General features: G+C 66.7%; 60 protein-coding genes and 1 pseudogene (1 of these 61 running past the window's edge). 25 read left to right on the top strand and 36 right to left on the bottom strand.

The window, feature by feature from the left end:
* Positions 1-206, top strand: the end of a protein-coding gene (locus ACFFIO_RS02345; RefSeq protein ID WP_159554151.1) for a DsbA family protein. The gene continues 532 nt to the left of window position 1, outside the view; 206 of the gene's 738 nt are visible here — the last part of the coding sequence; its start codon lies beyond the left edge, outside the window; the stop codon is at positions 204-206.
* A gap of 60 nt (positions 207-266) precedes the next feature.
* Complete coding sequence (locus tag ACFFIO_RS02340; protein WP_371300676.1) at positions 267-923, top strand: vitamin K epoxide reductase family protein; 657 nt, start codon at positions 267-269, stop codon at positions 921-923.
* 161 nt (positions 924-1,084) lie between these two features.
* Here ACFFIO_RS02340 and ACFFIO_RS02335 read toward each other — a convergent pair whose 3' ends face one another.
* A complete protein-coding gene (locus ACFFIO_RS02335; RefSeq protein WP_159554153.1) occupies positions 1,085-1,453 on the bottom strand; it encodes a hypothetical protein in 369 nt (122 codons plus the stop codon).
* Positions 1,454-1,785: 332 nt separating this feature from the next.
* Positions 1,786-2,262 carry a DUF4307 domain-containing protein gene (locus tag ACFFIO_RS02330; protein WP_159554155.1) on the bottom strand — a complete coding sequence of 159 codons (477 nt, stop codon included), beginning with the start codon at positions 2,260-2,262 and terminating at the stop codon, positions 1,786-1,788.
* 98 nt (positions 2,263-2,360) lie between these two features.
* Here ACFFIO_RS02330 and ACFFIO_RS02325 point away from each other — a divergent pair, with 98 nt between their 5' ends.
* Positions 2,361-2,822, top strand: a complete 462-nt coding sequence (locus ACFFIO_RS02325) for a YidH family protein (protein WP_159554157.1) — start codon at positions 2,361-2,363, stop codon at positions 2,820-2,822.
* Between the two features lie 34 nt (positions 2,823-2,856).
* Here ACFFIO_RS02325 and ACFFIO_RS02320 read toward each other — a convergent pair whose 3' ends face one another.
* Positions 2,857-3,195 (bottom strand): ribbon-helix-helix protein, CopG family, encoded by a 339-nt coding sequence (locus tag ACFFIO_RS02320; protein ID WP_159554159.1) that lies wholly within the window; start codon positions 3,193-3,195, stop codon positions 2,857-2,859.
* Positions 3,196-3,622: 427 nt separating this feature from the next.
* Between ACFFIO_RS02320 and ACFFIO_RS02315 the strand changes: the two genes are divergently transcribed.
* The 3 genes from ACFFIO_RS02315 (at position 3,623) to ACFFIO_RS02305 (ending at position 6,341) form a co-directional block, all read left to right on the top strand.
* Positions 3,623-4,018 carry a LexA family protein gene (locus tag ACFFIO_RS02315; protein ID WP_159555310.1) on the top strand — a complete coding sequence of 132 codons (396 nt, stop codon included), beginning with the start codon at positions 3,623-3,625 and terminating at the stop codon, positions 4,016-4,018.
* Entirely contained in the window at positions 3,999-5,297 is a 1,299-nt protein-coding gene (locus tag ACFFIO_RS02310; protein ID WP_159554161.1) for a Y-family DNA polymerase, read from the top strand. Before ACFFIO_RS02315 ends, ACFFIO_RS02310 begins: the two co-directional genes overlap by 20 nt.
* Before the next feature lie 273 nt (positions 5,298-5,570).
* Positions 5,571-6,341: an SOS response-associated peptidase gene (locus ACFFIO_RS02305; protein ID WP_159554163.1), complete on the top strand. Its 771-nt coding sequence runs from the start codon at positions 5,571-5,573 to the stop codon at positions 6,339-6,341.
* 112 nt (positions 6,342-6,453) lie between these two features.
* Here the strand turns inward: ACFFIO_RS02305 and ACFFIO_RS02300 are convergent, their stop codons facing one another.
* Complete coding sequence (locus tag ACFFIO_RS02300; RefSeq protein ID WP_159554165.1) at positions 6,454-6,576, bottom strand: ribbon-helix-helix protein, CopG family; 123 nt, start codon at positions 6,574-6,576, stop codon at positions 6,454-6,456.
* 170 nt (positions 6,577-6,746) lie between these two features.
* A complete protein-coding gene (locus ACFFIO_RS02295) occupies positions 6,747-6,881 on the bottom strand; it encodes a hypothetical protein (protein WP_378040015.1) in 135 nt (44 codons plus the stop codon).
* 124 nt (positions 6,882-7,005) lie between these two features.
* Between ACFFIO_RS02295 and ACFFIO_RS02290 the strand changes: the two genes are divergently transcribed.
* Positions 7,006-7,900 (top strand): IS5 family transposase gene (locus ACFFIO_RS02290; RefSeq protein ID WP_159554167.1). Its coding sequence is split into 2 segments (ribosomal slippage): positions 7,006-7,362 and positions 7,364-7,900, totalling 894 coding nucleotides; the frame shifts between segments, so codons are not numbered across the junction.
* Between the two features lie 62 nt (positions 7,901-7,962).
* Here ACFFIO_RS02290 and ACFFIO_RS02285 read toward each other — a convergent pair.
* The 9 genes from ACFFIO_RS02285 to ACFFIO_RS02245 form a co-directional block, all read right to left on the bottom strand.
* On the bottom strand, positions 7,963-8,532 hold the full coding sequence (locus ACFFIO_RS02285; RefSeq protein WP_159554169.1) for a hypothetical protein: 570 nt from the start codon (positions 8,530-8,532) through the stop codon (positions 7,963-7,965).
* Positions 8,533-9,017: 485 nt separating this feature from the next.
* On the bottom strand, positions 9,018-9,644 hold the full coding sequence (locus ACFFIO_RS02280) for a vitamin K epoxide reductase family protein (RefSeq protein WP_159554171.1): 627 nt from the start codon (positions 9,642-9,644) through the stop codon (positions 9,018-9,020).
* Positions 9,645-9,880: 236 nt separating this feature from the next.
* Positions 9,881-10,207, bottom strand: a complete 327-nt coding sequence (locus ACFFIO_RS02275) for a metal-sensitive transcriptional regulator (RefSeq protein ID WP_159554173.1) — start codon at positions 10,205-10,207, stop codon at positions 9,881-9,883.
* A gap of 32 nt (positions 10,208-10,239) precedes the next feature.
* Complete coding sequence (locus ACFFIO_RS02270) at positions 10,240-12,561, bottom strand: heavy metal translocating P-type ATPase (protein WP_159554175.1); 2,322 nt, start codon at positions 12,559-12,561, stop codon at positions 10,240-10,242.
* A gap of 64 nt (positions 12,562-12,625) precedes the next feature.
* Complete coding sequence (locus ACFFIO_RS02265; RefSeq protein ID WP_188806898.1) at positions 12,626-12,847, bottom strand: hypothetical protein; 222 nt, start codon at positions 12,845-12,847, stop codon at positions 12,626-12,628.
* Positions 12,844-13,056, bottom strand: a complete 213-nt coding sequence (locus ACFFIO_RS02260; RefSeq protein ID WP_188806897.1) for a heavy-metal-associated domain-containing protein — start codon at positions 13,054-13,056, stop codon at positions 12,844-12,846. Before ACFFIO_RS02260 ends, ACFFIO_RS02265 begins: the two co-directional genes overlap by 4 nt.
* Before the next feature lie 356 nt (positions 13,057-13,412).
* Positions 13,413-14,429: a DUF418 domain-containing protein gene (locus tag ACFFIO_RS02255; protein WP_378040014.1), complete on the bottom strand. Its 1,017-nt coding sequence runs from the start codon at positions 14,427-14,429 to the stop codon at positions 13,413-13,415.
* Positions 14,430-14,620: 191 nt separating this feature from the next.
* Entirely contained in the window at positions 14,621-16,231 is a 1,611-nt protein-coding gene (locus ACFFIO_RS02250) for a gamma-glutamyltransferase (protein WP_159554179.1), read from the bottom strand.
* Positions 16,232-16,757: 526 nt separating this feature from the next.
* Positions 16,758-17,459, bottom strand: a complete 702-nt coding sequence (locus ACFFIO_RS02245) for a C40 family peptidase (RefSeq protein ID WP_159554181.1) — start codon at positions 17,457-17,459, stop codon at positions 16,758-16,760.
* A 382-nt stretch (positions 17,460-17,841) separates the two neighbouring features.
* Here ACFFIO_RS02245 and ACFFIO_RS02240 point away from each other — a divergent pair, with 382 nt between their 5' ends.
* Together ACFFIO_RS02240 and ACFFIO_RS02235 are read left to right on the top strand one after the other, a co-directional pair.
* Positions 17,842-18,252 carry a four-helix bundle copper-binding protein gene (locus ACFFIO_RS02240; protein WP_159554183.1) on the top strand — a complete coding sequence of 137 codons (411 nt, stop codon included), beginning with the start codon at positions 17,842-17,844 and terminating at the stop codon, positions 18,250-18,252.
* Positions 18,253-18,367: 115 nt separating this feature from the next.
* Positions 18,368-18,973 (top strand): DUF305 domain-containing protein, encoded by a 606-nt coding sequence (locus tag ACFFIO_RS02235; RefSeq protein ID WP_229672763.1) that lies wholly within the window; start codon positions 18,368-18,370, stop codon positions 18,971-18,973.
* A gap of 167 nt (positions 18,974-19,140) precedes the next feature.
* Here the strand turns inward: ACFFIO_RS02235 and ACFFIO_RS02230 are convergent, their stop codons facing one another.
* The 5 genes from ACFFIO_RS02230 to ACFFIO_RS02210 all read right to left on the bottom strand — a co-directional run bounded on the left by ACFFIO_RS02230 (position 19,141) and on the right by ACFFIO_RS02210 (position 24,330).
* Positions 19,141-19,809: a DUF305 domain-containing protein gene (locus ACFFIO_RS02230; RefSeq protein WP_159554185.1), complete on the bottom strand. Its 669-nt coding sequence runs from the start codon at positions 19,807-19,809 to the stop codon at positions 19,141-19,143.
* 45 nt (positions 19,810-19,854) lie between these two features.
* Positions 19,855-22,041, bottom strand: coding sequence for a copper-translocating P-type ATPase (locus tag ACFFIO_RS02225; RefSeq protein WP_159554187.1), 2,187 nt, complete (start codon positions 22,039-22,041; stop codon positions 19,855-19,857).
* Positions 22,042-22,092: 51 nt separating this feature from the next.
* On the bottom strand, positions 22,093-22,425 hold the full coding sequence (locus ACFFIO_RS02220) for a heavy-metal-associated domain-containing protein (RefSeq protein WP_159554189.1): 333 nt from the start codon (positions 22,423-22,425) through the stop codon (positions 22,093-22,095).
* 73 nt (positions 22,426-22,498) lie between these two features.
* Positions 22,499-23,632 (bottom strand): HAMP domain-containing sensor histidine kinase, encoded by a 1,134-nt coding sequence (locus ACFFIO_RS02215; RefSeq protein WP_159554191.1) that lies wholly within the window; start codon positions 23,630-23,632, stop codon positions 22,499-22,501.
* Positions 23,629-24,330: a response regulator transcription factor gene (locus tag ACFFIO_RS02210; RefSeq protein ID WP_159554193.1), complete on the bottom strand. Its 702-nt coding sequence runs from the start codon at positions 24,328-24,330 to the stop codon at positions 23,629-23,631. Before ACFFIO_RS02210 ends, ACFFIO_RS02215 begins: the two co-directional genes overlap by 4 nt.
* Positions 24,331-24,486: 156 nt before the next feature.
* Between ACFFIO_RS02210 and ACFFIO_RS02205 the strand changes: the two genes are divergently transcribed.
* From ACFFIO_RS02205 to ccsB, 8 genes are all read left to right on the top strand, one after another.
* Positions 24,487-25,341 (top strand): F510_1955 family glycosylhydrolase, encoded by an 855-nt coding sequence (locus tag ACFFIO_RS02205; RefSeq protein ID WP_159554195.1) that lies wholly within the window; start codon positions 24,487-24,489, stop codon positions 25,339-25,341.
* 37 nt (positions 25,342-25,378) lie between these two features.
* Entirely contained in the window at positions 25,379-25,879 is a 501-nt protein-coding gene (locus ACFFIO_RS02200; protein ID WP_159554197.1) for a hypothetical protein, read from the top strand.
* 160 nt (positions 25,880-26,039) lie between these two features.
* Positions 26,040-27,596 carry a multicopper oxidase family protein gene (locus ACFFIO_RS02195; protein ID WP_159554199.1) on the top strand — a complete coding sequence of 519 codons (1,557 nt, stop codon included), beginning with the start codon at positions 26,040-26,042 and terminating at the stop codon, positions 27,594-27,596.
* Between the two features lie 162 nt (positions 27,597-27,758).
* Positions 27,759-28,502, top strand: coding sequence for a cytochrome c biogenesis CcdA family protein (locus ACFFIO_RS02190; RefSeq protein WP_159554201.1), 744 nt, complete (start codon positions 27,759-27,761; stop codon positions 28,500-28,502).
* Positions 28,503-28,673: 171 nt separating this feature from the next.
* Positions 28,674-29,327 carry a TlpA family protein disulfide reductase gene (locus tag ACFFIO_RS02185; RefSeq protein ID WP_159554203.1) on the top strand — a complete coding sequence of 218 codons (654 nt, stop codon included), beginning with the start codon at positions 28,674-28,676 and terminating at the stop codon, positions 29,325-29,327.
* Between the two features lie 7 nt (positions 29,328-29,334).
* Positions 29,335-29,535 carry a hypothetical protein gene (locus tag ACFFIO_RS02180; protein WP_159554205.1) on the top strand — a complete coding sequence of 67 codons (201 nt, stop codon included), beginning with the start codon at positions 29,335-29,337 and terminating at the stop codon, positions 29,533-29,535.
* Positions 29,532-31,286 (top strand): cytochrome c biogenesis protein ResB, encoded by a 1,755-nt coding sequence (gene resB / locus ACFFIO_RS02175; RefSeq protein ID WP_159554207.1) that lies wholly within the window; start codon positions 29,532-29,534, stop codon positions 31,284-31,286. Before ACFFIO_RS02180 ends, resB begins: the two co-directional genes overlap by 4 nt.
* 3 nt (positions 31,287-31,289) lie before the next feature.
* Positions 31,290-32,402: a c-type cytochrome biogenesis protein CcsB gene (gene ccsB / locus ACFFIO_RS02170; RefSeq protein ID WP_159554209.1), complete on the top strand. Its 1,113-nt coding sequence runs from the start codon at positions 31,290-31,292 to the stop codon at positions 32,400-32,402.
* A gap of 196 nt (positions 32,403-32,598) precedes the next feature.
* On the opposite strand, the gene ACFFIO_RS02165 is transcribed toward ccsB, so the two are convergent.
* Positions 32,599-33,804 carry a sensor histidine kinase gene (locus tag ACFFIO_RS02165; protein WP_159554211.1) on the bottom strand — a complete coding sequence of 402 codons (1,206 nt, stop codon included), beginning with the start codon at positions 33,802-33,804 and terminating at the stop codon, positions 32,599-32,601.
* Positions 33,801-34,526, bottom strand: a complete 726-nt coding sequence (locus ACFFIO_RS02160) for a response regulator (RefSeq protein ID WP_159554213.1) — start codon at positions 34,524-34,526, stop codon at positions 33,801-33,803. The genes ACFFIO_RS02165 and ACFFIO_RS02160 overlap by 4 nt, the downstream gene beginning before the upstream one ends.
* A gap of 939 nt (positions 34,527-35,465) precedes the next feature.
* Here ACFFIO_RS02160 and ACFFIO_RS02155 point away from each other — a divergent pair.
* From ACFFIO_RS02155 to ACFFIO_RS02140, 4 genes are all read left to right on the top strand, one after another.
* Entirely contained in the window at positions 35,466-36,971 is a 1,506-nt protein-coding gene (locus ACFFIO_RS02155; RefSeq protein ID WP_159554215.1) for a heparan-alpha-glucosaminide N-acetyltransferase domain-containing protein, read from the top strand.
* Positions 36,972-37,391: 420 nt separating this feature from the next.
* A complete protein-coding gene (locus ACFFIO_RS02150; protein WP_201301233.1) occupies positions 37,392-38,003 on the top strand; it encodes a hypothetical protein in 612 nt (203 codons plus the stop codon).
* A 471-nt stretch (positions 38,004-38,474) separates the two neighbouring features.
* Positions 38,475-38,843: a LexA family protein gene (locus tag ACFFIO_RS02145; protein WP_159555318.1), complete on the top strand. Its 369-nt coding sequence runs from the start codon at positions 38,475-38,477 to the stop codon at positions 38,841-38,843.
* Positions 38,824-40,122 (top strand): Y-family DNA polymerase, encoded by a 1,299-nt coding sequence (locus ACFFIO_RS02140; protein WP_188806896.1) that lies wholly within the window; start codon positions 38,824-38,826, stop codon positions 40,120-40,122. Before ACFFIO_RS02145 ends, ACFFIO_RS02140 begins: the two co-directional genes overlap by 20 nt.
* Positions 40,123-40,166: 44 nt before the next feature.
* Here the strand turns inward: ACFFIO_RS02140 and ACFFIO_RS02135 are convergent, their stop codons facing one another.
* The 9 genes and pseudogenes from ACFFIO_RS02135 to arsB form a co-directional block, all read right to left on the bottom strand.
* Complete coding sequence (locus ACFFIO_RS02135) at positions 40,167-40,340, bottom strand: hypothetical protein (RefSeq protein ID WP_159554217.1); 174 nt, start codon at positions 40,338-40,340, stop codon at positions 40,167-40,169.
* A gap of 164 nt (positions 40,341-40,504) precedes the next feature.
* Positions 40,505-40,693, bottom strand: a pseudogene (locus tag ACFFIO_RS02130) (arsenic resistance protein); the annotation flags it as partial.
* Between the two features lie 126 nt (positions 40,694-40,819).
* Positions 40,820-42,076, bottom strand: coding sequence for an MFS transporter (locus tag ACFFIO_RS02125; protein ID WP_159554219.1), 1,257 nt, complete (start codon positions 42,074-42,076; stop codon positions 40,820-40,822).
* Positions 42,077-42,435: 359 nt separating this feature from the next.
* Complete coding sequence (locus ACFFIO_RS02120) at positions 42,436-43,065, bottom strand: arsenate reductase ArsC (protein ID WP_159554221.1); 630 nt, start codon at positions 43,063-43,065, stop codon at positions 42,436-42,438.
* Positions 43,066-43,107: 42 nt separating this feature from the next.
* Positions 43,108-44,568, bottom strand: a complete 1,461-nt coding sequence (locus ACFFIO_RS02115; protein ID WP_159554223.1) for an FAD-dependent oxidoreductase — start codon at positions 44,566-44,568, stop codon at positions 43,108-43,110.
* A complete protein-coding gene (gene trxB / locus ACFFIO_RS02110; RefSeq protein WP_159554225.1) occupies positions 44,561-45,574 on the bottom strand; it encodes a thioredoxin-disulfide reductase in 1,014 nt (337 codons plus the stop codon). Before trxB ends, ACFFIO_RS02115 begins: the two co-directional genes overlap by 8 nt.
* 14 nt (positions 45,575-45,588) lie before the next feature.
* On the bottom strand, positions 45,589-46,044 hold the full coding sequence (locus ACFFIO_RS02105) for an arsenate reductase ArsC (protein WP_159554227.1): 456 nt from the start codon (positions 46,042-46,044) through the stop codon (positions 45,589-45,591).
* A gap of 41 nt (positions 46,045-46,085) precedes the next feature.
* A complete protein-coding gene (locus ACFFIO_RS02100; RefSeq protein ID WP_159554229.1) occupies positions 46,086-46,532 on the bottom strand; it encodes an arsenate-mycothiol transferase ArsC in 447 nt (148 codons plus the stop codon).
* A gap of 28 nt (positions 46,533-46,560) precedes the next feature.
* A complete protein-coding gene (gene arsB, locus ACFFIO_RS02095) occupies positions 46,561-47,679 on the bottom strand; it encodes an ACR3 family arsenite efflux transporter (protein ID WP_159554231.1) in 1,119 nt (372 codons plus the stop codon).
* A gap of 80 nt (positions 47,680-47,759) precedes the next feature.
* Between arsB and ACFFIO_RS02090 the strand changes: the two genes are divergently transcribed.
* The 4 genes from ACFFIO_RS02090 to ACFFIO_RS02075 all read left to right on the top strand — a co-directional run bounded on the left by ACFFIO_RS02090 (position 47,760) and on the right by ACFFIO_RS02075 (position 50,753).
* On the top strand, positions 47,760-48,137 hold the full coding sequence (locus tag ACFFIO_RS02090) for an ArsR/SmtB family transcription factor (RefSeq protein WP_159554233.1): 378 nt from the start codon (positions 47,760-47,762) through the stop codon (positions 48,135-48,137).
* A gap of 26 nt (positions 48,138-48,163) precedes the next feature.
* The gene (locus ACFFIO_RS02085) at positions 48,164-49,279 is read left to right on the top strand and encodes an ArsO family NAD(P)H-dependent flavin-containing monooxygenase (RefSeq protein WP_159554235.1); all 1,116 of its coding nucleotides are present in this window, start codon (positions 48,164-48,166) and stop codon (positions 49,277-49,279) included.
* Positions 49,280-49,351: 72 nt separating this feature from the next.
* Entirely contained in the window at positions 49,352-49,687 is a 336-nt protein-coding gene (locus tag ACFFIO_RS02080; protein WP_159554237.1) for an ArsR/SmtB family transcription factor, read from the top strand.
* A 34-nt stretch (positions 49,688-49,721) separates the two neighbouring features.
* Positions 49,722-50,753 carry an arsenate reductase/protein-tyrosine-phosphatase family protein gene (locus ACFFIO_RS02075; protein WP_159554239.1) on the top strand — a complete coding sequence of 344 codons (1,032 nt, stop codon included), beginning with the start codon at positions 49,722-49,724 and terminating at the stop codon, positions 50,751-50,753.
* Here ACFFIO_RS02075 and ACFFIO_RS02070 read toward each other — a convergent pair.
* The 6 genes from ACFFIO_RS02070 to ACFFIO_RS02045 all read right to left on the bottom strand — a co-directional run.
* Positions 50,744-51,517 carry a response regulator transcription factor gene (locus ACFFIO_RS02070; protein ID WP_159554241.1) on the bottom strand — a complete coding sequence of 258 codons (774 nt, stop codon included), beginning with the start codon at positions 51,515-51,517 and terminating at the stop codon, positions 50,744-50,746. The genes ACFFIO_RS02075 and ACFFIO_RS02070 overlap by 10 nt on opposite strands.
* Positions 51,514-52,284, bottom strand: coding sequence for a phosphate ABC transporter ATP-binding protein PstB (gene pstB / locus ACFFIO_RS02065; RefSeq protein ID WP_201301309.1), 771 nt, complete (start codon positions 52,282-52,284; stop codon positions 51,514-51,516). The genes ACFFIO_RS02070 and pstB overlap by 4 nt, the downstream gene beginning before the upstream one ends.
* A 103-nt stretch (positions 52,285-52,387) precedes the next feature.
* Positions 52,388-53,308, bottom strand: coding sequence for a phosphate ABC transporter permease PstA (pstA, locus tag ACFFIO_RS02060; protein ID WP_159554244.1), 921 nt, complete (start codon positions 53,306-53,308; stop codon positions 52,388-52,390).
* Positions 53,308-54,264 (bottom strand): phosphate ABC transporter permease subunit PstC, encoded by a 957-nt coding sequence (gene pstC / locus ACFFIO_RS02055; RefSeq protein ID WP_201301234.1) that lies wholly within the window; start codon positions 54,262-54,264, stop codon positions 53,308-53,310. Before pstC ends, pstA begins: the two co-directional genes overlap by 1 nt.
* A 23-nt stretch (positions 54,265-54,287) precedes the next feature.
* A complete protein-coding gene (locus ACFFIO_RS02050) occupies positions 54,288-54,719 on the bottom strand; it encodes a type 2 periplasmic-binding domain-containing protein (protein WP_378040013.1) in 432 nt (143 codons plus the stop codon).
* On the bottom strand, positions 54,700-55,244 hold a 545-nt coding region (locus tag ACFFIO_RS02045), incomplete at its 5' end, for a transposase (RefSeq protein ID WP_378040012.1). The genes ACFFIO_RS02045 and ACFFIO_RS02050, both read right to left, overlap by 20 nt.

Genomic DNA, 55,244 nt, shown 5'->3' with positions numbered 1-55,244 from the left:
ATGCCGAGGACCTCGGCCTGGACATGGCTGCCTACGATGCCGCCGTGGCGGATCCGGCGACCCGGGAACGTGTTGAGCTTGATGTCGCCGACGGCACCGCCTTGGGAGTCTCCGGGACCCCGACGTTCTACCTCGACGGCGAGCAGCTCGCCCCGTCCACCCTGGAAGAGTTCACCGCCGCCGTTGAAGCCGCTGTCCAGGACTAGGTGGCTTGCCGCCGGCAACGCCTTCTGACCGTGGACCGAGACCAGAAAAAGCCCTCCACCATGACCGAACGCTCGACCATTTCCACCCATCCCTCGAAGCCATCCCCCTCGCCAGCAGCGATGGCACCCGCCCGGGCCTGGTTCGCCGACCATCGGACCTTCGGGCTGATCCTGTTGGTCACCGGAGCCGTGGGCTGGATCGCCTCGGCCATCCTCGTGCTCGAGCGCCTGGCCCTGTACGAGAACCCTGGCCACGTCACCAGTTGTGACATCAACCCCTGGGTGTCCTGCGGGCGGGTGATGGGCACCTGGCAGTCCGAGCTATTCGGGTTCCCCAACCCGCTGATCGGCATCGTCGCTTTCGCCGTGGTCCTGGCCACCGCGATGGTGGTGCTCTCCGGGGCCCGACCCGGCCGGTGGTACTGGGCCGGACTGCAGGCCGGGGTCACCCTAGGGATGGCCTTCGTGACCTGGCTCTGGTTCCAAGCCCTGTACGAGATCTACATCCTGTGCCTGTACTGCATGATCGTCTGGGCGGCCATGATCCCGCTGTTCATCCTGCTCACCGCCCGCAACCTCGCCCACGGCGTGATCCCCGCCCCGCCGGCGGTGGCCCGGTTCGCCACCGGCTGGGCCGGGACCCTCATCGCCGTCGTCTACGTCGGCGTCGCCGGCTCCGTCTTCATCCAGTTCCTCCCCGCCTTCACCGGCCCCTGACCGGGTCTGATTGAACTGCCAACTCCCGCAGCTTCACCACCCAGTTGATCCTCGTACGGAGCACGGCCTCCCGGCTGCGGCAGCCTCCTTCTGGCGATAAAGCTGGGGGCCCTTACCGCCCAGACAAGGAACGCTGACGGGGCCCTCAGCCATGCTGGTGGTCAGGCCTCCGCGGCTTTCCAGCGGCGGGCAGTGACGAACGAGTGGATGCCGAGCGCCACGTACAAGATGAGCAGGGCGAAGGTAATCGTGCTGATGAGCACAGCCGTCGGACGCTCCGCGTCGCCGGCGATCAGCGCGCCGAGCTGCAGGACGTTCATCGATGTGCCGAGCACGCCGAGCACGGCGACGGCCAGGGCAAGGTGGACACCGAGCTTCTGCTTCTTCAAGCTGATAAGACCTGCAATCAAGATCACGACTCCGAGCAAGGCCGGGATCAGTGCTGTCCAGCTGGCGAACGACGTGGCGATATAGGCGATGGAACCAATGGCGATGAGAAGGACGCTGAGTCCGAGGGTGAGGCGACGCATAGCGCTTCCTTAGGCAGATGATGACCAAAACTACTTCTACGCAGTGTAGTAGAACCGGATTTCCGCCCGCCGCCTCGGAGCCTGATGTTGCTTCTCCTGAGGGTCGGCGGCTCCTCCAGCTCTTCGACGACTTATGGAATGCCGGGGGCGCCCCACCCCAGTCCCTGATGTCATGCCCGGCGAAGAGGTATCAAGCGACCGGCGACAGGGTATCGCGGCCGCCTTCTCGAGGGGGTCCTTCGAGAGGCGGGCGAACCCTTTTCATCAGGCGACCAGTACTCAGGGGGCGCGATGGAGGTGCGGTGAATGAGGTGCAGGCAGGAGATCCAGGCTCAGACGTCCTGCTCGATCCAGCAGGAGTTGACGCCGCCGTTCACCCCGAGAGAATCGGTGCGCAGGTTGACGTCGTAGTACTGAGACTTGTCCGAGGGAAGGGAACCGCCTGTGGCATCCTCGACCTTCGCCGGACCGATGGTGACGGTCCGCCAGCCCACGATGGCATAGTTTTCGGAAAGCACTTGAATGGCGCAGGCCACGGTGTCTTCGAAATCTTTGGTGACTTCGAACGTCACCGAGGCCCGGGTCGGGGAGTCAATGGCGTAGCCGACGTCTTTCCAGGACAGAGAGTCCTGCGAGGTCGGGAATGCCAACCAGGCAGTAGCGGCCACGGCGAGCACTAGGGCGGTGACGGCAATCCATTTGCCCCAGCGGGACCCGAATGACGGCCGAGCACGCTGGGTCCGCCCATATCGGTTCGCAAAGCTATCAACCGGCACATGATCCGCCGGCTTCTGGGGTGCTGGATCCATAGTGGCCCATGATAGGCCCGGCCTCCCGGCCGCCTTGTCCCGCGACTGGTACACGACCAGAAGACTCCCGGCTGGGGCATCCGGGAGACAATAAAGTCATGTACGCCCCGATCGACCTCCAGACCCCACTCGTCACCCAATGGATCGGCACACTCGTGACGATCGCGGGGCTGGCGGTCCTCGCCCACGGGCTGTGGCGCCGCAAACGCTACCAAGCCCACTTGGATGACGAGGACGCCCGCTACGCCGGGCCGGACCGGATCAAAGACGCCGTCCGCGAGGTGTTCGCGGGTGCAGGCATTCTCGTGCTCGGTCTGGCGACTCTCGCCTATTCGATCTACGGACACTTCGCCTCGCAGTCCAACATCCAGGAAAATGTCGCCAACAAGTACGGGGTCGAATCAGTCGAAGATAAGGGCTGGCGCGGCAATGCACTCCGCGCCGACATCACCATGCCGGACGGCACCGTCCATCAGGATGTCCTCATCATCTTCGAGGACTCCGGCGAACCGCAGATCAATCGCGACCTGAGCGGCGCGGCCACCGACAGCACCGGGTAACGCTCCGTCGCCCAGGGACGATTACCACCCAGGGTCAGGAAACATGTCGCAGCTCGAGGTACGCAGCGACGGCCTCACGCACGATGTCGGACTCGTCGCGCTGCTCGCGCTCCGCAAGAGCATGCACGCGATCCTTCAGGGCCTGCGGCACGCGGGCCCGAACGACAGGTGAGGGCCCTCGTTTCGTCCCGGCCGGCGGCCGCCCCACGGCCAGCCGCACGGCCTCCTGTGGGCTTGCCGCTCCAGTTGCTTCCACGAGAGCGTGGCGCGCATCGGGGCGGGCATCCTCGCCGCGCCGAATGGTGCCCGGCTTCACGGTCAGGTCTCCACGCGCAGCCCGGCCGGCCAGCTCTTCGTACGTATCGGCGGTCATGGCGCTTCTCCTTCATGCAATAGGTATCGGAACTGATCGGTGAGGTCCACGACGTGGAAGACGACGACGGTGCGGGGTGGTTAGTGGGCCGCGATCACTTCGAGGTAGCGCTCAGTCCGCCCATGCGAGTGGCCGATATACACGATGGTCTGATCCCCTGGCTCGCCCTCGATTTCTGCTGTCACCTCGGCATGCATCATGGCGCAGAGCGCACCCTCTCGGGTTATCCCGTGCTTGTCAGCGCTACGCGTCCGCTCCACCCCCATTCCTAAACTGTAGCACAAAATGCGGCTACATAGCCCTCGGGTGGAATTGCCGCCTGCTTACCACATGCACGATTGGCAATCGAACATACTTTCGATTCGCGTGAGGTGAGGGCTTGCTGGCAACCGAGGTCCGGGCTCTCGCCGAAGGGCTCGGGGAGCAGCTGCGAACGCGCGTCAATGACGGCGTGGTGGAGGCCGGCTTCCCCTCGCCGTCCCAGGACTACACCACCGCCGAGATTGATCTGACGGATCACCTGATGCCCAACCGGGCCTCGACGTACCTAGTGCGGGCGCGAGGGCACTCCATGACCGGTGCCGGGATCTGGGACGGCGACGAACTGGTGGTGGACCGCTCGATCCGCCCCCAGCACGGCCACGTGGTGATCGCCGTGCTTGATGGCGAACTGACCGTGAAACGGCTCAGAATCGAAGCGGACCGGGTGGTGCTCTCCTCGGAGAACCCGGCGTATCCCGACATTGCCGTTCCCTCGCTCTCGGATCTGCGGGTCTGGGGTGTGGTCACGGTGGCACTGCATCATGTCTCCCGCACCTCGTGAGGCCGTGATCGCTCTGGTGGACTGCGCCAGCTTCTATGCCTCGTGTGAGCGGGTCTTCGACCCGCGCCTGGAGGACCGCCCGGTGGTGGTGTTGTCCAACAACGACGGCTGCGTGGTGGCCATGTCCCAGGAGGCCAAGGTACTGGGGGTCCCGATGGGGATCCCGTGGTTCAAGCTCGAGCCCGTCGCCGCCACCCAGGGGATCGTGGCACGGTCCTCCAACTACGAGCTCTACGGCAGCCTCTCGGCGAGGGTCATGGAGGTCATCGGCCGGCACGCCGCCTGGCAGGAGGTCTACAGCATCGACGAGTCCTTCATCAGCCTGCGCGGCACCGTCGAAGAGGTGATCCAGGCCGGCCGGCGTATCCGCGAGGACGTGGCCCGCTGCACCGGGATTCCGGTGCGCGTGGGCATCGCCCCCACCAAGACGTTGGCGAAGGTTGCCCTCCTCGGGGTGAAGCGTTCCGCCCCGCTGTCCCGGGTCGGAGTGTGTCACTTCGGGGCCTACTCCCCCACCCAACGAGACACCATTCTGGCCAGCATCCCCGTCACTGATCTCTGGGGCGTGGCCGGCCGGCTGGGCCGCCGCCTAGCGAATCTGAATATCCATACCGCCGCAGACCTCGCCGCCCAAGACCCCGGGCAGATGCGCCGGCGGTTCTCGGTGGTCCTGGAGCGCACCGTGCGCGAACTGCGCGGCACCCCGTGCATCCCCCTCGAGGAAGAACCTCGCCAGTACAAAGACCAGCTCATCTACTCCCGATCCTTCTCGGAACCGGTCACCACCACCCCGGCCATGCGCCAAGTCCTCTCCATCTACGCCCAGCAACTCGCCTCCCGGCTACGCAATGCCGGACAAGAAGCCCGGGTCCTTACCGCTTGGGCGTCGACCTCGCCGTTCGCCACGGACCAGGAACCCCACTCGCCCCAGATCAGCGCCGTCCTACCCGTGCCCACGGCAGAGCCAGTGACGATCGCTCGTGGATCCCTGGGCTTGGCCGAGCTGATCCGCCCGGGCACCCGGTACGTGCGGGCTGGCGTCGTGCTCACCGATCTGCGCCCCGCAGGCCAGGCCGAGACCCTGCCCGGCCTCGGCCCACCCGGGGAGGGCCGCAATCTCGGCCCCACCCTGGACGCCGTGGTGGCCCGCTTCGGGGTCGGGAGCGTCGGCCTGGGATACGGCGGCCTCGGAACACCGCCGTCGTGGCAGATGCGCCGGGCCATGCTCTCCCCCAGGGCCACCACCCATTGGGACGAGCTCGTCACTGTCCGCCTGTGAAGGACTCCCGCAGACCCCGGGACCAGTGGTGAGGGGTCTTCGGCTTTGTACTCGGTGCGCCGCAGATTCATGATCCACCAGCCCTCAGGCACCCGGGCACGCAGCGCGGCAACCCCCGCCTCATAGGACTCGGCCTCAACCGGCAGCTCATCGGCCTGCCGATCTCCACGACCCGTGTCATCGTCGGGGATAGTCTCGATGGAGGCAGTGATGTTCATCCGTTCGGCCTTTGTGCCCTCGGCCCGCAGGAGCGCGTGCGGCAGACTGGGCCTCATGTGTGGACGGTATGTGATGGCCCGAGCCATCGGCGACCTGGTGGCAGATGCCGGTGCGGTCGAGCCCGAGGAAGAGCTGGTGCTTCGACCGAACTGGAACGTCGCACCGACCAGCGAGGTTCCCATCATCCTAGAACGAGCGATCGAGGACGAGACCCGCCGGGAAATCCACGTGGCCCGATGGGGCCTGGTCCCGCCATGGGCCAAGGACGTATCCGTCGGCTCGCGGGCCTTCAACGCCCGCTCGGAAACCGTCTCCACGAAACCAACCTTTCGCGCTGCCGTGAAAGCCAAACGGTGCGCGGTCCCGGTCGACGGGTACTACGAATGGCTCAAACCCCCCGCAGATGCACCCAAGGGCACACCGAAGCGGCCCTTCTTCGTTCACCCCGCAGACGGCTCCCTGATTTACTTCGCCGGGCTCTACGAGTGGTGGAAAGACCCGGCTGATGCGGAGGGCGATGAGGGCAGGTGGCTTCTGAGCTGCACCATCCTGACCGGCCCCTCCCCCAAGACCGGCACCGGCGAGGCCACCTTGGAACAACTGGCCGGCCTGCACGACCGCCTACCCCTGCCCATGGACCGCGACACCATGCACACCTGGCTGAACCCCGAGAAGCTAGCCTCCGCAGGCGAAGCCGAAGCACTGGTCGAGCACGTGCGGAACCAGGCCTACCAGACCGCCTCAGCATGGACCCTGACCGAAGTCGGGACCGCCATAGGCAACGTGCGCAACAACGGACCTGAGCTGATTCAGGGTCTGGGTTAGCTCGCGTCGGTGATCGCCCGGGCTTCGTCCTCAGCGGCCCCAGGTAGTTCCCAACTGATGCCGTTGGCGGTGTGGGCGGACTGACGCATCGCGGAAGTCAGCCGTCACAGGATCAGCCGCCGAGGTGGGCGCGGAGCGCTTCTTCGACGACGGCGCGTTGACTGATGCCGCGACGGTCAGCTTCTGCCGCGACGAGGTCTGCGATGTCCTCAGTGACGCGAACTCCGAGCTGCACGGTGGCTTGCCCTCGCCGGGTTGTTCGGGCCGACCCTGCCGGGGCCTGCACCTGGGACGGCTGACCTTCACTGGTGCGAACCGTGGGCACGACGGGGTCAACCGCCTCATCTGGAGCCGGTTGAGGCCGGTTGCGGCGGGGCAAGGTTTCGGGGCGGTCTGGTTGGGTGCTCATGCGCTGAGGACCTTCCTGGTGATCTCGGTGTATGCGTCGACGACGGGGCGGCCCTTTCGGTAGTCGCCGTACCAGGAGCGTGCGGTCCTGGCCTCCTGCACGATGGTGCGGTTGGGGATCAACGGGACCATCAGCAGTCCGGTGTCGCGGAGTTCGTCAACGCTGGCGGTTTCGGCCCGCGGGGTGACGGTGTCGTGGTAGCCGCCTAGGGTGTGTCTCCTAATGGGTGGCTGGTCGCGTTGACATGCTGGACGAGTGACACGCACTGAAGCCCTGACCGACGAGCAGTGGGCGCTGATCGAGCCATTGATGCCCTCGGCCACCGGGGCGGGCCGGCCGTTCCGGGACCACCGGGTGGTGGTCGAGGGCATCATCTACCGGTACCGGACCGGGATCGCTTGGCGCGATGTGCCGGAGTGCTTCGGCCCGTGGCAGACCATCTGGAAGCGCCACCGCCGGTTCAGCGGCGACGGAACCTGGGACGCCATCCTCACCGCGCTGCTCGGGCACGCGGACGCAGCCGGCCTGATCGACTGGGAGGTCTCGGTCGACTCGACCATCAACCGCGCGCACCAGCACGCCACGAACCTGACGCGCAGCACAGGGGGACCTGACGAACTACATGAAACAGCGCCAGGAGCCGCCTGACCACGCGATCGGCCGCTCCCGGGGCGGGCTGAGCACCAAGATCCACCACCTGTGCGACGGGAACATGCGCCCGCTGGTGATACTGCTCGGCCCGGGCCAGGGCGGGGACGCCCCGATGTTCGAACACGTCCTGGCCGGCCTGTACGTGCCCCGCACCGGCAGGGGACGGCCCCGGACCACCCCGGTGCGGGCCCTGGCCGACAAGGCCTACTCCTCCAAGGCCATCCGGGCGCTGCTGCGCCGCAAGGGTGTGCAGGCGGTGATCCCGGAACGGGCCGACCAGATCGCCAACCGTACCCGCCGCGGTGCCAAGCGCGGACGGCCCGTCGGTTACGACCCCGAGGCCTACAAGCGCCGCAACGTGGTGGAGCGCTCCTTCAACGTGTTCAAGCAGTGGCGGGCCTTGGCCACCCGCTATGACAAGCTCGCGCTGACCTACCGCGGCGGCGTGGTACTGCGCGCCATCACCATCTGGCTCAAGGCATTAGGAGACACGCCCTAGGCGGCTGCCCAACGCCAGCCCGGGGACTCACGACGCCGTTGCCTGCCCGAGCAGTGCGGCCTTCAGGGCTTGACCAACAGGATCCGAGTGCCGTCGGCTCTACAGCCCGGCGGCATGAAGACGCCTTTGCCGCCCACCTCGCCCAGGACCACCTCGGGGCCTTTGAACCGGACCTGGGCTCCCACATGCCCGGCCATGACCGGCCCGTCGTTGCGGTCGGCGTCGCCGGCCACAACGTACACCGTGCCCCGCTCGGACACGGAACTGCCCACCGGGACGGCCACCACCCGGGTCCCACCGCCGGCGGCGGGGGAGTGCCGCAGGGCCAGGCACCCGCCCTCGTGCACGACCAGCGTCCCCGCGCGGGGCGCGCCGACCCGGCCGGCCCGAGGCTCGAAGACACCCACCGAGAACTGCTCGCCGTGCCCCAGGACCGGTTCCGGGGGCTGCCCCTGGCCGGGCCCAGCGCAGCCGGCGACCACCACCGCCAGTCCAGTAGCGGCCAGCAGGGCGCAGACCCGGCGGACCGCCCTCGCCCGACGCGGCCCGCCATGACGGCGGGCGTGACCGGCCATACCGCCGGCCGACTGCTTGCGGAGGCCGCCACGGGTGCGCGAAAGCCACGCCCTCATCCCGATACCCCCTCAGGCTGCGTGGTACACGTCACAGGACCTCATTCTAGATCCGTGGTCGCCGGCGGGGGCCGTTCGTGTCACCGAGGATCATAGTCAAGTCCCACGTGCACCGATGCCCCGGCAGGGGGCCGCCGCCCTGTAACACGGCGTCAGCGGTGGCCTGCAGTAGGCCGAGGCGAGAGGACCGTCCGTCAGTGGGTCGAAACACTCCGCCTCCTGCGACTCGGGCCTCGGCGCCGTCCCCGGCGCCGGGTGCGTCCAACTTAGCCTCCGGGACACGACTACCGGTGGACACGGCGGCCGCAATCCACGATCCGGCAAGGTCCCTGCAGTCCGGGTGCGCGTCGTCCCTCCACGGTGGGGACCACCTGCCCAGGGTCATGTCACGACTGTGGGCGCATGCCGGCCAGGGTGAGGGCATGGAGACAGAAGACCGCCAGTTCTTCAGCTGGCACGTTTTCGCGACGGGGAGGTGCTTCGATTTAGAAGAAAGCGTTGGAGAAGCGCAGCATGATCGAGGCCAGCACGCCCACGTAGAGCAGGACGATGATCGGCCAGGACCACTCCGCGGCGAACTTCTTAACCCTGGCAGACGCGGGGATCACACCGTGCTGGAGGTTCCGGGACGTCAGCAGGACGAAGAGGGGGATCATGCCGGCCCAGACGACCATGCAGTACAGGCAGAGGATGTTGATCTCGTAGACGGCCTGGCTCCACAGCCAGACGATGAAGACGAAGCCGGCCAGGACTCCGAGGTTCATGCCGATCCAGAACCAGCGGGCGAACCGAGCCCGGGCAAAGAGGCCCATGGCGATGGTGATGACGATCGGGAATGCCACCATGCCGATGAACTGGTTGGGGAAGTTGAACAGCTGGGACTGCCACGTCTTCATGACCTCGCCGCAGGACACCCAGGGATTGAGATCGCAACTGGTGATGTGGTTCGGATCGTTCCACAGCATCACCCGTTCCATGACCAGCATGAGGGTGCCGTACAGGCCCAGCAGGGCGGTGATCAGCAGCACCCAGGCCGTGCCGAAGGGCCGGGCGTACCAGCTCAGGGGGCGAGTTGCCTCAGTGCCGGGGGCAACGTCTGCGGGAGAATTCACGGTTCCATAGTAGGTCGTTGGCCCGCACCCCTCGGTGTCCCGTCATCCGTGTTAGTCCCAATGTGATTGTGGGCTCCTCTCTAACAGCACACTTCCGTCGGCACCGCGAGTGTCTCGAAGGGGTACACCCTCCCGACCGGGCTCCAATGGCGACTTCGTCGTGGACCACCTTGTTGCGATCGCGAGGGGCCCGTCCGCTAAACGGTGGGCATGACTCTGAGGTGCTGGCGGTCGGGTCAGGAGCGGACGAGACGTGCGATGGCGTCCGAGGCTTCTTTCATCTTGGCTTCGGCTTCGTCTCCGCCGAGCTGGGCGGCATCCACGACGCAGTGCTTCATGTGGTCGTCCAGCAGTCCCAATGCGACCCCGCGCAGGGCGGAGGTGAGAGCAGAGACCTGCGTGAGGATGTCGATGCAGTACTTCTCTTCCTCGACCATGCGGTGGATGCCGCGGGCCTGTCCTTCGATGCGCCTAAGACGGGCCAGGTACCGGTCCTTGTCGGAGATGTATCCGTGGTGCCCGGCATGGTGCGCGGCTTCGGTCGCTTCGGCGGGGGTGGTCATGGTGGTCTCCACTCGGTCAGGCGTCAGACGTTTCAGGTGGTTAGGGCGTGGGCCGGCTGGGATTCCGGCGCTGGACTGGCGGCCTGCACGGTAGTGCCGGCCTTGCTGGTGAAACCACGTAGCCGGAGGCTGTTGCCGACCACGAAGACGGACGAGAAGGCCATGGCCGCCCCGGCGAGCATCGGGTTCAGCAGGCCCAGGGCGGCCAGCGGAATCGCAGCGGTGTTGTAGGCGAACGCCCAGAACAGGTTGGTCTTGATCGTACCCAGGGTTTTGCGGGACAACCTGATCGCGTCCGCGGCGGCACGCAGGTCCCCGCGGACCAGGGTGATGTCGGCGGCCTCGATGGCCGCATCGGTACCGGTGCCCATGGCCAGGCCCAAATCCGCTTGGGCCAGGGCCGCGGCGTCGTTGACGCCGTCACCGACCATGGCCACGACCTGCCCCCGCTCCTGCAGCTCGGTGATGATGCGGACCTTGTCCTGGGGCATCACCTCGGCTAGAACTTCCTCGATGCCCACCTGGGCGGCGACCTGTTCGGCCACGGCACGGTTGTCACCGGTCAGCAGGATCGGCTTCAGGCCCAGGCTGCGGAAGAGGGCGATCGCCTCGGCGCTGGTGGCCTTGAGGGCATCGGCCACCACCAGCACACCGCGGACCTGCCCGTCCCAGGCCACGACGACGGCCGTCTGACCGGTGTACTCGGCTTGGGCCTTCGTGTCAGCCAGGTCCGCCGGCATGGTCAGGGACCAGTCGGCCAGCATGGTCTCGCGGCCAACGATGACCAGGTGTCCGTCGACCACGCCCTGCACGCCGCGGCCTTCGTGGTTGGCAAAGGCCTCGGGAACCGGCAGGGCTCCCACGCGTTCGGTGGCGCCGCGGGCGATGGCCTGGGCGATCGGGTGCTCGGAGGCGTCCTCCACGGCCCCGGCCAGGCGCAACAGCTCGTCCTGGCCGGTCCCGGCAGCGGGGTGCACGCCCTGCAGGGTCATCTTGCCGGTGGTGACGGTCCCGGTCTTGTCCAACACGATGGTGTCGACCTTGCGGGTCGATTCCAGCACCTCCGGGCCCTTGATGAGGATGCCCAGCTGGGCGCCGCGACCGGTGCCGACCAGCAGGGCAGTGGGGGTGGCCAGGCCCAGGGCGCAGGGGCAGGCGATGATCAGCACGGCCACGGCGGCGGTGAACGCGGCGGCGGCCGGGAACCCGGCACCGAGCCAAGCGGCCAGGGTGGCCACCGCGATGGCGATCACGATGGGCACGAACACCCCGGAGATCCGGTCGGCCAACCGCTGGATTTCTGCCTTGCCGGTTTGGGCGTCCTCCACCAGCCTGGCCATCTGCGCCAACTGCGTGTCGGAGCCGATGCGGGTGGCGCGGACCACGAGCCGGCCGCCGGTGTTGACGGTCGCCCCGGTGACCGGGTCGCCCTCGGCGACCTCCACGGGCACGGACTCGCCGGTGAGCATCGAGGCGTCCACCGCGCTGCGGCCGGTGACCACGACGCCGTCGGTGGCGAACTTCTCCCCGGGACGCACCACGAACTCGTCGCCCACGGCCAGTTGGTCGGTGGGGATGCGGGTCTCGGCCCCGTCGCGCAGCACGGCCACGTCCTTCGCGCCCAGGTCCAGCAGCGCGCGCAGCGCGGCCCCGGCCTGGCGCTTGGAGCGCTTCTCGAAGTAGCGGCCGGCCAGGATGAACAGCAGCACCCCGGCGGCGACCTCGAGGTAGATGTTCCCGGCCCCGTCGGTGGGGGCCACGGACAGCTCGAAGGGGTGTGTCATCCCCGGGGTCCCTGCGGTGCCGAGGAACAGGGCGTAGAGGGACCACAGGAACGCCGCGATGGTGCCCATTGAGATCAGCGTGTCCATGGTGGCGGTGCCCTGGCGCAAGTTCATCCAGGCGGCCTTGTGGAACGGCCAGCCAGCCCAGACGATCACCGGTCCGGCCAGCGCCAAGGACAACCACTGCCAGTACTCGAACTGCAGGGCCGGGATCATCGACATGGCGATGACCGGGATGCCCAGCACCGCGGCGCCGATCAGCCGGTGCCGCAGGGACACCAGCTCGGCGTCGGGGTGGTCGTCTTCCCCGTCTTGGTCCTGCCGGCCGGTGCCGGGCAGTGTGGCGGCGTAGCCGGCCTTCTGAACCTCGGCGACCAGGGACTGGGGGTCGTAGCCAGCCGGGGCGCTGATCCGGGCTTTCTCGGTGGCGTAGTTCACCGCTGCGGTGACGCCCTCGAGCTTGTTGAGCTTGCGCTCAATCCGGTTCGCGCACGAGGCACAGGTCATTCCGCCGATCACCAGTTCGACGTCGGTACTGCCCGCCTCAGGCGTGACCAGGGGTGCAGACATGGGGTTCATCCTTCTTCCGGTGTCGCCGGGAGGTCCGGCCACACTCATTGATCCTTGGCCAGAGTCAGAGGTCGTCGTCCGTGTCGGCTGGCTCAGGCGATTCGGCGGGGGCGGGGTGTTCCTCCTGCCCGTCGGCGGGGTGCTGGTCCATCCGCAGCTCCTCAGCCTGCTGTATCCAGGCTGAGACCGTTTCGTCCGGCACTAGGGCTCCGCCGGCCGCGAAGGAACCAGCGAAGACCACCGCCAGCCCCGCAGCGTAGGCACCCAGCCGTCCGGCAGTATTCACGCCGACCGCACCGCCTGGTAGCCAGCCTCCTGCACCGCAGAGATGACCGCGGTTTCATCGACGGGTTCGGCGCCGGTGACCACGAGCGTCCCGTCCTGGTGGCTCACCTCGACCGACTCAACGCCGGGGACCTCCTCAACCTCTTCGCGCACCGACATCTCGCAATGCCCGCAGGTCATTCCGGTCACCTGAAATTCAGTGGTGTTCATGATCTCTCCCGATTGGACTTTATACCCCAGGGGGGTACGTTACGGTCTTATTTATACCCGCAGGGGGTATCCCTGTCAAGCACCATCGGGAAAGACAATGGACCAAGCTGGAATCGCCATCCGGCTCGCGATCGGCAGCGTGGGTGCCGTTGGCACCCACGCACAAAAGTGTCGAGCGTGGATTGCCAGCACGCACACCACTGACCTCAGGAAGAAGGCAAAACGACTTGGGCTTGGCAGCCGCGTTCGTCTATGGAGTGATCAGGCTCCAGTCGGATCCGGTTCATGCCGATTACACAGCGCAATGCTGGATACGGGAGATCCTGAGCACGCATATCGGCAGTGGACGGTGCTTGTTACCCGTTCCGTTCGGATGTCGTTTTCCGCGGCGGCAGGCGCAACAGTATCTCCAACGGGCCGGTCTGGAACCGTCGGGTCCAGAGCCAGGAGAAGACGACCGCTGCGGTGCACAGGACCGCCGTGACCAGGATCCCTTCGGCCAGGGAGCCCGGGCCTGGGCGGACGATGACGGCCAGGGCCAGTAGGTGTCCCACGTAGACGGTCAGGGACAGCCGGCCGGTGGCCGCCAACACGGACAGGTGCCGGGACGCGAACCTTTCCCCCATCAGGCACAGGCCCAGCACGAACAGCGCGGCACCGGAACTGGAGACCAGCCACAACGGCATCTGGGAATGGGCGGTTGCCGAGACGAGCCGATCTAGCCCCACGATCCGGCCCGGCGCGCCCAGGACCAGGATGAGGAGCTGCGAGAGCAGGTACGCGCCCACGGCTGCCACTGCACCCCACAACACCAGCCGTCGGTGCAGGGCCGGGTTCCTCAGGTCGATGCGTCCGAGCAGCATCCCTATCAGGAAGGGGGCCGCCCACACCACCAGCGGGTAAGACCCCGTGAAGAGGATGCCGCCCAGGATCTCAGCGGGTGGGTCCAGCAGGGTCGGCTCCGTGACCTGGAACGCGTCAGATTCCCTCCGCGCTGCCAGCCAGACCAGCGGGCCGAGGACCAGGGATGCGCCGGACAGGGCGGCCAGCAACCAGCCGGGTGCCTTCAGCAATGGCAGACAGGCGATAAAAAGGAGCCCATACAGGGGCAGGATCACACTCGCCTCATGGCCAGCCAACTGCAGGGCCAAGCCGCCGACCAGCAGCAGCGCCGCCCGCCACAGGAGGGTACGCCACGGCATGGACGCACCGCTGGGAGCGCGCACGGACCGGGTCATGATGGATGTCCCGACCCCGGCCAAGAGCATGAACAGCAGGGAGGCCCGCCCCAGGGGGAGGTCGTACAGCGTGCCCAGGATGCCGTCGGCGCCCCGGGGGCCCACGTTGACGGCGATCATCCCGATGATTGCCATCGACCGGGCGACGTCCAGACCGACCAGTCGTCCACCTTGCCCTCTGCCGTCGGACTGTCCGTCGCTGGCGCGTCCCACGCTGGATCCGTGGGCGTCACGCCCCGGTTGACCGGTTCCGCCGTCGGACGGACGCGGGGTCCGCCGTTCACCGTCGGGCTGGTCGAAGGAAAAGGGGACAGTGCCCATGGCTGTCATTCTGCTCCCGTCCGGGAGTCGGCGATGGCCACGTCTGCTTCCCGGCGGTTGTCCCTGGCACCGGTAATCTGACCGGTCTCGTAGTTGATCTCCAGGGCCTGCACGGAACCGAAGATCGCTTGGTCACGCTCGGTGCGCTGCAGTTCCCAGTCCCGTGCCGCGATCAGTTCGGCTAGCTCGGGGGAGGGCTCCTCCTCTACGGCCAGCACGCCGTCCTGCAGGTGGAATCGGGGTGCGTCCACGGCCTCCTGCAGCGTGGCGTCCCGCAGGCCCCACGCCACCAGCACGCCGGTGAGGATGTTCGGGATCTGGTGCCCGCCCGGGCTACCCAGCCCGAGCACCGGCCGGCCCTGATCGTCGAGCACCATGCTCGGGGCCGACCAGCTCACGGACTTGCGCCCCGGCTCCGGCTGGTTGGCCTCCGACTCCTCCGTGGCGAACCGGGAGAGTTGATTGTTGAGGAAGAACCCTCCCACGTACTCCGACTCGCTGCCGCCCCAGAAGCTCGTGAGCGTGTTGGTCATCGACACCGTGAAACCGTCCTGGTCCACCACAGTCAGGTGCGTCGTGTTCCCAGCCGTCACGGGCTGACCGGTGGCCTGCACCAATGCGTCCCCGGCACCGGGCACGGCGCCCTCGCGGGCGTCCGGCCCCGTGGAGGCGCTGGCGTCGGCTCCGCCGGCCAGCAGATTCACCTGCTCGGCGATCCGGGCGTTGGCTTCGGGATCCGTGATCCGATCGACGGGAACGTCCACGAAATCCGGGTCGCCGATCAGGTGCTTCACCGAACCCTCGGCCGCGATCCATGCCTCGGACAGCCGGTCTACGTATCCGGGGCTGCCGGGCTCGTGGCCGTCGATGCCCAAGGCCTCGGCGAGCTGCAACTGCTGGACCAGGGCCGCACCGGGCAGCGGAGGGGCAGCCGAGAGGACCTCGTAGTCTCCGACGACACCGCCGACCGGCACGACCTGCTCCGGCTCATAGGCGGCCAGGGAATCGGCGTCCAGACCGTCAACCCTGGTCAACTCCGCAGCCAGGCCGCCGGTATAGAAGGACTCCGGTCCCTCCTGGGCCAAGGAGGCCATGGTCTGAGCCAGATCCCGCTGAACCAGCCGGTCGCCGGCGGCCAGCGGATCGCCAGAAGCGTCATGATAATGGTTGAGCCCCTCAATGGAGGCGGGGCCGAAGTCGGAACGCAACCGAAGAGACAAGAACTCCGAGACGGGGAAGCCATCGCCCGCCAAACCGATGGCCGGCTCCAGCACCTGGTCCCAGTCCAGGTCGCCGTGCTCGGCATGCAGCTCGGCGAGTCCCGCAACGAAACCGGGAATGCCCGTGCCGGAGTCCGGGATCCTGCCGTCCTGGGCCACCACTTCGCGGTAGTCGAAGCTGACCGGTTCGCGACCTGGGCCGGCCAGGATCGCCGATCCCCCGCCACCGATCCCGGAGGCATAGGGCTCCACCACGGCCACGGCGAAGGCCGTGGCCACAGCGGCGTCGGCTGCATTGCCACCCTGGGCCAGGATGTCCATCCCGGCCTCGACGGCCTCCGGATGGGCCGCAGCCACGGCGTGCTGCTGGAGTTGCTGTCCCGGCTCGGGTTCCATCGTCGGGCTGGTGGCAGCCGATGATGGGGCAGCGGGCGCGCGAGAGGCGGAAGCGCCGGAGCCGGCGCCGTCTGCTTCCCCAGGGAGGTTCGGCACGGGGGAAGGCGCGCTGCACGATGTCAGTAGCAGTGCTGCGACCAGGGCAGAGGCGGTCCGGAAGGCGATGCTTGTCATGAGGTCCTTCACGACGGCGGGGACTGGGAATATAACGTTTGAGTCACGAATGATTCTTGTCCACGTGCGATCCCAGATCAGTTCGCCGCGCCGGCGGAGGCACCGCCGACGCGGGAGAACCGACACGCAGCCGACCAGCTCCCTAAACGGTCTGCGACCGACGCGGGAGCATGTGTTGCACAAGCGGACTCTTCTCGTTCAGCACCCGTGTGGACCGCGGCCGGGACGACCTTCACCAAGGGTCCCGCCTAACCGCTACGTCTAATCTGAGCCCACCAACTGGAAGAGATGCAGTCAAGCACCGATCGGCCCTGCAGGCCTTCACCTTGCGAGCAGGCTGATCCCGTGCCGTTCAGTAGCGGGCAGCGGTGCCCATCATATTCCAGGGGCTGTAGTCGACATCCGTCACGGCCACCCCCATCTGCGGGTTGCGAGCGTGGGCGATTTTGCCGTCGCCGATGTACATGGCCACGTGGTAGATCCCGGAGGCCGAGCCGTTGTTAGACCAGAAGACCAGGTCACCGACCTGGAGGTTGTCCAGGGAGACGTATTGGCTAGCGGCCGCATACTGGGCCTTGGAGTTCCGAGGCAGCTCAATGCCGGCCTGCGCGAACGCGTTCTGAGTGAAGCCGGAGCAGTCGTAGCCGGTCGGGCCATTACCACCCCAGACGTAACCGACGCCCGGATCGGCAGCCTTGGCCGTAGCCCACTGCACGGCCGCCCCCCAACCAGTGCTACTGGAGGAAGCAGTGGAGTAAGAGGCCCGCTGGATGTCCTGGGCCGGCTCACTGCTGGTCCCGGACGAGTGCGTGTGAACCCTGGAAGAGCGGGACGTCTCGGCTGCGGTACCGCCCTCCCACGTCCAGGAATTAGCAGTGGAGCCGCTGGGCGCGGAGTAGGCGCCCTCGTTGGCTGCGGCCGGCCCCATGCCGGCCACCGTGGCTCCCACCACGGTGGTCAGGCCAACCGCACCCATGGTGAGGGAACGGCGGTACTGGGAACGGCGGGCCTGGGCCTCAGCCTCGATGCGGGCACGGCGGGTGGGGTAGGACATGGGTTACCTCGGTAGACATTGGCGTACATGTTCTGGACTTCTCCCACGGCCTCGCAACTCGGCGTCGAGCAAGCTATCACTTAGCCGAAATGGTCCGTGACCAGAACGTTATGCAACAATACGGATCCGTTATCAGGTCGCAACTTGCCGGAGTGCCAAGTTCCGAGCCGATGCAGGGTTGAGCCGGGACCGGAAAGGCCGTCATCTCGGGCCTAGCCGCCCGCTCGAACGGCCCGAGCGGAGCCCGTGACCGGCTGGGATCTTCACGGAATCTTCAAAGTTGAGCCCTTTATCCGGGCCGGGCGGGGGTCTACGGTCGGTTGCATGGCGGGCCGGTTCCGGCCGGTTCGTCTTCCGAACCGCACCGATGAAGGAGTAAGCCATGACCCATCACGTGAGCTCGATGCTGGATACCTACCCGAAGGACCTGGGCGACATCGACCGGCAGAAGTTGGCCGAGTGCATCGAGGCCTGTTTCGAGTGCGCTCAGACCTGTACGGCCTGTGCGGACGCGTGCCTGGCCGAGGACATGGTGGCCGAACTGAGGCAGTGCATCCGGTTCAATCTGGACTGCGCCGACATCTGTGCCACCACCGGGGCGGTGCTGTCCAGGCAGACCGGCAACAATGTCGAGACCACTCGTGCCCTGCTCGAGGCGTGTCGGACCGCCTGCAAGACGTGCGGGGACGAGTGCGCCTCCCACGCTGAAATGCATGAGCACTGCAAGGTGTGTGCTGAGGCTTGCCGGCGCTGCGAGCGGGCCTGCGCCGAGTTGCTCGCCTCCTTGGGCTGAGCGCAGTCCAGGCCCATGCCGGAATGCCGGTCAGGGCCAGCAGCACGTGTTCCACGGCTGCTGGCCCTGACTGGCCCGGCGGTACAAGAGCATCCCCGCAGAAGGAGAACTCGACGTGTCAAAGACAGAGCACAGCAGTGACCAGGGTGGTGATCGCGGCGGGGGTCATCAGGCGCCCAGCCGCTCCCTGAAGATGTACCTGCGGTTCGCCGCGATGATCCTGACCGGCATGGTGGTCATGTATTGGACGATGTTCGCCGGTTCCTGGGAGTGGGGACACGTCCGCTGGAGTGAGAGCAGGCTGTTCATGGCCTTGACCATGGGCGGGGCGATGGGGCTGGTGATGCTGGCCTGGATGCTCAACATGTACCGGAACGCGAAGGCGAACATTGCTGTGGTGCTCGTGAGCGCGGTGCTTCTGGGCGGCGGCATCGTCCTGGACCGCAGCCAGGCGACCGTCAACGACAGCGATTTCATGCGCGCCATGATTCCACACCACTCGCTGGCCATCACGAGGTCCGAGCGGGCCGGTATCGAGGACGTCAGGGTGTGTCAGTTGGCCGTGGAAATCAGCGAGGCCCAGCGGAGGGAAATCTTCGAGATGGACTGGCTGATCCAGGACATCCAGGACAACGGGATCGTCACGACCCCCGAGCAGGCCCAAGCACGGTCCGTGCCTGACTACGAGGAACCGGCCGAACGCCAGTGCCCCACCGACTGACGGATCCCCAGGGCGCACCCCCAGCAATGTCGGGATCCCGAGTCGGTTGGAGGTCCAACCGATGCGCCAGGACCTACACGGCCCCACCCAGGATGGAGGGGGCCGTGTAGGTCCTTGGTGCGGCAGCGGAACGGGCAGAGCCGATCAAGAGGGGGCCGTGGATCCCGTCAGAGGTTTCCGAGCATCTGCTCCATCTCGGCGATCTCGGCCTCTTGGGCGGTGATGACCTGCTCGGCCAGGGCCACCGCTTGGGGGTTCTGGCCGTTGTCGACCTGGTCCTGGGCCATGTCGACGGCGCCCTCGTGGTGGGCTGTCATCTGTTCCAGGTACAGCCGGGCCGCCTCGGTGCCCTGGGCTTCCTCGAGAGCGGCCATATCCTCCTCGGACATCATCCCGGACATCCCGCCGTGGTCCATGCCCTCCATCTCTGCCATGGGTTCCGCGTCCCAGGCGGTGAGCATGGCATTCATGCGTTCGATCTCCGGTCCCTGGGCGTCGATCACCTGCTGGGCGAAGTCCGCGACTTCGGCCGGGACGTTGTCCTTGGCCAGCAGCATCTCGCTCATTTCAACGGCCTGCTCGTGGTGAGGGAGCATCATCTGGGCGAACATCACGTCCGCGTCGTTATGCTCGGCCGAGATCTCCTCGGCCGAGCCGGTAGCCGTGGCGGACGGGGCAGCGGTGTCTGTGGCCGTGGAGGTGGCAGCAGCCGAGCTGGCGGCCGGGGTGGACTCGGAGCCGGCGCCGTTGTCCTCGGCACCGGTGCCGCCACAGGCGGTCAAGGCCAGGGCGGAGGCCAAGGCCAGGGCGGCCAGGGTGGTGGTGTTGCGTTTCATGGGTTTCCTTCCATTGGGGTTTCGACATAGGGTCCAGGGCCGCGATCAGCTGGTGGCCGTCGCGGGCTGGAGTGTGGTGTCCCGATCCGAAGGGCTGGCCGGGGCCAGTCGGGCCGGATCCAGATCGGTCCGGCGCAGCAGTTGGGCGTTGAGGGCGACCACGATGGTGGACAGCGACATCAGCACCGCCCCGACCGCCGGAGAGAGCACGAACCCGATCGGGGCGAGCACGCCGGCGGCCAGAGGAACAGCGATCAGGTTGTAGCCGGTGGCCCAGGTGAGGTTCTGGATCATCTTGGTGTAGCTGGCTCTCGAAAGTTCGATCATGGACAGCACGGCGCGTGGGTCGTTGCCGGCCAGCACGACGCCGGCCGATTCCATGGCCACGTCAGTGCCGGCACCGATGGCGATGCCGACCTCGGCCCGGGCCAGGGCGGGGGCGTCGTTAACGCCGTCGCCGACCATAGCCACGCGCAATCCGCGGGACTGCAGCTCGGTGACCTTGGAGTCCTTGTCCTTCGGCAGGACTTCGGCGAAGACCTCGTCGATGCCCAGGTCCGCTCCCACGGCCTCGGCGACCTGACGGGCGTCGCCGGTGATCATGGCGACCTTGATCCCGCGGGCGTGCAGGGCGGCCACCGCGGCCCGGGACTCGGGGCGGACGCGGTCCTCCACGGCCACCGCCCCGATGACGGCGCGGTCACGGACGACGTGCAACACCCCGGCCCCTCGCTCGGTCCAGGCCTGGGTGTCAGCGCGGAGGTTCTCGGGGGTGTCCAGGGCGAGTTCGCGGAGCATGTTGGGTCCACCCACGAGGACTTCGGACCCGTCCACGGTCGCTTTCACCCCGCGGCCGGTCGCCGACTGGAACCCAGTGCCACGCAGTCCCAGCGCGGCGGCTTCGGCATGGGCGGTGGCGGCTGCCACGATGGCTCGGGCCACGGGGTGCTCGCTGTCGGCCTCGGCCGCGGCCGCGTAAGCCAGCAGATGTGCCTCGGAGGTGCCTGGGGCCGGTGCGGTTCCGGTCAGCACGTGCGCGCCCTCGGTCAGGGTGCCGGTCTTGTCGAACAGGACCACATCGATGGTGCGCATCCGCTCCAGGGCCAACCGGTCCTTGATCAGCACCCCAGCCTTGGCGGCCCGTTCCGTGGAGATCGCGATCACCAGCGGGATCGCCAGGCCCAGGGCGTGCGGGCAGGCGATCACCAGCACGGTGACAGTGCGGGTGACGGCGTCGTCCGGCTGGCCGATGGCCACCCAGACGATGGCGGTGATGATGGCTGCGGCGAGGGCGAACCAGAACAGCAGCGCGGCAGCCCGGTCGGCCAACGCCTGGGCGCGGGAGGAGGATTCCTGGGCGTCAGCGACCATCCGTTGGATGCCGGCCAGGGCGGTATCGGTCCCGACGGCCTCGATGCGGACCCGCACGGTGTTGTCGGTGGCCACAGTGCCGGCCACCACCGTTTCGCCCACGGTGCGGGCCACGGACCGGGATTCGCCAGTGATCATGGACTCGTCAAACTCGGCCGTGCCCTCAGTCAGGGTTCCGTCGGCAGGCACCCGCGCCCCAGAGCGGACCAGGACTGTGTCCCCGACGGCCAGATCACCGATCGCAACGGTGACGGTAGTGCCGTCCTCGGTGACCTTCTCAGCCTCGTCCGGTAGCAGGGCGGCCAGGGCATCCAGGGCGGAAGAGGCCGCGCCCAGGGCGCGCATCTCCATCCAGTGGCCCAACAGCATGATGACCACCAGCAGGGCCAGTTCCCACCAGAAGTCCAGCATGAACCCGCCGATGCCCAGAGACGTGATCCAGGAGGCCACGAAGGCCACCGTGATGGCCATCGCGATCAGCAACATCATCCCGGGCTGCCGGGAGCGCAGCTCCGTGATCCCGCCCTTCAGGAACGGCATGCCGCCGTAGAAATAGATCACGGTGCCCAGCACCGGGGCGATCCACTCCGAGCCCGGGAACTCGGGAACCCGGTAGCCGAGCAGGTCGGCGACCATGTGGCTGAAGACCACCACCGGGATCGACAGGACCAGTGAGAGCCAGAACCGGTTCTTGAACATCGCCACCGAGTGTCCGGCATGTTCCCCGTGGTCGTGGACCGCGTGGTCTTCATCCACCGCGGAGTGGGCGTGTCCCTGGGGCATGGCCTGACCGTGGGTGTCCTCATCGGCGTGCTGGTCATGGTCGGCGTGATGGTCGCCGTGGTGGTGCGAGGTGCTCATGATATTTCCTTTCCCTTGACCCCTACGGGTCCGAGACAGTGGGCCAAGCGATCAGGACATCAGGACGCGGTAGCCGGACTCTTCGATGGCCGCCCGTACGGCGTCCGCGGAGGCGGACCCGGTCACGGTGACGGGGGAAATGCCGCCGGCCACCAGTTCGACCTTGACATCGTCCACCCCGTGCAGGGCACTCACCGCTCCGGCGGTGATTCCGACGCAGTGCCCACAGGTCATCCCCTCCACCCGATACGTGGTGGAGGTCCCGGAAGCGGCAGGGAAAGACGTCTCCGCGGCGGCGGAGCCCGGCGTTGGGGCGGCGTCCGGGGTGCAGCACGAGCAGCCGCCGGTGGCCATCGGCAGGGGGCTGGGGATCGATTCGGTCATGGTGGGCTCCTTCGTCGGATGTGGGCGGTGGGACTGCGCCCTCCTCCCGGTATATACCCCTGGAGGGTATCAATCAAGTGGCGATGGAGTGGTTTCTGTCGCTTCGGGCAGGCAGGTGGACGGTGAACGTCGCCCCGGTGTCCGGACCTGCGGAGCTGGCGGTCAGGGACCCTCCATGGGCTTGGACCAGGGCCCGGGAGATGGCCAGGCCGACCCCGGACCCGCCGTGGTCCCGGTCGCGGGCGGTGTCCCCGCGGTAGAACCGTTCGAAGATGTGCGGCAGGTGCTCGGGGAGGATGCCCTCGCCGGTGTCGCTGACGCTGAGCGTGATCCCTCCTGGACTCTGCCGAGCATCCAGGGTGACCTGGCCTCTTGCGGGGGTGTGGCGCAAGGCGTTGGTGAGCAGGTTGCCCAACACCTGACCCATGCGTTGGCGGTCGACCTCCACGGTCGCGATGTCCTGGCTCGGATTCAGGATCAAGGCCACGCCCTTGGCGGCATAGGTGTCCCGATGGGCTACGGCGGCGGCCTGCAGTAACTCGCCCGCCGATTCGATGGTGCGATCGAGCTCGATCCGTCCTTCCTCCGCCCGGGAGACGTCGTGGATGTCTTCCACCAGCCGGGTGAGGCGGGCCAGCTGTTCGTCCATGAGCTCGCCGGTGGCTTCGCCCCAGTGTGAGACTCCATCCTGCAGGGCTTCGAGGTAGACGGTGAGCACGGAGATGGGAGTGCGCATCTCGTGGGCCAAGTCCGAGAGCATCCGACGGCGGGTGCTCTCGGTGCGTTCGAGCCGCTCGGCCATGGTGTTGAACGAGGCGGCTAGGTCCTCCACCTCGGTCCCTGCCCCCATGGCCGGGACCCGGGTGTCGTACTTGCCGCCGGCCATGGCCGTCGCGGCTTGGGTCAGGGCATGGATCGGGTTCTGGATCCGGCGGGCGACATACCAGGTCAACACCAGGCAGCAGACTAGGGCGGTGGCCAAGGCCACACCCAGGGTCCAGAAGTTGGTGTCTCGGTAGGCCTGCTCCACGTGCAGCATCTGGGTCGCATCATGCCCGGCCCCGGCCTGTTCCAAATGCTCGTGGAACAGCGGGGGGCCGGCCAGGGAGGCCACCGCCACCGCGGCCAGGATGCTGACCACCACCACCAGCAACTGGGCCAGGAAGAACCGGGCCGCCAGGCCGCGGTAACGTCGCTGGCCGGTCACTGTTCTGCCATCCGGTAGCCAACACCGCGGACCGTGTCGACATAGCGCCCGGGGTTATCGTCGAGTTTGCGGCGCAGGTTGCCGATGTGCACATCCACGATTCGTTCATCACCCACCCACCCCGGATCCCAGACGATATCGATCAGCTGACGCCGGGAGAACACTTGATAGGGACGTCCCGACAGGGCCGCCAGCAGGTCGAACTCCGTGCGCGTCAGCCCCACCGACTTCCCGTCCACGTGGGCTTCGTGGGCGCCCAGGTCGATCACCAGCGACCCGAAAGCCCGTGCCGGTTCTGGGACGGTTACCGTCGTGCGGGGCCGCCGCATGACCGCCCCCACACGGGCGACCAGTTCCCGGACACTGAAGGGTTTGGTGATGTAGTCATCGGCGCCCACCGCCAGCCCTTGCAGCCGGTCAGGTTCATTGCCCCGGGCGGTGAGCATCAGCACGTAGCACTCGGAAAAGGCCCGCACGCGCCGGCACACCTCGATCCCGTCCAGTCCGGGCAGGCCCAGGTCCAGGACTATCACGTCGGGATCATGCATGCGGGCAGCCTGTACCGCATCGGGTCCGGTGTGGGTGGTGGTGACCTCATAGCCGGCCCGCTCCAGGTAGGTGGCGACCATGCGTGCCAGGGGTTTTTCGTCATCGACGACCAACACCCGCCCGGTGGACGAGCCAGTGCCAAAGTTCATGTGTTCAGTCTCCCCCGGCTCACGGCCCGGAGAGCGACCCAAGACACCAGACCGGGGAATCTTCATCAAACCTTCAAGGCAAACCGTCCGGAGCCCCTGAGCCTCCGGCGGACAATGGTAGGTGGCCCCGCAATCGGATCGGGGCGGAAAGGCACCATGACTACCCGCAGAACCCTGCTCGCCGGCGGACTCGGCCTGATCGGTGTCGGCACCCTGACCGCCTGCACCGTGCCGAACACCTCAAGCCCCCAAGACGCCAACACGCAGACCCCGGGTACGGCGATCACCCACATTCATGCCATCGTGCGCGACCCCGACGACGGCCTCGTGCTCCTGGCCACCCACGAGGGCCTGTTCCGCCTCCAGGACCGCGATCTGGTCCAGGTGGGCCCGGTGGTGGATCTCATGGGTTTCGCCGTGACGCCCGAGGGCCGCTATCTGGCCTCCGGTCACCCGGCGCCCGGTACCGACCTGCCCGAACCATTGGGTTTGGCCGAGTCCACGGACCGCGGCCTGAGCTGGGAGGTGCTCTCCCGTGGCGGCCAATCCGACTTCCACGCCCTGGCCGCCGGCCCGGCCGGCGTCCTCGGCTTCGATGGTCAACTGCGTGCCAGCGCCGACGGAATCAACTGGCGGACCCTCACGATCCCTACCCCACCCGCGTCCTTGGCCATCTCCCCGAAAACTGGGACCGTGCTGACCACCACCGAAGCCGGGATGCTGCGGTCAGTAGACAACGGTGCCACCTGGAGCACCCTGGACACCCCGCAGCTGATGCACCTGGTCGCCTGGGCCGACGACACCACAGTCGTTGGCGCCGGTACCGACGGCCGGTTGCTGACCAGCTCCGACGGCGGCGACACCTGGACCTCCAGTGACCCACTGAGCGACACGGCCTCCGCCCTGGGAGCCAGCATCACTGACGACGGGCAGGTCGAAGCACTCCTAGTCATCGGCACGGCCGTCCTACGCACCACCGACGGCGGGAACACCACCGAACCGCTGCTGTGACCCATGCCGCGCCAAGCCGCGGGCCCTAAACCGGACCATGACCAGCAAGGACGAACAGGAAAGGCCAGTGCCGATGGCGGAACGCCGACATCTTCACCGCCTTGACCTGTCCCGTCGGACCGCCCTCAGGCCGGTTCTGGGCATCCTCGTGCTGCTCCTCGGCCTGCTCGGGATGCATGCTGGCGTGGGCACCGGCGCGGTGATGGCCGGCATCGACACCTCCGCCTTAACGGTGTCCCAGCATCCCGGGCCGACAACCGTCGGCCCTGCCGGTTGGGCACCCGGAGACGTGCTCACAGCCCAGCCTCCCGGGGATAATGCCGCAGGCGGCAGCGGGTTGCCGTATTGCGCACTGGAGGCCGGGGGCGACACCTGCGCCTCCTCCCTAACCACGCCTTCCGTCGTCCTGGATCTAGAGCCCCGGGAGCTCACGTCATTTCCCGGGCAGGGGCTGACCGCGCCCCCACTGCCTTGGGTTGTCCACTTCAGGCTTCCCTGGACTCCTTCACTGGTTCAACTGGCCATCAACCGCACCTAGGATGCCCGGTCGTGTCCACCGGCAAGCACAGCCGCCCCCTTGCATTGGGGACGGCACGCAGCAGCCTGTGGGCCACCATCCCATCAGCAACTGATGAGCCATACCCGTCCCCCGTCGTACCTCCCTGCGGCAGGTGATCGGGAGAAGGAAAGAAGAACCGATGACCTCCCCACTGACCACCCGCCGCGCCTTCCTGGGCACCTCCGTCGGCGCCCTCGCCATGGCCGGACTGGCCGCATGCTCCGACCCCCTGGCCACCGCCCGACCGTCAGGGCGCATCCTGCCCACCGACCCGCTGATCGCCGAATACGAAAAACGACGTGCCTACTCAGGCACCACCGTCGCCAACCGACTCCCCGCCGCACCCTTCGAGACCTCCCTCGAAGGTCGGACCCTGACCACTTGGGGATACGACAAGAGCCTCAACGGACCGCTGCTGCGCGCCAAGACCGGCGACCTGCTCGACGTCACCGTCGCCAACGGTCTTCCGGAGGGAACGAGCGTGCACTGGCACGGACTGGCCCTGCGCAATGACGCCGACGGAGTCCAGGGAGTGACCCAGGATCCCATCGCGGCCGGAGGAACCTACTCGTACGGATTCCGGCTCTCCCATCCGGGCACCTACTGGTACCACTCCCACTTCGACACCCAGCGCGAACGCGCCCTGTACGGTGCGCTGATCGTCGAGGATCCCAACGAAACCCTCGACTATGACCAGGAATGGGTCGTGATCCTGGACGACTGGCTCGACGGGATCACCGGAACGCCCGAGGAAGTCGTCGAGGAGCTCTCCGCCGGAATGGACATGTCCGGTGACATGGAGGGTATGGAGGGGATGGATCACGGGTCCATGAGCGAGGACAGCTCCTCCGGCATGCCCATGAAGCACATGCTCATGGGGGCTGAGAGCGACTACCTGGGCGGGGATGCCGGCGACGTGAGGATCCCCGTGCACCTGTTCAACGGCCGCCCCCCAGCCGAACCCGACACTATCGACGGCAAGCCCGGCGACCGTATCCGTCTGCGACTGATCAATGCCGCCGGAGACACCGCCTACCGGGTTGGGGTCCCCGGTCAGGAATTGACCATCACCCACACCGATGGGTTCCCGGTCCAGCCGCGTCAGGCCGACGCCGTCGTCTTGGGCATGGGTGAACGCTTGGATGTGCTGGTCACCCTTGGCGACCAGGCCGTGCCCGTTCTGGCCCTGCCCGAGGGCAAGACCGGCCACTCCTACGGCATCATCAAAGCCGGATCGAACACCGCTCTCTCCGGACGGCTCCCGCAGACCCTGGGCGGGACCGTGCTCGATGGCAGCCGACTGAAGGCCCACGAATCCGTCCTGCTCGAGCCAAAGGAACCGACCAGGAGCCATGAGCTGCGGCTCACCGGATCGATGGCCGACTATGACTGGGGTATCAACGGGCGCCGCTTCGACCCGGCCAACCCCTTTGACGGTGCCTTCAAGCTCCGGCTGGACGAGCGTGTGCGGGTCACGATGACCAACGACACCGACATGTGGCACCCCATGCACCTGCATGGCCACACCTTCCAGCTGGCCGACAACGGTGCACGCAAGGACACAGTCATCGTCAAACCCCGGCAGACCATCGTCTTCGACTTCGAGGCGGACAACCCGGGACAGTGGCTGACCCACTGCCACAACGCCTACCACGCCGAGGCCGGGATGATGGGCGTCTTCTCCTACATCCACTGACCACTCCACCCACGCCTCGTCCCTCCATCCACCGGGCGGTCGCCCGGTGCCCGTTCAGGAAAGAACATGCCCCTATCGTCCACTCGCACCCACCACGTCCAGGACCGTCCCGACCCGGGCCTCCGGCCACCATCCCCGGACACAACCCCAAGGAGGAAATAGATGGGCGAGTACTTCGCTCAGACCGTCCAGTCCGGGGCGCTGCTGATGGCCATCCCGCTGGCGGCCATCGCCGGGCTCGTCTCCTTCCTCTCGCCCTGCATCCTGCCGCTCGTCCCCGGATACCTGGGCTATGTCTCCGGTCTGTCCGACCCGACCCGTCCGGACAACCGACGCAGGGTCATGACAGGGGTGGGCCTGTTCATCCTCGGCTTCGCCGCCGTGTTCACCCTCTACGGCGCCGCCTTCGGCCTGATCGGCGGGTGGCTGCTGCGCTGGCAGGACCTGCTGATCCGCATCCTGGGGGTCATCGTCATCCTCATGGGCCTGGCGCTGATGGGCATGCTCTCGACCCTGCAAAGAACCAAGACTCTCACCTTTAAACCCAAGACCGGGCTGGCCGGAGCGCCGCTACTGGGCGTGGGCTTCGGCCTCGGCTGGACGCCCTGCATGGGCCCCACCCTCAGCGCCGTCCTGGCCCTGAGCACCACCACCGGCGACCCCTGGCGCGGTGCCTTGCTGGGATTCTCCTACTGCCTGGGACTGGGCATCCCCTTCGTCCTCGTCGCCAGAGGCTTGGGCTGGGTGAGCACCACCTTGGGCTTCGTGCGCCGCCACATGCGCGTGTTCAACATCGCCGGCGGCACCCTGCTCGTGTTGGTCGGTGTCCTAATGGCCACCGGGATCTGGACGGCCTGGATCTATCAACTGCAGAACCTCGCCGGCACCTTCACTACCCCCATCTAAAAGGTCCTCGTCCCAGGACTCACCCCGAACTGACGACTGCTCACCGGCTCAACCGCCGCGTGCCATAAACCACACCCCCCGGTCGGCCTTCGCCATCGTTTCCCCGATTTCTACAGACTGTAGAATTCGAAGGTCGTCCTACCCCCGCAGAAGAAGTATCGGAGGTACGTCATGTCCAACCTGAAGCATTCCCCTGGGTCCGCCCCTCGGACCCCCGACCCCCTGCGTCGGCCCGGACGCCGACAGGTCCTGGTCGGACTGGCCGGGATCGCCGCCTTGCCGGTGCTGGCCGCTTGCTCAAGCGACGACCCACTGGCCGCCCAAGCCGGCAATGCCGATGGCAAGAACTACATCGCCGGCGACGGGTCGGTCCTGGAGATTAGGCCGGATGAGCGCGGTGAGCCGGTGCAGTTCAGCTCCACCTTGTTCTCCGGGGAGCCAATCAGCACGGACAGCCTCGTCGGGGATCCCGCGGTGCTTAACTTCTGGTACGCCGCCTGTGCGCCGTGCCGGGTGGAGGCCCCGGACCTGCAGGCCCTGCACGAGGAGCTCGAGCCCCAAGACGTCCGCTTCGTGGGCGTCAATGTCCGGGACACGGTGGCCACCGCGCAGGCCTTCGAACGCAACTTCGGCATCACCTATCCCTCGGTCGAAGACCTCAATGGCCAGGTGCTCTTGGCCATGACCGACTACGTCCCACCGCAGGCCGTGCCCACCACGATCGTGCTGGACCGTCAGGGCCGGGTCTCGGCCCGAATCCTGGGGATCGCCGAGCGGTCCACGCTACGAACCCTGATCACCACGGTGCTGGGCGAACAGGCCTGAACCCACCATGGACCTCCTGACCCTCCCGCGCGCCGCCGTCCAGTATCTGGTGAACCAACCCCTCACCGATATCGTCACCGCCGGTTCGTTGTCCACGTACACCTCCAGCCAGGACGTGCCGGATCCACTGCTGGCCGCCGGCCCCCAGAACACCGGCTTCCACGACCGGCAGGCCTCGCCCGCTACTGACGGGAGGATTCCGAAATGAGCCACACCGATGCGCCGAACCAGCGCCAGGACGCGGAGCTGCCCGCCCTGGGCTTCACGGGCACCCTGCGGTTCCTGTGGGTCCAGCTGACCAGCATGCGCACCGCGCTGATGCTGTTGCTGCTGCTGGCCGTTGCAGCCGTTCCGGGCTCGCTGTTCCCGCAGCGGCCGGCCGGTCCCGGGATCGTGGATGACTACATCTCCGACAATCCCGCGGCTGGGGAGTGGCTGGACCGCTTCCAGATGTTCGACGTGTACTCGTCCGTCTGGTTCTCCGCCATCTACCTCCTGCTGTTCGTCTCCCTGATCGGCTGTGTGTTCCCGCGCGCCGTCAAACACGCCAAGGCCCTGCGCTCTGCCCCGCCGCGCACCCCCCGCCTACTCTCCCGCCTGCCCGAGTACGGAAAAGTCGTGCTGGAATCCACCGGGCCGTCCCCCCGGGACGCGGTAGACCAAGCGGCCAAGATCCTCAAGAAGCGCGGCTACCGGATCCAGGTCCGCCAGGAAGCCGAGGGCAACGCTTCCGTAGGTGCCGAGCGCGGCTACGTGCGCGAAATCGGCAACATCGTCTTCCACCTGTCCCTCATCGGAGTGCTGGCGTTTATGGCGGCCGGCTCGATGCTGAGCTACCGGGGCCAGAAGATCCTCGTCGAAGGCGAGGGATTCGCCAACACCCTCGTCGCCTACGACGCCTTCACCCCCGGCAGCGCCTTCTCCGAGCAGAAGCTAAACCCGTTCTCCATGACCCTGGACAGCTTCGAGGCCGAGTTCGACCGCGAGTCGGATACCCACTACGGCCAAGCATTGGACTTCACCGCCGTGCTGGGCGTACGTCATGGACCGGGCGAACCGGAGCAGACCACGGAGCTGAAGGTGAACCATCCCCTGGACATCGACGGTGTCCGCGTGTACCTGGTCGGCAACGGCTACGCCCCCGAGGTCACCGTGCGGGACGGCATTGGGAACATCGCCTTCCAAGGCCCCGTGATCGGCCGGGCAGAAGACCAGGTGTACACCTCCCTGATGGTCATCAAAGCCCCCGACTCCGAACCCGACCAGCTCGGCTTCGTCGGGTTCTTCCTGCCCACGGCCTACACCGGAGAGGACGGGGTGGCCATCTCGATTGACCCCGAATTGCTCAACCCCGAGCTGAACCTCAACTCCTACTACGGCGATCTCGGCCTGGACACGGGCGAACCGCAGAACGTCTACGTCTTGGACACCGACACCCTCACCGAGCTGAACTCCCGCAACCTCGAGGCCGGCGGCATCACATTGTCCCCGGGGGAGTCCTACGAGCTGCCGGAGGGCAAGGGTTCCATAGCCTTTGACGGCGTCAAGCGTTTCGTGGGCCTGGACATCGTCTACGACCCCGCCAAATGGGGTGTGGGCATCTTCGCCGTGTTGGCGATGCTGGCACTGGGCGTGAGCCTGTTCGTGCGCCGCCGCCGCGTGTGGGTCCGTGGCACCACAGACCCCAACGGGTATACCACGGTCGAGTATGGCCTGCTGGCTCGCGGTGAGAGCTTCGGCCTGCGCGAAGAGAACGTCGCCCTGCGACGCCAGATGGAAAGGACCTGGCCGGTCCAGGCACCCAAGGATGCCGACGACGCTGAGGGAGGCCCCTCCACCTCCGATTACAAGCCGCCAAGCGGCCACGATGCCCACCCCGTCGACATTCAGGCCGCGATGCCTGCCATCCACCGGCCCCCAGAAAGCAAACCCAACACCACCGAGAACCGACCGGAGTAAATCATGCCCTCCATCAACCTGCAGCTGGCCAGCTACAGCGACCTGTTCATGTTGATCGCTGCGTTCATCTACGTCGCGGCCTTCATCCTGTTCACTTTGGACGTGGCGACCTCCTCCACGACCATCCGAAATTTAGAGTCCGAACTAGCTCGCCAACGACCCCGCCGGGAAATGGCCGGAGCCGGCGTCGGGCGCCCTGTGCCTGACACCGCAGGAGACCACCCGCCAGCGGCGCCGGCAGGCCGTGCACAAAGTGGGTCCTCAGCGACCGCTATTCAGCTCAACGAGGAGCTGGTCAACGACGACATGGATTATCTCGGTACCGTCCGCCGGCCTGTCGCGAACGTGGCCGTGGCCCTGATGGTCATCGGGGCCCTGCTGCATGCCTTCGCGGTGATCGCCCGCGGTGTGGCCGCCTCCCGGGTGCCGTGGGGCAACATGTACGAGTTCCTCACCACCGGCGCGATGCTGGTCGCCGTGGTCTACCTACTGTTCCTGATCCGCAAAGACATCCGTTTCCTCGGGACCTTCGTCTCCGGCCTCGTGGTGGTCATGATGGCTGCGGCGACCATGGGCTTCCCCACGCCGATCGCCCACCTGCAGCCGGCCCTGCAATCCCCCTGGATCATCATCCACGTGTCGGTGGCTGTGCTGGCTTCGGCCCTGTTCACCCTGACCTTCGCCATGAGCGTGCTGCAACTCATCCAGCACCGGCGTGAGGCCGCGATGTCTGTTGAAAAAGCCCGAATCAGGCCATTCCTGCGCATGGTGCCCCCGGCACTAAGCCTGGAGAACTGGTCCTACCGCATCAACGCCGTCGGATTCGTGATGTGGACTTTCACCCTGATTGCCGGCGCCATCTGGGCCGAAGCCGCCTGGGGCCGGTACTGGGGCTGGGACACCAAGGAAGTGTGGACCTTCGTAGTCTGGGTGGTCTACGCAGGCTACCTGCACGCCCGCGCCACGCGCGGCTGGACCGGAGAACGCGCCGCCTGGCTCTCGATCATCGGCTACGCCTGCATCGTTTTCAACTTCACCATCGTCAACACGTACTTCCCCGGCTTGCACTCCTACGCCGGCATCCCCGGTGCGGAGACCGCCGAGGTGTACAGGTAATCGACCACCAGATCCAGTTGAGGGCCATTTCAATTCCGTCGCCGAGCCTCCCGGCTGGGCCAACAATACTATTGGAGGTGGGTAAGGCCCTTCCGCTGCCAAGTACACCGCCACGGTCTACGGTGCATGACTCCGGCGAAGGAGCGACACAAGGTGTCCTTCCACCAGGGCCCCGAGGACACGGCCGCGGAGCCCGTCAGCGACTCGCTCTCGCCCGGGGCAGACGGACGGTGAACTCCGCTCCCCGGCCACGCCCCTCGCTGGCGACTGTCAGGGTCCCTCCCTGTGCCTCGACCAGCGCCTTGCTGATCGCCAGGCCCAGTCCGGATCCCCCGGGCTTCGCCTCCCGGCCCTCCTCCACCCGGTAGAACCGCATAAAGATGCGGGACAGGTCCTCGGCGGCGATCCCGTCACCGGAGTCCGTCACCGTGAGCACCACCGCATTGTCGCGTTCTGTCAGGCCCACCGTGACGCGGCCGCCGGCCGGGGTGTGCCGGAGGGCGTTGTCCACCAGGTTGCTGAGCACCTGGCGCATCCGGTCCCGGTCCATCAGCACGGGTTCCACCGGATTGTGGGGTCTCCTGACCGTGAGCTCCACCTGACGCGATCTCGCCATCTGTTCTGCCGCCGCGACCGCCTCCACGACCAGCTCGGCGGGATCCCAATTGCTGAGACGCAGGTTGATCATCCCCTCCTCCGCCTGGGTCAGGGACCTCATATCTTGGGCCAGGTGCTCCAGCCGGCTGACCTGGCCGTTCAGGATGGCAGAGGCGCGCCCGTCCAGAGCCACGATCCCGTCCTCGATGCCTTCGAGATGTCCTTTCAGGGTGGCCAGTGGAGTCCTCATTTCGTGGGCGAGGTCGCCGAGCATCTGGCGCCTGGTCTGGTTCACGGCGTCGAGTTTCGCCGTCATGTCATTGAAGGAATCGACCAGCGAGTCGAACTCGGCGCCCAAATGTCCCTGTTCCAGGCGGATGCCGTATTCCCCGGAAGCGATCCGGTTGGCGGCACGGCTCACCTCGGAGATGGATTTCCTGATCTGGCGGGTCATGAGGATGCTCACGGGGACGGCGATCACCAGCGAGGTCAGGCCACCGACCGTCATGGCCACCAGGCTCACCTCCCGGAAGACGTCATCCAGGTGGAAGATGGCGCGGGCAGCGCGGCCATGGCCTTCTCGGAAGAGCTCGTTGATGTACATCTGTGGTCCGATGAGCAGGGTTGTCACCGTCACCACGATCAGCCCGACGAGGAGCACGGCGACCTGGACCAGGAGGATACGGACCGTCAGCGAGTACTTGGATTCCTGACCCTCCGGGGAGTCCTCCGGGTCCGGATCGCTGCCCCGCCGGCCGCCGTTGGGGCGTGCTCCGGCGTCCTGGCCGGCTGCTCCTGCGCTCACGCCGGGGCTTCCATCCGGTAGCCGATGCCGCGCACCGTATGGATGTATCGGGGATTGGCGGCGTCTTCGCCCAGCTTCCGTCGTACCCTGGCCAGGTGGACGTCCACGAGGTGGTTGTCGCTCGTCCAATCGTCGCCCCACACCATGTCGAGCAGCTGGCGTCGACTCAGCACCTGCTTCGGGTGGGCCGCGAGGCTGGCCAACAGGTCGAATTCCGTCTTCGTCAGCAGGATGGGCTTCTCGGACAGGTGGACCTGCCGCGAGGACCCGTCCACCCGCAGTTCACCGATCTGATGGATGAGGCCGGAGGACTCGTCCATCGGTTGTCCGGCCGCTGTCGGGGCTACCCGTGCCCGACGCATCATTGACTGGATTCGGGCGACGAGCTCCCGGGGGCTGAAGGGCTTGGTCACATAGTCGTCTGCCCCCAGGGACAGCCCGACGATTTTGTCCACCTCATCATCGCGGGCGGTGAGCATCAACACGTGGCAGTCCGAGAAGGTCCGCACCTGGCGGCACACCTCGAAGCCGTCGGTTCCCGGCAGACCGATGTCCAGCACCAGGACATTGGGTGCGAAGTCACGCACCGCGGAGACGGCTTCGGCCCCGTCATGGCGTACCTCCACCCGCAAGCCTGCATTCTGCAGGTAGTCCCGGATCAAGCGCGCGAGGTCCGGTTCGTCCTCGACCACCAGTACCCGTCCCGTCGATGCCTCGGTCATGGTGCCTCCTTCCTGCGGGTCCATGGTCGGCGCGAATCCATCGTCCTGCCGTTCGGTTCAAGGATACGGAGCCCGACGACACCGGGGTGCGCTCCGGGTTGTCCAAGAGGGTGACGGCGGAGCAATTTGCGCCGTGAGGTTCATCCGCGTTCCTCGACAGGCATCTCTGCCGATTCCTCCGACCGGGACACATCATCAGGGATCGAGACATGGTGTCACCCAGATGACAGCAGTCCCCCCGGCCTCAGATCCACAGGTTCGTGGTGCGGATGGAACAGCACGGTGGCAACGCCGTCGGGGGTACCGGCTGGTGAGTTATGGAAGGCGGCCGGAGAACACGGTCCGCTTCCGAAAGCGTGCAGGGCGCCCCGGATCGGCGCCGGAGATGTGGGCGACGTGTAGTGGTCCTACGCCCCGTGGCTCAGTCGGGTAGCCCTGTGGGGCGGTGAGCGTGACCGCTGGCGGGGTGCTGGGTTTGTAGGGGGTGATACTCAATCAGTCCCGGGGTGGGTGTCGGCCGTCAGATTCGCCGCGACATTGCCTGGGTCCACGAAGGCGACCGCAGTCACGGCACCGGCTGACGATACATCCACTCGTCCCCTGACAGTTCCCGCACCGCTTCCGGGAGCCCGCGCCGCCCTCCCTGCCACCCATGGAAAGTCGAGCTACACGAGCTCTTGAATTTTTCAGGGGAGATGAGCTGCGGCAGGCGGTGAAGCTTGCAGGGTCCTCAGGCGTCCCCGGCGGCGTCAGAGGGCTGCGTGGAGACCCTGTTATCCACACGGGAATCTTCATGGAATCTTGAGACGTCTGCTCGGATCCCTCAATGTCCGCCTGCGAACCTATCTACACATTGGCTGCGGATGTGCACCGTGGGCCCGGATGTGGTGGTGCTCGATGCGCCGTCGCCGGATACCAACAGAGAGTCAGGGAAGATCCATGAGTTCGGACGAAGCCATCCGGGGAGCCGTCGTGGGCGCTCCCGCGGCGACGAAGAAGCGGACCGAGGAAGGGCCTGGAAAGCGGCTGATCGGCATCGACGCGGCGCGAGGGCTGGCGCTGATCGGTTTGATGGCCATCCACATCCTGGCCTCCTACCAAGAGGAGACCGGCGAGCCCACCCTCACCTGGCAACTATTCTCCGGCGACTCGGCCGCGCTTTTCGCCCTGCTGGCCGGCCTCGGCCTGGCCCTGTCCTCCGGCGGGCGCATACCGCACCGCGGCCGGCAGATGACCGCGAACCGGGTCGGCCTGGTTGTGAGGGCAGTGCTGATCGCCGTGGTGGCACTTCTTATCGCCTCGCTCATGCCCCCTGTTGACCCGCCGGCCTACAGCATCCTGATCTACTATGCGGTGTTCTTCCTGTTGGCCATCCCCTTCCTGCACCTCGGACCCAAGGCCCTGTTCATCTGCGCCGCGGTCTTCGGCATCGTCTCCCCGATCCTGATCCAGCAGTTGCCCCCGGTGTTGCCCGACTGGGTCTCGTACAACCCGACCCTTGAGCACGTCCTGGCTGACCCGGTCTCCATCGCCTCCCAACTGCTGCTGACCGGCACCTACCCGGCCCTGCCCTACATGACCTACATCCTGGCCGGCATGGCCCTGGGTCGGCTGAACCTGCGAAGCATCCCCGTGCAGGCCGCCATTGCCGGGGCCGGCGCGGCCCTGGCCATCCTGGCCAGCCTCGCCTCCTACGTCCTGCTCTACGCCGTCGGCGGCTACGAGGCGCTGCTGGCAACCCCGGGCATGACCATGCACGACCTGGACGAAGCCCTCGTCTACGGCCCGGAACTCGTGCCGAACACCTCCGGCTGGTGGCTGGCCATCACCACCCCGCACACCAACATGCCCCTGGCCATCGCCTCCAGCCTCGGCATGGCACTGCTGGCGCTGGGCCTGTTCCTGCTCATCGCCAACAAGGCGGGGCAATGGCTGAGTCCGCTGGCAGCCATGGGCGCCATGACCCTCACGCTCTACTCCGCCCACCTGCTCGTCCTGGCCCTGGAGATCCACTACGACGAACCCGCTCTGTGGTTCCTCGTGCACCTGGGGGTGGCCGTCGCGTTCGCCTGGTTCTGGCAACGATCCGTCGGCCAAGGCCCGCTGGAGAAGGTGGTGTCCCTGTCGGTCAAGGGCAGCCGGCGCCTCGTTTCCGGCAAAACCACCAACTCCGGTGGACCCACCGGCGGGCTCGCCACCCACCACTCAGACACCTCGGTCCAGACTCCCCGGGATACCACCAACTACACCACCGACGAAGAACTTCCCGGTTCGCCCGATCAGGCGAGCACCGGCCAAGATCCTCGGGTTTCCACCGATCGGCCCACCAGGGGCACTCCCATCCGGACCGATCGGGGCACCACCATCAACCTCGCCGACGACGAAGCTCCGGGCTACACCGACCAGATCGGCCCGGTCCGAGACCCAGGCAGCGGCACCGGCTAGGCCCTGCTGGGCTTCGTCTCCACCGACGCCGCACAACTGGCCCCCCACATGTCACCCAGGCCTTGGCTCGGACCCCGTGAGTCACCCCGCCTCACCCCGTAGGTAATGGATCTGGGCCCGGAGGAGACTGAGGTGGGTCTATGGAAGGACTGGCCACCGAGGCGACTCCGGTATCCCTGCTGTGGACACTGATCCTGCACCAGATAGCCTTGGGCATCGATGTCGCCCCTGCCCGATAACGCTCGTACTGAGGCGCTCCTTGCATCGCTTGTGAGTCTCCGAGGGCACCAGCGTGAACTGTTCGGGAGTTATTGAGGGGCGGCCGGGCCCAAGGGTTACGTTGGCGCAAAAACTGCGTCCTCCGCGCGGCATGGCGGTCGCTTCGGTTCTTCGGTCGTCTTCACCTAGTACTTTGGACTGGTGCCGATCTCCGCCTTCAACGCCTACCTTGATGAGTCTTCAGTGGCCCGCAGCGAGGCAGCCCAGGAGTACCTGGTGTGTGCGGCACTCTTGGAGCCCGATCAGGTGGAAATGGTCCGCGAGGAGCTCCGGCCCCTTCTACGCCCTGGCCAGATCAAACTGCACTGGACTGATGAGAACTCCAGTAGCCGACGGCGGATCGTGCAAGCCATAGGAGCCCTGGGCCCGATGAATGTCATCGTGACCCATCTCAGTGAACGTCAGCGTAAAACGGAACGGTTCCGTCGCAAGTGCCTGGAGGTCCTCTACTATCAACTCGCTGATCTCGAGGTTTACGATCTCACCCTCGAATGTCGCACCGAGGCACAGGACAAGAGAGACCGGGCCCACATTGTCGCCCTTCAAGGCCAAGGCCTCGATCGAGGAATCCGCATCTCGCACCGTCGCGGCGGAGATGAGCCCCTGCTATGGATCTCCGACATAGTGCTCGGAGCGGTCAACGCCTCCCACATAGGGGAGCACCAATATCTTGAGGCGCTGGAGCAGACGATCTACCTCAAGCAGAGCACTCCCGAATCCCTGATTCCCACAGGGCAAAACGAAAGGCCCTAGATCCAGTCGTCCGGCTGGGGTTCTAAGGCCTTCTTCCCTGTCCGTCGTAACGGTGGGCACTTCAAACAATAGTAGCCGCGCGGCCTACTTGCAAGACCGCGGATCACGACGTGAGACGGCACTGAGTGCAGAAGACAGGGTGGGGTTAGGGCCTCCACAACAGTTGAGGACAAGGCGGGCAAACCCGCCTAGGGCAGCAGCAATTTCCGGGCCATTGTTGCGGACGTTGCCAACCGCTGGGCCCCACATCAAGGCCGGCTCGTAGGCCTGTCGCCTCACCCGTCCAACCAGCGCCCCAACCGCGGCCGGCGAGAGCAGATTCTGGCAGCGGCCTCCAGTTACCACGTGTACGATTACCAATCGAACATAGTTTCGATTCATTGGGGTGGAGAGTTGCTGGCAACTGAGGTCCGGGCCCTGGCCGATGGGCTAGACGACCAGCTCCGAACGCGCGTCGAGGACGGCGTGGTCATGGCCGGCTTCCCCTCGCCGTCCCAGGACTACACCACCGCCGAGATCGACCTGAGCGAGCACCTGATGCCCAACCGGGCCTCGACGTACCTGGTGCGGGCGCGGGGACACTCCATGACCGGTGCCGGGATCTGGGACGGCGACGAACTGGTGGTCGATCGCTCGATTCGACCCCAGCACGGCCACGTGGTGATCGCCGTGCTCGATGGCGAACTGACCGTGAAACGACTCAGCATCCACGCCGACGGCCGCGTGGTGCTCTCCTCGGAGAACCCGGCGTATCCCGACATCGCCGTTCCCTCACTCTCGGATCTGCGGGTCTGGGGTGTGGTCACGGTGGCACTGCATCATGTCTCCCGCGCCTCGTGAGGCCATGATCGCCCTGGTGGACTGCGCCAGTTTCTACGCCTCGTGCGAGCGGGTCTTCGACCCGAGCCTGGAGAATCGTCCGGTGGTGGTGCTGTCCAACAACGATGGCTGCGTGGTGGCCATGTCCCAGGAGGCCAAAGCGCTGGGGATCCCCATGGGCATGCCCTGGTTCAAGCTCGAGCCCGTCGCCGCGGCGCAGGGGATCGTGGCGCGGTCCTCCAACTATGAGCTGTACGGCAGCCTCTCGGCGAGGGTCATGGAGGTCATCGGCCGGCACGCGGCCTGGCAAGAGGTCTACAGCATTGATGAGTCGTTCATCGGCCTGCGGGGCACCGTCGAGGAGCTGGTGCAGCTCGGCCGGCGTATCCGCGAGGACGTGGCCCGCTGCACCGGGATCCCCGTGCGCGTGGGCATCGCCCCCACCAAAACCCTAGCGAAGGTCGCCCTGCTCGGGGTGAAGCGCTCCGCCCCGCTAGCCGAAGTCGGTGTGTGCCACTTCGGGGGCTACTCCCCCACCCAACGGGACGCCATTCTGGCCAGCATCCCCGTCACCGACTTGTGGGGCGTGGCCGGACGTCTCGGCCGCCGCCTGGCGAATCTGAATATCCATACCGCCGCCGACCTCGCCGCCCAAGACCCCGGGCAGATGCGTCGGCGGTTCTCGGTGGTCCTGGAGCGCACCGTGCGCGAACTGCGCGGCACACCCTGCATCCCCCTGGAAGAAGAACCCCGCCAGTACAAAGATCAGCTCATCTACTCCCGATCTTTCTCGGAGCCGGTCACCACCACCCCGGCCATGCGCCAAGTCCTGTCCATCTACGCCCAGCAACTCGCCTCCCGCCTCCGCAGTGCCGGCCAGCAGGCCCGCGTGCTCACGGCTTGGGCCTCCACCTCCCCGTTCGCCACAGACCAGGAACCCCACTCACCCCAGGTCAGTGCCGTGCTGCCCGTACCCACGGCAGAGCCGCTGACGATCGCACGCGGATCCCTAGGGCTAGCCGAGTTGATCCGTCCGGGCACCCGGTACGTGCGGGCCGGCGTCGTACTCACCGATCTACGCCCGGCCGGCCAGGCCGAGACCCTCCCCGGCCTCGGCCCGCCTGGTGAGGGCCGGCAGCTCGGCCCCACCCTAGATGCTGTGGTGGCCCGCTTCGGGGTCGGGAGTATTGGCCTGGGATATGGGGGCCTCGGAACACCACCGTCCTGGCAGATGCGCCGCGCCATGCTCTCCCCTCGGGCCACCACTCACTGGGACGAGCTCGTCACTGTCCGCCTGTGAAGGACACCCGCAGACACCGGGACCAGTGGTGAGGGGCATTCGGCTCAGTACTCGCTGCGGCGCAGATTCATGATGCGCCAGCCGGCGGGCACTCGCTCACGCAGCGCGGCAACCGCCGCCTCGTAGGACTCGCCCTCAGCCGTCAACTCATCGGCCTTCCGATCTCCACGACCCGTGTCATCGTCGGGGATGGTCTCGATGACGGTGGTGATGTTCATCCGTTCAGCCTATGTGCCTTCGGCCCAGGAGGTCGGGTGCGGCAGACTGGGGCTCATGTGTGGACGGTATGTGATGGCCCGAGGTCTGAGCATTAATCGGCTGATGCAACAGCGTCGTCGCAAATGTGCTGACGCTTGTCGGGGGTGACCAGTGCCCAGCGGGGTTAGGCGTCCGAGCGTTCCGGGCCGCGGGCGGGGATCAGGCGCGGGATAAGCCGCACGAAGAGAACCATGATGATGAGCTCGACGAGTGTCTGGGTGACGACGACGAGTGGGGCGAGGTCGTACGCGGCAGGTAGGGCGAGGACGAGTGGGAGCACGACGAGGGAGTTGCGGGTCGCACCGCTGAACACATCGCCCGTGGCACCCCGGACCAGCTTGCTGCACTCAACGTCCCCTCCCCCAAGGACCGGTCCGCCGCCGGCGACAACGGCCCCAAGTGACCGAACCCATCAGCTGAAGGCCCTATTGCATCCGGCCTAGGAAGGGAAAGCGCTGAGGTTGGATTCCGTGGGTTCTGCCGCTGTGCCTGCGGTCTTTCGCTGGTTGCGGTGAAGAACCATCAGCCACATGGCCAGCACGAAGGCCAGGGATGCGAAAAGGCCCAGTGCCATCAGGGTATTTTTGTGCCCGAGGTGTTGGATGAGCACCGAACCGATGAGGGGGGCCGCTGCCTGGGCAAGGAGCGATGGCAAGGCGGTGCGGCCCATGATCCGGGCGTAGTGGTCTTGTCCAAAGAGCGCCAGCGGCACGGTTCCGTTGGCGATGGAACTCAGTCCGATGCCCACCCCGTAGATGATGACGAGGATCGTGGGTGCCAGGATCCCGGTGCCGAGGAAGCTGATTGCCATGGCCGTGGCGAGGGTCGCGGCCAGTAAGGTCCACAACGGGTGGTGTTTGCGCCCGATGACCAGTTCGATGAACCTGGCACCGACTTGCGAGGGGCCGATGGTGGCGGCCAGCACGACGGCTGCTGTGCCGGCGATGCCGATGCCTGCTAGCAAGGTGAACATGTGGACCGACATCAACGCGGCAATGGACATGCCCAATGTGGAGATGCACGCAACCAGGACAATCAACGGCCAGCGAGGCCCCGCTGACCGGGGGCTCTCATTGTTCGGGCGGGCTGGTCCAGCGCTGGGCGTTGACGCACGTGGTTGTCGAGGAATGGTGAGCGCGTACAGGGGTGCGGTGACCAGCAGGTGCGCCCCTGCGTAGATGAGGGCCGTCCCCCTCCATCCGACTTCGTTGACCAGCAAGGTACTCAGCGGCCAGCAGATGGTGCTGGCGAACCCTCCGAAAAGCGTCAGGAGGGTGATGGCCGAGCGGGCGGAAGGACCATAAGTATGTCCCAGAACTGCGAACGCTCCGGTGTAGAGTCCGCCGCTCATGCCCAACCCGAGGATCAGCCAAGCGCCGAGGTGCCACCACTGATTGGGACCCAGACCAAGGACGGTCAGGCCCAAGGCGAGCAGCAGGGCGCTGGCAACCAGGACGGCACGACCGTGGTTGCCGGCCACCAAGGCGCCGACGCGTGGCGAGCCGAGACCAGCGATAACTAGACCCACCGAGACGCCCGCCACCACTAGGGAAATCGGCCACCCGGTATCCGCGGCGATGGGAGCTGCAAGAACCGCCAGCAGGTAAAACGTCGAACCCCACGAGAGGATCTGGCCGAGGCCCAGTCCAGCGACGACGTAGCCGCGCTTGGTCGTGAATCTCTGCGTGATGGCCATGCTCAGACCAGCTGGGCGGTGCTGCGCAAAGACTGCGCTTCGGAGCCTTCAACTGCGGTGAAAACCCCGGGAAGCGAGGTCTTGGAGGCGCTGTCCTGGACGGCGTCGGACGGGCCGGGGCTCATGGTGAAGCCTTTCAAAGCGGGTAGGGGTCGAGGCGCAAGGGGTATCGGGAACGGTCTTTCGCCGGAGGGAGAACCACGAAGGCACTCTGGTGCAGGGACAGTGTCCACAGCGGGCATCCCCTCTCGACGAAGGAGTTTGGCCGTTGGGTATTAGCAGAACAGAGGTACCTATCTCCGAGGGCCTTGGTTGACGTCGGACTGACTGGTCTGCTCGCCTAGCAGGAGAGGCGGCAGTCAGGCCGTGATCTGTGCCCAGAGCTCTTTGACGTGGGTGTCAATGTTCTCGACGATGGCTCGGACCCCGTCAAGGGTCTCGACGGCAGGGTCGGGGATCTCCCAGTCCAGGTAGCGCTTGCCGGGGTAGACCGGGCAGGCGTCCCCGCAACCCATGGTGATGACGTAGTCCGCGGCCCGCACGACGTCGTCGGTCAGGGGCTTGGGGTAGGCCCCGGACAGATCGATCCCGCGCTCGGCCAGGACCTCCACGACGAGGGGGTGGACTTCGGACTGGGGCAGGGAACCGGCGGAGCGGACCTCGACCTGGTCTCCGGCATGGTGAGCCAGCAGGGCCGCGGCGATCTGGGAGCGGCCGATGTTGTGCACACAGACGAAGAGCACCTGCGGGACCGGGGAATCGATCTTGCCTTCAGCCTGGGCCAAGGCCCGGAGACGACTGTCCGCGAAATGCGTGGCGGTGGAGGCCAGATACGTGCGCACCTTCGCTGTGCGGGACAGCGTGGTGTAGGACTCGAAGACGTAGCGTTCAACGGTCTCCGGGGAGAACATCCCGGTGTACCTTTCAGCCAGGTGCTCGGCGGATCGTTGCAGGACGTGGGTATCCCTGGTCTCGGCGGGCTCGGTCATGAGGACTCCTTCACGCAGTGGTGGGCTGGCGGCCGGCTGCGCTTAGCAGCAGCCGGAATCTCGGGTCGTGGAGGGGCCGGCTCCGATGGTGACTGGCTGAGGCGCTCCGCAGCACCCATCTTCGGCCACTTGAGCGGGGGCCGGGGCGCAACAACCCTGGTCCGTCTCCTGTGCTGCGGGGGCCGGTGCGTCGCAGGACCCGCCGAGGTCGGTAGAGCAGACCCCCGTCTCGGGCAGGTGTAGTTCGACGTTGTCCGCAGCAGCCTGGTCCCCAGCCAGGGAGGCAGCGATGGAACGTACCTGCTCATAGCCGGTGGCCATCAGGAAGGTCGGGGCCCGCCCGTAGCTCTTCATGCCCACGATGTAGAACCCGGGTTCCGGGTGGGCTAGCATCTTTTCCCCGTGAGGGGCCACGGAGCCGCAGGAGTGGAACTCCGGATCGATCAGGGGCCCGAGTTGGCGGGGTGCGTCTACGGCCGGGTCCAACTCGAGGCGGAGCTCGGACAGGATGGACAGGTCCGGGCGGAAGCCGGTGGCCGGCACCACCACATCTACGGCCAGGGTCTGGTCGCCTGCCGGGGTTGAGGCGAGCACGTCCACATGATCTGCTGCGGCGCTGAAGCCGGTAATGGTGAAGGAAGTGTGCACCTGGATCGTGCCGGACTCGACGAGGTGGCGCAGTCGGGTGCCCAGCGCGCCGCGGGCGGTCAGCTCGTCGCGGTCCTCGCCCCCGTAGACGCTGGAGACATCGGCCGAGCGCACGGCCCACGAGATCCGGGTGTCCGGGGCATCCTCGGCCAGGGAACCGAGCTCGAGCAGGGTGTTGGCTGCCGAGTGCCCGGCCCCGACCACGAGCACATGCCGGCCGGCGAACGTCTGCCGATCCCGGCCGGTGACGTCCGGCAACGCGACAGTGATGCGCCCGGACGCTACCGCCTCGACCTCGCCGGGGGCGGGCAATCCGGACTGGCCCAAGGGGTTCGGGGTAGACCAGGTACCTGCGGCATCGATTACCGCGGAAGCCTGGATGTCTTCCATGGTCCCGTCGCTGTGTTGGGTCCGGACCAGGAACGGGGTTTCGGCCCGTCCGGTGGTGCGGGTCTTGTCCATCCCGGACCGGGTCACCGCGATGACGCGGGAATCGGTGCGCACGTAGGTGGCCAGCGTCGTGGTGGTGGCCAGGGGTTCTAGATACTGAGTGACCAGTTGGGTTCCGGTGGGCAGGCCCTGCAGGTTCGGGGCGGTCCAGCCGGCGGCGAGCAGCAGGCGTTCGGCGGCGGCGTCGATGTTGTACTGCCAGGGCGAGAACAGGTGGGTGTGGCCCCAGTCGCGGATGGAGGCGCCGACCTCAGCACCGGCTTCCAGCAGCAGCGGAGTCAGACCGCGCTCCAAAAGGTGGGCGGCGGCGGCCAGCCCGACGGGTCCGGCGCCGATGACGACGACCGGCAGAACCGTCGTACCGTCGGCTCCGGTGGTGGCCTTGGTAGTGGTGGTGTCAGACATGGGTCGGCTCCTCGATCAGTGCAGCGGCAATGCTGTCGGCGTCGTGCAGGGCGGCTAGGTAGCGTTCGGCGTCCAGGGCGGCAGAGCACCCGGTACCGGCGGCGGTGATGGCCTGGCGGTAGCGGTGGTCCACGGCGTCGCCGCAGGCGAAGACCCCGGGCAGGTTGGTGGCGGTGGTGTGGGCGTCCACGAGGATGTATCCCTCGTCGTCCAGGTCGAGCTGGCCGGTGACCAGTTCGGTGCGGGGCAGATGCCCGATCGCCACGAACACCCCGGACGCGGATAGTTCGCGAGTGTCCCCGGTGATGGTGTCGGTCAGGGTCATACCGGTGACCTTGTCCTGGCCGTGAATGGCGGCGATTCGACTGTTGTAGGCGAAGCGGATCTTCTCGTTATCCTTGGCTCGGGCGGCCATGATCTTCGAGGCCCGCAAGGCGTCCCTGCGGACCACGATGGTCACGGTGCGCGCGAAGCGGGTCAGGAAGAGGGCCTCTTCCATGGCCGAGTCCCCGCCGCCGACCACGATGATGTCCTGGTCTCGGAAGAAGAATCCGTCACAGGTGGCGCACCAGGACACCCCGTGCCCGCTGAGTTGCTTCTCCTCGGGCAGGCCGAGTTCTTTGTAGGCGGAGCCGGTAGCCATGATCACCGCAGGGGCCTGGTATGTTTTCCCGGCCAGGGTGGTGACCTCTTTGAGATGGTCCTTGAGCTGCACGGTAGCGGCGTCGTCATACTCGATGATCGCGCCGAACCGGGTGGCCTGTTCGGCCAGTCCGGCCATCAACTCGGGACCTTGAATGCCGCCGGGGAAACCGGGGAAGTTCTCCACCTCGGTGGTGTTCATCAGCGCCCCGCCGTGAGTGACGGAGCCGGCTATGACCCGCGGGGCCAGTCCGGCCCGGGCGGCGTAGATCGCCGCGGTGTAGCCGGCGGGGCCCGAACCAATGATGATCAGTTGGTCGGTGGCAGCGTCGGAGATGGTGGTGTCGGTGATCGTGTTGTCCATGGGGAGGCTCACCTTCAGTTCGTCGTTGACCCGGCGGGCAGCAGCTCGGTGATGAGCTGTTGGATGCGGACCTTGATGTCGTCGCGGATGGGGCGGACGCCTTCGATGCCCTGGCCGGCCGGGTCTTCGAGCTTCCAGTCCTCGTAGCGCTTGCCGGGGAAGAACGGGCAGGCGTCTCCGCAACCCATGGTGATGACCACGTCGGAGTCCTTCACGGCCTGATCGGACAGCACCTTAGGTTGGTTCGCGCTGATGTCGATGCCCTCTTCGGCCATCGCCTCCACGGCCGCCGGATTGACCGACTCGGCCGGGGCGGATCCCGCGGAGCGGACCTCGATCCGGCTCTCGGCCAGGTGGGACAGGTAGGCAGCGGCCATCTGGGAGCGGCCGGCGTTGTGCACGCAGACGAACAGCACCGACGGTCGATCTGTGGCTTCCTCGGTGGTTTCAGTGGTGGTCTCTGCGGTCATCGGGCGATCCAAATCTGTCGGCGAGTGCGGGCGTCGGAGTATCAGGAGGTGGTGGAGTCGGTGAGCTCGGCCAGCAGTGCCTTGACCCGGGCGTCGATGTCGTCGCGAACCAGGCGCATGCGCTCGGCTCCCTCGATGCCACGGGCAAAGGGCTCGTCGGTGTGCCAGGTCTCGATATCGCCGGCCATGCCGTCGACCGGCTCGACGTTGGCCTCGCCGCCGAGGACAACCACCCGGTCCACGCGGGCCAGCAGGCCCGGGTCGATGGGCTTGGGGTGCCCTGCGGACATGTCGGCGCCGGACTCGGCGATGACCTCGGCCGAGAGCGCGTTGATCGTCTCGCCCGGCTTGGTGCCGGCGGAGTGGACCTCGACAGCTCCGGCGGCCCGGTGTTCCATCAGGGCCGCAGCCATCTGGGACTTGCCGCCGTTCTTGGCGCAGATGAACAGCACGGAGGGGCGGGATGAGGATGGTGGCTCGGTGGTCATCTCTACGGGTCTCCTGTCGGTCGACGGTTCAGGCGTGGTTCGCGGAGGCGGTCTCAGCGCGAGCGGGGACGGTGGGGTCTCCGGGGAAAAGCTTGCGGCCGGCCCACAGGGACACGTAGACGAGGCCGACGAGGACGGGGACCTCGATCAGGGGGCCGACGACGCCGGCCAGGGCCTGACCGGAGGTGACGCCGAAGGTGCCGATGGCCACGGCGATGGCCAGCTCGAAGTTGTTGCCGGCCGCGGTGAAGGCCACGGTCGTGGACTTGGCGTAGTTCAGTCCCACGGCCTTGGAAGCGAGCAGGGCGATGCCGAACATCAACACGAAGTAGGCCAGCAACGGCAGGGCGATCCGAGCGACGTCCCACGGGTTGGTGGTGATGGCCTCACCCTGCAGGGCGAACAGCAGCACGATGGTGAACAACAGCCCGTACAGGGCCCAGGGGCCGATACGCGGCAGGAACGTCTCCTCGTACCAAGTGCGTCCCTTGGCCTTCTCACCGAAGTAGCGCGTCAGGAAGCCGGCAAACAGAGGAATGCCCAGGAATACCAGCACGCTGAGGACGATGGACCAGACGGAGAAATCGGCCGAGGTGGTCGGCAGGCCCAGCCAGGACGGGAGGACCTGGAGGTAGAACCAGCCCAGGGCGCCGAAGGCGAAGACCTGGAAGACGGAGTTGATGGCCACCAGGACGGCGGCGGCCTCGCGGTCCCCGCAGGCCAAGTCGTTCCAGATGAAGACCATGGCGATGCAGCGCGCCAGGCCGACGATGATCAGGCCGGTGCGGTACTCGGGCAGGTCCGGCAGGAGCATCCAGGCCAGAGCGAACATCAGGGCCGGACCGACGACCCAGTTCAACACCAGCGAGGTGATCATGAGCCGCTTGTCCCCAGCGATGCGTCGGGTCTCGTTATAGCGGACCTTGGCGAGGACGGGGTACATCATCACCAGCAGACCAATGGCGATCGGCAGGGACACCTCGCCGATCTTCACCGCCTCCAGCGCAGTGTTCAGACCGGGGATGAAGCGGCCCAGGGCCAGGCCGGCCACCATGGCCAGCAGAATCCAGGCCGGCAGCCAACGGTCGAGGAAGGACATCTCCTTCATCACCGGTTGGTGCGGGGCAGGGGCGGTGGTGGTGCTCATGCAGGCCCATCTCTCGTATCGATAACCATCGATGGGAACACTACTGGTCATATTGACATACGTCAATGTAAGATGGGGTGATGGTTTCCACAGTTGCCTTCTCCGCCCCGACCTACACCGATCGCCGCAGACCGGTCCTGGTCGCCCAGGAGTGCTGCTCCCTGACGAACGGACCGATCGGTGCCGATGAGGCCCAGCGGGCCGCCGGCATGCTCAAGGCCCTGGCCGACCCCATGCGACTGCGCCTGTTGTCCCACATCGCCGCCCAGGGCTGCGGGGCGGTGTGCGCGTGTGACCTCACTGACGAGCTGGGGATCAGTCAGCCCACCGTCAGTCACCACATGAAGAAACTGGTCGACGCCGGCTTGCTCACCCGAGAGCAACGCGGCAAGTGGGCCCATTACAGTGTGGTGCCGGAGGCCTTCGCGGGGTTGCGGCGGATGCTGGAGCTGGGCTGATCGCACGCCACACCGACAGGGAAACGGTGGAGACTCGCGCTGTCGATGTCTTAGTCATCGGCGGAGGTCAGGCCGGACTGGCTGTCGGGTTTTATTTGCACCGTTTGTCCCGGGATGCCGCCCGTGGGCGCGGCGGGCCAGCTCCCAGTTTCGCGATCCTTGACGCCAATGAGCAACCCGGTGGGGCCTGGCAGCATTACTGGGACACCCTGGAACTTTTCTCCCCGGCCGCCTACAGCTCTTTGCCCGGTTACCGCATGCCGGCCTGGGCCAGTCCGGGCAACCCCTCGGCCGGCCATGTGGTGTCCTACCTGCGAACCTATGAGGAACGGTATGCCCTGCCGGTCCACCGTCCCGTGACCGTTGTGGCTGTCGAAGACCTGCCCGACGGCCGGTATCGCACTCTGACTGACCAGGGAGCCTGGATCAGCCGCGTCGTCGTCAACGCCACTGGCTCCTGGCGCCGCCCCTTCGTGCCAACAATGCCCGGGGCGGAGAAGTTCACCGGGTCTCAACTGCACACCACCGGCTACCGGAGCCGCAAGTCGTTCACCGGACATCGGGTCGTGGTGGTCGGCGGAGGCAACTCGGGCGCGCAGATCGCCGCCGATCTGCTGCCGGCCGCCGCCTCGGTCACTTGGGTGACCCGCCGACCCCCGCGCTACCTGCCCGACGAGGTCGACGGCCGGGCCCTGTTCCAGCTCGCCACCGGCCATGTCCACGCCCTAGAGCGAGGGGATTTTACTGGCGGTGGGGTCGGATCGCTGGGCGACATCGTCGCGATCCCCCCAGTACGGCAGGCCCGCGACGCCGGCCACCTGGAGGCCCAGCCGATGTTCTCTGGCTTCACACCCACTGGCGTTCAATGGGCTGACGGGCGCCAGCAGGAGACCGATGCGGTGATCTGGTGCACCGGCTTCCGCCCCGATCTGGGCCACGTTCGGCCACTGGGGCTGGACATGAATGGGGCAGCCCCAGTGACCGCGGGTGATCTGCCGACCCGATCCCGCGACCGGGCGGGACTGTTCTTCCTCGGCTACGGGGACTGGTGCGGTCCGGCCTCGGCCACCCTGATCGGCGTTGGCGCCCCTGCCCGCGAGACTGCCACTGCTGCGGCCCGACATGCCGCGTCCGCCATCTGATATGCGCCAGGATGCTTTGGCCCGGACGTGGCCGGAAATCCTGCGGCCCCCAGATCCCATAAACTGGTGTCTATGAGTTCCCCGATGCCCGAGTTCGACGCGCCCGCTCCCACGAGCCACGGGCATCTGGCCCCCGATCGGAGTACAGCGGAGAACCTGGCGAGGATGCTGCGTGCCCTGGCGGATCCAACGCGGATTCAGCTGCTGGCCCTGATGAACGGTGCCGGCCCGGAGGGGACGACGGTCAAGGAACTCACGGACGCGCTGACGTTCAGACAGCCGACTATTAGCCACCACCTGCGGATCTTGTTGGACGAAGGAATCGTGTGCAAGTCCCAAACCGGGCGGCAAACCTGGTATTCCATCGCTGCCGAACACGCCGGGTCCATCTCCGACCTGCTGCGGTAGTCCAGTGGAAGAAGCCAGCCTGCCTCAGAAGGCCATGGACCCAACCGAGGCCCTCGACCGGGCCCGTCAGGTCCTGGTGCTGGCCCACCCGGAACGATTGTCTGTCCTGAGCCTGTTGACCTCTCTGCCTGACTACTCGGCCTCGGCCGCTGGGATCGCGGAAACACTGGGAATAGCCCCGGAAGCCGTCGATGAAGCCTTGGATGCTCTCGCGCAGGCCGGGCTCGTGCACTGGCAACGCGGTGATCGTGCCGGCGATCCCCGGGTGTCCCCGACGGCAGATGCCTGGATCAGGTTCAGCTCGCTGTTGGACAAGCGCCCGGGCCCGGGTCCGCTTCCAACTGATGCTCCCGGGGTGCAATCAGGGGTCGGCTCCGATGACCGGCCATTGGGGCCTCACCCCGTCCCCGGCCCGACACCGCCGCCGGGACAGGAGGTTCCGCCGGTCATCCACCGGATCGCCGACCAGCTCGCGCACCGGTTCTCCGCGACGTTCTCCGCCGAGACCGTGCATCGCTACGTGCGTGAGACGTACTTTCTGCTGCGTTCCCGCAGCCGGGTCCAGCGCTATCTGGCGTCCTTGACCAGCCGGTTCGCGACAGAACGGCTGCACGCCCTGGCACTGGCGCGGGGCATCGAGATGCGCCCGGTCCCGCAGGTCTTGTTCGTCTGTGTGGCCAACAGCCATCGGTCCCAGATCGCGGCCAGCATCCTGAAGTTCATCGGCGGCGACCAAGTCCATGTGCGCTCGGCCGGATCCGCGCCGGCCACCGATATCGCTCCAGAGGTGGTGGAGGTGCTGGACGAGATCGGCTGCTCCCTACTGGGGGAATTCCCCAAGCCGCTCACCGATGAGATTGTCCAGGCCTCTGATGTGGTCATCACGATGGGCTGCGGGGACGCCTGCCCAGTCTATCCGGGCAGGATCTACCTGGACTGGGCGATCGAAGTCCCCCCGACCCATGATCTTCAGGCCCAACGAGTAATGCGCGATGAGATCCAGCACCGGGTGGAGGACCTGTGGCGGTCACTGTCCCCCAGCAGGTCGGAGCACCATCAGCCTTGATTGGTCGGCCGGGAATCCGGCAATCCCATCCGGTAACCCACCCTGCGGATAGTAGTCAGATAGCGCCCTCCGTCGACTTCCACGGCGCCGAGCTTCCGGCGTAGCCTGCCGATGGTGACCGGCAGGGCCTTGGACTGCTGGCGTTGGGGGAAGCCGCCGGCTTCGACGAGCTCGGCGGCGGTGCGGATCTGCGGACTGGCGGACATCAGCTCCACCAGCACCAGATATTCCTTGACGCTCAGCTGGGTTTGGCCTTGCTCGCCGCTGAGCACCATGGACCCGCAGTCCAGGACCAAGGGACCCAGGATCAGCCGGCGTGACCGTCCCGGCCGTCGGGGTAGGGTCCGGCCGGCCACCTCGACCAGACGGCGGGCATCCAAGATTCCGTGGCACAGGCCATTGGCGCCGGCCTCCAGCACTCGGAAGGCCGTGTCCACGGACCCGGTCTGCGCTGGAATGGTGACCAGGACGGGAACCAAGGACCAGCGCCGCACCGCCGACACGAAGGCCACGACGTCGACGCCGCCCAGCTCGGCATGGGCCACGACAAGGTCCGGTTTGAGCTCTCCAGCCATCAGCAGCCCGGCTGACCCGTCGGCTGCGGTGAACACCTCCAGCCCGGCGGCGAGGTGCTCGTCGTCGGTGCCTTCCAGGACCTGGTCCGGGTTGCCGACGACCAGGACGCGGAGGATCCCGGACAGCGCCATGACCAGATCTGGGCGATGGGCGCCAGCGGTGCGGTGCGGGTGCACTGCGGTGGTCATCCGAAGCGCCCAGAGACGTAGTCCTCCGTCCGCTGGTCGGCCGGGTCGTCGAAGATCTTCCGCGTCGGGGCGTACTCGACAAGCACGCCGGTCCGGTCACCGGAGCCCTCGGCCGAAAGCGCCGTGAAGAACGCGGTCCGATCCGCGACCCGGGCCGCCTGCTGCATGTTGTGAGTCACGATGACGATGGAGAAATCCTGCTTGAGCTCGTGCATTAGATCCTCAATGCGCAACGTGGCGATCGGATCCAGCGACGAACAGGGCTCATCCATCAGGATCACATCCGGACGCACGGCGATGGTCCGGGCAATGCACAGGCGCTGCTGCTGGCCCCCGGACAGGCCCAGCCCGGAGTCTTTGAGCTTGTCCTTGACCTCGTCCCACAGGGCGGCTGCCCTCAGGGAACTCTCCACCAGCTCGTCCATGCTCTCGACCTTCATGCCGGAGACCCGGGGGCCGTAGGCGACGTTGTCGTAGATCGACTTCGGGAAAGGGTTGGCCTTCTGGAACACCATCCCGATCCGGCGCCGGACCTCGATGGGGTCGACCTTCTTGCCGTAGATCTCCTCGCCCCGGAAAGTGATGGTCCCCTCGACCCGGGCCCCCTCAATGAGGTCGTTCATCCGGTTGAGCGAGCGAAGGACCGTGGACTTGCCACACCCGGAGGGCCCGATCAGGGCGGTGATTTCATTGAAGCCGAACTGAAGCGACACGTTCGAGACGGCCTTGAAATCGCCGTAGAAGATGTCGACATCCTCGCAGGCCATGATCGGGTTGTCGGGCCGCTCCAGGTGGGTGCCCGGTGACGACTCACCGAGATGGGCGGCCACGTCGTCGGTGGCGGGGGCTGCGGGCATTGTGTTGTTCATGTCACCAACGCTTCTCGTAGATGTTTCGGATCGTGATGGCCACGGCGTTCATCGCCAGCAGCAGGACCAGCAGCAGGATGCTGGTGGCCGACGCCAGTTGATGGAACTCCTCCTGGGGGCGGGAGGCCCAGTTGAAGGTCTGGATCGGCATCGTGGAGAACTGGTCGAAGATGCTCGTGGGGTCGAACGTGACGAAGACCAGCGCTCCGAGGACCAGCAGCGGTGCAGCCTCGCCCATCGCCCGCGACAGGGCCAGGATGGAGCCGGTGGCGATGCCGGGCACCGAGGAGGGCAGCACCTGCCGCCAGGTGGTCTGCCACTGCGTGGCCCCCAAGGCCAGGGATCCCTGACGGATCTCGTTCGGCACGCTTCGGATGGCCTCGCGGGTGGCGACGATGACGACCGGCAGGATTAACAGGCTCAGCGCGATGGCCCCGGCAATGACGATGTTGCGCTGGACGATGTTCAGTGCGGTGAGCACCCCGAGGGTCACCAGGCCGTAGATGATTGACGGGACCGCCGCCAGGTTCTGGACGTTGACCTCGATGGCCCGGTTCCACCACTTGTTGTGGTCGGCGAACTCCTCCATGTAGACGGCTGCGGCTACTCCGATGGGAATCGTCATCACCGCCGTGGTGGCGATGACCCAGACCGAGCCCAGGATCGCCGCGCGGGCCCCGGCCTGCTCCGGGTCGGAGGAGGCATAGTCCGTGATCAGGTGCCAGGAGAACATCTCGCGTCCGTCCAGGAATGTCGTGACCAGCAGCACCAGCAGGAACAGTACGGCGAAGGCCAGACAGGCCCACAGGGCGAACAGCACTACCAGTGCGGCTGGGGAGCGCTCACCCTGGAAGAAGCCGGTCTGCTTCAGTCCGCGGGAGGTCTTCGGGGCCGGGGAGGTCCGGTGTGCAGTACTGCTCATCAGTAGGCCTTCCTGAGGCGGCGGACGATCTGGATGCTGATCATGTTGACCACCAGGGTCAGGGCGAACAGCAGAAGCCCCACCGCGAAGAGCGTGTTGTACTCCAGTGATCCGACCCGGGAGTCGCCCAGGGCGGCACTGGCCATGAAACCGGTCATTGTCTGGCCCTGCTCCAGCGGACCAGCAACCATCCGGGCCTGCTGGCCGGCGGCCATGGCCACGATCATCGTCTCGCCGATCGCCCGTGACACTCCGAGCACGACGGCCGCGACGATTCCGGACACCGCTGCCGGCACGACGATCTTCAGCGAGGTCTGCATGCGGTTGGCGCCCAGCGCCGCCGAGCCTTGCCGCAGGGACATCGGCACGGCCGAGAGGGCGTCTTCGGAGATCGAGGCGATGGTCGGGACGATCATCACGCCCATGACCAGGCCGGCCGCGAGCACGCTGAAGGCCCCGGTCGGCAGTTCGAGCCACTGCTTGAAGACCACCGACTGCACGAAGGTCAGAGCGAACAATCCGTATACCACCGTCGGGATGCCCGCCAGCACCTCGAGCACGGGCTTGAGTACCTTGCGCACCCGTGGCCGGGCGTACTCGGACAGGTAGATAGCCGCCCCCAATCCCAGGGGAACTGCCACGAGCAGTGAAATGCCCGTGGTCCATGCCGTTGCTGTGATCAGCGGCAGGACGCCGAAGGACGCCTCGGCGAATCGTGGAGCCCATCGGTCCCCGAACAGGAAGTCCCCGACGTTGATCTCGGTAAAGAACTCCACCGCGGGAACGACCAGGGAGACCACGATGCCGACGGTGGTGGCGACCGTCAGCAGTGCCGCGAACCGCAGGGCCCAGATGATGACGCGTTCCCCCGGGCGGGACTTGGCCTTGAAATGACGGGACCCCGTGGGGGACGACAGAGCTGCTGCTGCCGTCCCCCGGGTTGTGGTGATACTCACGATGCGTACGATCCTTCGGGCGATCAGTTCAGCTCGGCGAGCTGGTCCTGGGCCGTCTGCGTCTGCTCCTCGGTCAGTCCGATGAACTGGGCGGCCTCGGCGATCTCCGTGGAGTTCTCCACGTAGAAGTCCACGAAGTCCTGGACCTGCGACTTGTCCTGGTAGGAGGCGTTGGCCACGTAGATGAATAGCGGGCGGCCCAGCGGCTGGTAGGACTCGTCCTGGACGGTCTCCTCCGACGGTGTGATGCAACCCTCGCCGCCGTCCACGTCGATCAGCTTCAGCGTGTCGGGGTTCTCCATGGCGTAGGACAGGCCCAGGAAGCCCAGCGCGCCGGCGGAGCCGGACACGCCCTGCACAGTGACATTGTCATCCTCGGACGGGGAGTAGTCGGTCCGGATGGCGCCCTCCTCACCGTTGAATCTCCTATGTCTGTCAAGCCCCGGTGAGCTCATTCTGAGCGGCGGTGTTGAGGCGGCGGTAGATGTCGCGGGCGAGGTAGCGCTTGAGGCAGCGACGGATCTCCCGGAGGGTGCGCCCTTCGGCGGTACGGCGCTCGACGTAGGCGCGGGTTCGCGGGTCCATTCGCATGCGGGTGACGACGGCCATGTGGAGTGCTCGGTTGAGGCGCCGGTCGCCACCCCGGTTGATCCGGTGCCGGACGGTGTTGCCCGATGACGCGGGGATGGGGCTGGTTCCAGCGAGGCTGGCGAACGCGGACTCGGATCGAATGCGGCCCAGGTGTGACCACGCGGTCAGCGCGACGGCGGCGGTGACTGGGCCGATGCCGGGCTGGTTGAGCAGGCCACCGGCGGGGCTCTGCCGGACCAGGTCCGTGATCCGCGTGGTGATCTCCTTGAGCTCGCCGTCGAGGACGGCGACGCGTTTGGCGAGCCGGATCGCTTCACCACGGGCGGTGGCCGTGGCGAGCTCTTCGTCGCGGGTGCGCCACGCCGCGGTCGTGGCGATCTGGGTCGCGG

This window comes from Citricoccus parietis, from assembly GCF_042433045.1.
GTDB classification, from domain to species: domain Bacteria; phylum Actinomycetota; class Actinomycetes; order Actinomycetales; family Micrococcaceae; genus Citricoccus; species Citricoccus parietis.
This window is presented reverse-complemented; position numbering and strand designations above follow the sequence as displayed.

Bases quoted from the DNA above. Each gene is read 5' to 3' on its own strand.
- ACFFIO_RS02190 (WP_159554201.1), top strand. From the start codon at position 27,759: ATGGGCGAGTACTTCGCTCAGACCGTCCAGTCCGGGGCGCTGCTGATG.
- ACFFIO_RS02160 (WP_159554213.1), bottom strand. From the start codon at position 34,526: ATGACCGAGGCATCGACGGGACGGGTACTGGTGGTCGAGGACGAACCG.
- ACFFIO_RS02125 (WP_159554219.1), bottom strand. From the start codon at position 42,076: ATGGCCATCACGCAGAGATTCACGACCAAGCGCGGCTACGTCGTCGCT.
- ACFFIO_RS02120 (WP_159554221.1), bottom strand. From the start codon at position 43,065: ATGACCGAGCCCGCCGAGACCAGGGATACCCACGTCCTGCAACGATCC.
- ACFFIO_RS02305 (WP_159554163.1), top strand. From the start codon at position 5,571: ATGTGTGGACGGTATGTGATGGCCCGAGCCATCGGCGACCTGGTGGCA.
- ACFFIO_RS02220 (WP_159554189.1), bottom strand. From the start codon at position 22,425: ATGACCGAATCGATCCCCAGCCCCCTGCCGATGGCCACCGGCGGCTGC.
- trxB (WP_159554225.1), bottom strand. From the start codon at position 45,574: ATGGACAACACGATCACCGACACCACCATCTCCGACGCTGCCACCGAC.
- ACFFIO_RS02140 (WP_188806896.1), top strand. From the start codon at position 38,824: ATGTCTCCCGCGCCTCGTGAGGCCATGATCGCCCTGGTGGACTGCGCC.
- ACFFIO_RS02205 (WP_159554195.1), top strand. From the start codon at position 24,487: ATGACTACCCGCAGAACCCTGCTCGCCGGCGGACTCGGCCTGATCGGT.
- ACFFIO_RS02250 (WP_159554179.1), bottom strand. From the start codon at position 16,231: ATGGAACCCGAGCCGGGACAGCAACTCCAGCAGCACGCCGTGGCTGCG.
- ACFFIO_RS02135 (WP_159554217.1), bottom strand. From the start codon at position 40,340: ATGAACATCACCACCGTCATCGAGACCATCCCCGACGATGACACGGGT.
- ACFFIO_RS02260 (WP_188806897.1), bottom strand. From the start codon at position 13,056: ATGAACACCACTGAATTTCAGGTGACCGGAATGACCTGCGGGCATTGC.
- ACFFIO_RS02320 (WP_159554159.1), bottom strand. From the start codon at position 3,195: ATGACCGCCGATACGTACGAAGAGCTGGCCGGCCGGGCTGCGCGTGGA.
- ACFFIO_RS02245 (WP_159554181.1), bottom strand. From the start codon at position 17,459: ATGTCCTACCCCACCCGCCGTGCCCGCATCGAGGCTGAGGCCCAGGCC.
- ACFFIO_RS02200 (WP_159554197.1), top strand. From the start codon at position 25,379: ATGACCAGCAAGGACGAACAGGAAAGGCCAGTGCCGATGGCGGAACGC.
- ACFFIO_RS02325 (WP_159554157.1), top strand. From the start codon at position 2,361: ATGTACGCCCCGATCGACCTCCAGACCCCACTCGTCACCCAATGGATC.
- resB (WP_159554207.1), top strand. From the start codon at position 29,532: ATGAGCCACACCGATGCGCCGAACCAGCGCCAGGACGCGGAGCTGCCC.
- ACFFIO_RS02340 (WP_371300676.1), top strand. From the start codon at position 267: ATGACCGAACGCTCGACCATTTCCACCCATCCCTCGAAGCCATCCCCC.
- ACFFIO_RS02275 (WP_159554173.1), bottom strand. From the start codon at position 10,207: ATGACCACCCCCGCCGAAGCGACCGAAGCCGCGCACCATGCCGGGCAC.
- ACFFIO_RS02070 (WP_159554241.1), bottom strand. From the start codon at position 51,517: ATGACCACCGCAGTGCACCCGCACCGCACCGCTGGCGCCCATCGCCCA.
- ACFFIO_RS02090 (WP_159554233.1), top strand. From the start codon at position 47,760: ATGGTTTCCACAGTTGCCTTCTCCGCCCCGACCTACACCGATCGCCGC.
- ACFFIO_RS02100 (WP_159554229.1), bottom strand. From the start codon at position 46,532: ATGACCACCGAGCCACCATCCTCATCCCGCCCCTCCGTGCTGTTCATC.
- ACFFIO_RS02335 (WP_159554153.1), bottom strand. From the start codon at position 1,453: ATGCGTCGCCTCACCCTCGGACTCAGCGTCCTTCTCATCGCCATTGGT.
- ACFFIO_RS02195 (WP_159554199.1), top strand. From the start codon at position 26,040: ATGACCTCCCCACTGACCACCCGCCGCGCCTTCCTGGGCACCTCCGTC.
- ACFFIO_RS02180 (WP_159554205.1), top strand. From the start codon at position 29,335: ATGGACCTCCTGACCCTCCCGCGCGCCGCCGTCCAGTATCTGGTGAAC.
- ACFFIO_RS02225 (WP_159554187.1), bottom strand. From the start codon at position 22,041: ATGAGCACCTCGCACCACCACGGCGACCATCACGCCGACCATGACCAG.
- ACFFIO_RS02295 (WP_378040015.1), bottom strand. From the start codon at position 6,881: ATGGTCCCGTTGATCCCCAACCGCACCATCGTGCAGGAGGCCAGGACC.
- ACFFIO_RS02310 (WP_159554161.1), top strand. From the start codon at position 3,999: ATGTCTCCCGCACCTCGTGAGGCCGTGATCGCTCTGGTGGACTGCGCC.
- ccsB (WP_159554209.1), top strand. From the start codon at position 31,290: ATGCCCTCCATCAACCTGCAGCTGGCCAGCTACAGCGACCTGTTCATG.
- ACFFIO_RS02155 (WP_159554215.1), top strand. From the start codon at position 35,466: ATGAGTTCGGACGAAGCCATCCGGGGAGCCGTCGTGGGCGCTCCCGCG.
- pstB (WP_201301309.1), bottom strand. From the start codon at position 52,284: ATGGCCTGCGAGGATGTCGACATCTTCTACGGCGATTTCAAGGCCGTC.
- ACFFIO_RS02285 (WP_159554169.1), bottom strand. From the start codon at position 8,532: ATGAGGGCGTGGCTTTCGCGCACCCGTGGCGGCCTCCGCAAGCAGTCG.
- ACFFIO_RS02240 (WP_159554183.1), top strand. From the start codon at position 17,842: ATGACCCATCACGTGAGCTCGATGCTGGATACCTACCCGAAGGACCTG.
- arsB (WP_159554231.1), bottom strand. From the start codon at position 47,679: ATGAGCACCACCACCGCCCCTGCCCCGCACCAACCGGTGATGAAGGAG.
- ACFFIO_RS02145 (WP_159555318.1), top strand. From the start codon at position 38,475: ATGGCCGGCTTCCCCTCGCCGTCCCAGGACTACACCACCGCCGAGATC.
- ACFFIO_RS02330 (WP_159554155.1), bottom strand. From the start codon at position 2,262: ATGGATCCAGCACCCCAGAAGCCGGCGGATCATGTGCCGGTTGATAGC.
- pstA (WP_159554244.1), bottom strand. From the start codon at position 53,308: ATGAGCAGTACTGCACACCGGACCTCCCCGGCCCCGAAGACCTCCCGC.
- ACFFIO_RS02230 (WP_159554185.1), bottom strand. From the start codon at position 19,809: ATGAAACGCAACACCACCACCCTGGCCGCCCTGGCCTTGGCCTCCGCC.
- ACFFIO_RS02105 (WP_159554227.1), bottom strand. From the start codon at position 46,044: ATGACCGCAGAGACCACCACTGAAACCACCGAGGAAGCCACAGATCGA.
- ACFFIO_RS02185 (WP_159554203.1), top strand. From the start codon at position 28,674: ATGTCCAACCTGAAGCATTCCCCTGGGTCCGCCCCTCGGACCCCCGAC.
- ACFFIO_RS02210 (WP_159554193.1), bottom strand. From the start codon at position 24,330: ATGAACTTTGGCACTGGCTCGTCCACCGGGCGGGTGTTGGTCGTCGAT.
- ACFFIO_RS02080 (WP_159554237.1), top strand. From the start codon at position 49,352: ATGAGTTCCCCGATGCCCGAGTTCGACGCGCCCGCTCCCACGAGCCAC.
- ACFFIO_RS02115 (WP_159554223.1), bottom strand. From the start codon at position 44,568: ATGTCTGACACCACCACTACCAAGGCCACCACCGGAGCCGACGGTACG.
- ACFFIO_RS02075 (WP_159554239.1), top strand. From the start codon at position 49,722: ATGGACCCAACCGAGGCCCTCGACCGGGCCCGTCAGGTCCTGGTGCTG.
- ACFFIO_RS02255 (WP_378040014.1), bottom strand. From the start codon at position 14,429: ATGGCAATCATCGGGATGATCGCCGTCAACGTGGGCCCCCGGGGCGCC.
- ACFFIO_RS02270 (WP_159554175.1), bottom strand. From the start codon at position 12,561: ATGTCTGCACCCCTGGTCACGCCTGAGGCGGGCAGTACCGACGTCGAA.
- ACFFIO_RS02050 (WP_378040013.1), bottom strand. From the start codon at position 54,719: ATGAGCTCACCGGGGCTTGACAGACATAGGAGATTCAACGGTGAGGAG.